Consider the following 57,151-nt stretch of genomic DNA (forward strand, 5'->3'; position numbering starts at 1 on the left):
GTCCCGCTACGACGTGTTCCTGCTGGACGAGCCCACCAACGACCTGGACCTGGACGGCCTGGAGCGCCTGGAGGCGTTCGTCAAGGGCCTGCGCGCGGGCACCGTGCTGATCAGCCACGACCGCGAGTTCCTGGCCCGCACCGTCACCCGCGTCCTCGAACTGGACCTGCACCAGAACCAGGTGAACGTGTACGGCGGCGGCTACGAGTCGTACCTGGAGGAGCGGGCGATCTCCCGCCGGCACGCCCGCGAGCAGTACGAGGAGTTCGCGGACACCAAGTCCGGCCTGGAGGCGCGCGCCCAGATGCAGCGCAACTGGCTGGAGCACGGCGTGCGCAACGCCCGCCGCAAGGGCGGCGACAACGACAAGAAGGCCCGTGCGCAGCGCTCCGAGTCGACCGAGAAGCAGGCCGCGAAGGCCCGCCAGACGCAGCGGATGATCGAGCGGCTGGACGTGGTGGAGGAGCCCCGCAAGGAGTGGGACCTGCGGATGGAGATCGCCGCCGCGCCGCGCTCCGGTTCGGTGGTGGCGACGCTCCGTCAGGCCGTCGTCAAGCGCGGGGAGTTCGCGTTCGGCCCGGTGGACCTGCAGATCGACTGGGCGGACCGGGTCGCGATCACCGGCGCGAACGGCGCGGGCAAGTCGACGCTGCTGGCGGCGCTGCTGGGCCGGCTGGAGCTGGACTCGGGCAGCGCGGCGCTCGGTTCGGGCGTGCAGATCGGCGAGGTCGAGCAGGCCCGCGGCCACCTGTTCGGCGGCGACGCGGAGCGTCCGCTGCTGGAGGCGTTCTCCGCGGCGGTGCCGGACCTCAACCCGGAGGACGTGCGCACCCTGCTGGCCAAGTTCGGCCTGAAGGCGGTGCACGTGCTGCGCCCGGCCGCGACGCTGTCGCCGGGCGAGCGGACCAGGGCGGCGCTGGCGCTGCTGCAGGCCCGCGGGGTGAACCTGCTGGTGCTGGACGAGCCGACCAACCACCTGGACCTGCCCGCGATCGAGCAGTTGGAGTCGGCGCTCGCCTCCTACACCGGCACCCTGCTGCTGGTCACCCACGACCGGCGGATGCTGGACACGGTGAAGGTGAACCGCCGGCTGGTGGTCGCGGACGGCCGGGTCACCGAGGCCTGACCACGCGGTCGGCGCGTGCGGACAGGCACCGCGGCAGGCACTCGCACGCACGGGCGCAAGCACCGGCAAGTACTGGCAAGGGCCGAGTCTTCCGCTGCGCGCCCGTCATGTGCTGTGCTGTCGGCCATGGTTGACAGTGCATCCACCACCGAAGCGCCGTCCTTGCCGACGGTGCCGCTGCGTCCGATGAGCGTGCCCGCCGATGAGGCGGCGGACCGCTGCCGGGCCTTCCACGAGGTGATGGCTCAGCGCCGCACCGTCCGCGACTACTCGACCCGGCCGCTGCCCGAGGGCGTGCTGGAGACGGCGGTCCGGACGGCGGCGACCGCGCCGAGCGGGGCGCACGTGCAGCCGTGGCGGTTCGTGGTGGTGACCGATCCGGGGCGCAAGCGGCGGCTGCGGGAGGCCGCCGAGGCGGAGGAGCGGGAGTTCTACGGGCACCGGGCGTCCGAGGAGTGGTTGGCGGCGCTGGCCCCGATCGGCACCGACTGGCGCAAGCCGTTCCTGGAGGACGCGCCGGCGGTGATCGTGGTGTTCGAGGTGCACAAGGGCCCCAACTCGCCGCGTCCGTACTACACGAAGGAGAGCGTCGGGATCGCCGTCGGCCTGCTGCTGGCCTCGCTGCACCAGGCGGGCCTGGCCACGCTGACGCACACGCCGAGCCCGATGCGCTTCCTGAACGAGATCTGCGAGCGCCCGCAGGAGGAACGCGCCGCGTACGTGATCCCGGTGGGCTACCCGGCGGACGACGCCCGGGTACCGGATCTGGAGCGCAAGCCGCTGGACGAGGTGCTGGTGCGGCTCTGACCGCCGCCGGGCGGCGTGCGGGACGGGAGGCGCTCCGGCGCGTGCGACCCCGCCCCGGCCCGGTCGGTGAACGAGCCGTGAGGGTACGGAATATCCGCTGGTGGGAGCGGTCGGGCATGGCCCATACTCCCGATCATGAGCCACTCCTCCGACGCACCTGACACCGGTACGCCCGACTCCGCCACACGCGACGCCGGCACACCCGACGCCGGCACACCCGACAACGTGGAGCGTCCGCTGACCCCGGGCCGACCGCCCGAGCTGCTGCCGGTCGGCGGCGGCGCGCATCTGCGCCGCCGTCGGCCGGCCGACGCCGCCGCGCTGAACGACGCGGTGATCGCCAACCTCGACCACCTGCGCCCGTACATGCCGTGGGCCGCCAACGCGCCGACGCTGCCGGAGAGCCAGCAGCTCTCGGTGCGCGGCGAGCAGGTCTGGGACGAGGGCACGGACTTCATGTACCTGCTCGGGCTGGACGCCGATCCGGCCGTCGTGATCGGCGGGTTCGGCCTGCACGGCCGGATCGGCCCGGGCGCGCTGGAGATCGGCTACTGGGTGCACCGCGAGCACACCGGCCGCGGCCTGGCCACCGCCGCCGCCCGCGCGCTCACCGAGGCCGCGCTGGCACTGCCGGGCATCACCCGGGCGGAGATCCACTGCGACGAGTCGAACGCCGCGAGCGCCGCCGTGCCGCGCAAGCTCGGCTACACGCTGGACCGGATCGACGACGAGAAGCCGACCGCCCCGGCCGAGACCGGCCGCAAGATGATCTGGGTGACCGGTTCCTGACGACCGCTCGCCAGGAACGACGGGGACGGACGGCGGCCGTCCCCGTTTTTGCTGCCCGAAGCCCGGAAGACCCTGGAGGGCCTGGAGGGCCTGGAGCCCGTGAAGGGCCCGAAAACCCTGGAGACCCGAAAGGGCCCGCTCAGCGGCGGGCGAGCCGCTCGATCAGGGTCTGCCAGCCGTCGGCGAGCAGCGTGCCGAGGTCTCCCTCGCACCGCCCGGACGCGGGCCGTTCCATCGCCATGACCACCAGCGGGGGCCCTTCGAGCGCGCTGGTGAGCTGGAACGCGAGGGTGTCCGGATCGGCCAGCCCGAGCCCGGCCTGCTTGAGCAGCATCCGGATGTGCGGCTGGGTGAAGACCGGCGCGGCGCTGGCGACGGGCCCCTTGCGTTCGACGGCGGCGCGCGCGATGTCCTGCCGCTCCAGCAGGAAGAACGTCCGCTCGCGGCCGTAGGCGATCAGCCGGTCGATCGGGTCGGCGCCGGGGCCGAGCGGCGGCGGCCCGGACATCACCTGGGCCTGGAAGCAGTGCTCCTCGGCGTCCAGCAGGGCGCGGAAGATGCCGGCCCTGGTGCCGAAACGGCGGAAGACGGTGCCCTTGCCGAGTCCGGCGCGTTCGGCGAGTCCGTCCATGGTGACCCGGTCGACGCCGGCTTCGGCGATCATCGCGCGGGCCGTGCAGAGCAGGGCCTCACGGTTGCGGGCCGCGTCCGCGCGCTCGACGGGGGGTTTGCCGAAGGGGACGTCCATGGCTGCCAATTTACCTTCCGACCGAAACGGGGTAAAGTCCGGTTCGTCGAAGCGGGGTAAAGTCCGCTTCGGTCGAGTGCGGTGCCCACCGGGCCGCACCCGCCGCCCTGCCGTGCCCCTGCGGCCGCCGCTTCCCCGGCGGGCCGGAATCCGAGGAGACCCGCCATGCACCTGTTCCGTCTGGACGCCAGCATCCTTGGCCCCAACTCGACCAGCTCCGAACTGGCCGACACCGCCCACGCCGAGTGGGAGGCCGCCCACCCGCAGGGCACCGTCACCCGCCGCCACGTGGGCGCCGACCCGCTGCCCGGCGACGTCTGGACGCACGCCACCCTGGCCGCGTTCACCCCCGAGGACCGGCGGAGCGACGAGCAGCGCGCCGGCGCCGCGCTCGGTGCCGAGCTCGCCGAGGAGCTGCGCGCCGCCGACGCCGCGATCATCGCCGTGCCGCTGTACAACTGGGGCGTCTCGCAGCACTTCAAGACCTGGGTCGACGTGGTCATCGCCGGCGCCGGCCCGACCGACCAGCTGCTCAAGGACAAGCCGGTCCTGCTGGTCACCTCGCTCGGCGGCGGCTTCGCCCCCGGCACCCCGCGCGAGGGCTGGGACCACTCCACCCCGTACGTGGAGCGCATCCTGCGCGACGTCTGGGGCGCCGACCTGACCGTCGTCCGCCGCGAGCTGACCCTCGCCGCCAGCAACCCGGCGATGGAGAGCCTGCGCGACCTGGCCGCCGAGTACCACACCCAGGCCCTCGACGCCGCCCGCGCCGCCGGCAAGAACCTGGTCCGCGCCTGATCCGAACACCGCCGCGCCGGTGGGCAGTTCCGCCCACCGGCGCGCGGCCGTGCGACCACCCGGTCGAGCCCCGCCGAGCCCCGCCGCAGGGCCGCCGCAGGGCCGCCGCCGGGCCGGACGAAAACCCGTCGAGCCCCGCCGCCCGGCCGGTGAGAATGATCCGCATGGACCCGCTCGACGCCGCGCCGCTGCTCGCCGCCATGGACCCGCTCCCGTACCCGGAGCGCACCGCCCTGTTCGCCCGCACCGTACGCGGCGCACGGCCCGCCGACGCCGACCGGCTGATCGCCGAACTCGCCGCCGGCGACTGGTACCGACGCCGACTGTCCGCGTTCGCCGCCGTCCTCACCGGCCGGGCCGACCTGCTCGCCCGGCTGCTCACCGACCGGGACGCGGAGGTCCGCGGCCGGGCGATCCGCGCCTTGCACACCCTGCCGATGTCGGACGAGGCGGTGCTCGCCGCCTACCTCCACGGCTCGTCCGTGGTCCGGCACGCGCTGCGCCGCGAACTCGCGCTCGGCCACCGGCCGGCCCTCGCCGCCCGGCTGCTGACGGCGGTCCGCACGCACTGGGGCGACGAGGAGGCCGCGCTACTGCTGCCGTGCTGCCCGCCGGAGACGGTGGCCGCCGAACTGCCCGGCCTGGCCCACGCGGTGGGCTCCTGGTCGCGGCTGACGAAGCTCCACCCCGACCTGGTGCTCGACCACCTGGAGGGCGAACTCGCCGGTGGCGACGGGGAGTCGGCCCGCCGACTGGCCGCCGTCGTGACGCTGCGCCCGGCCCGCGTCCTCGACCTGCTGGAACGCCACCGCCCGCCCCGCCTCGGACCGGCCCTGATCGCCGCGTTCGGCGCCCTGGTGCAGGTGGACGCCGAACGCGCCACCGCCCTGCTGGCCGACGACCCCGTCCTCGAACCGGAGCGCTGGGAGGCACTGCCCAGCCGCACCACGCTGGCGCGGATCGCCCGCGCCGACCCGCCGTCACTGGCCGCGCTCGGCCGCCGCTGGCTGCCCCACCCGCGCCGCATCACCGCCCTGCTGCGCGCCCTGCCGCCGTCCCGCCGGGCCGCGTTCCTGGACGCCGCGGCCGGCGAACTGCCGCTCACCGCCGACCGGTTGACCGTGCCGATGCTGTACCTGCTGCCCCGCGAACGCCGCTGGGCCGAGGTCCGCCGGCTGCGCGCGGCCGAACTCGCCCGCGGCCTGACCGAGCACCACCTGACGTACCTGACGCCGCTGCTGCCGCCCGACGAGGCCTGGGCCGTCCTGCTGCCCGGCACCCGCCGGCCCGGCTCCGACGACCGCTCCAAGGCCTGGCACGACCTGGCCGCCGTCGCCGCCCACGACCCCCGCCCGACCGCGCCCGGCCGACTGCTGGACGCCCTGCGCGCGGTCCGCAACGAACCGGACCCCGTCCGGCAGAGCGCCCTGCACGCACTCTCCCGCTTCCCCTCCCACCGCTTCGAGGACGCCCACGCCGACGCCCTCGCCGCACTCACCGGCGATGCGCTCACCGCCCGCGACTGCTCCCGCAGCAGCCGCCACTTCGTGTGCACCACGGCCCTCGGCGTCCTCGCCGCCCACCCCTCCGGCGACCGGCCCGCCCTGCTCGACTGGGCCCTCGCCACCGTAGAACGGCTCAACGAAGCCGACACCTCTCCCTGGGCCCGCACCCTGCACCGGCAGCTGCGCCGCGGCCAGGAGCAGCAGGTGCTCGACGCGCTGCGCCCCGCGCTGGACCGCGAGGAGCACCACTGGCTGCTGATCGCCCTGGTCCGGGCGCTCGGCCCGCGCGCCGAGCTGCTCCCCGAGCTCGACGCACGTCTGCGCAGCGCGCTGACGGTCGAACGCACCCGGTCGTTCTCCGATGTCCTGGAACTCTGGCTGCGACCGCGCCGGGGCCGGGCCGAGAGGGTGCTGACGGCGCTCGAACTCGACCCGTCGGCGGCGTTCTTCGGGCCCGTCCACCACCACCTGAGCACCGTCCGCACCGACCTGCTCGACACCACGCTGCTGGCCGACGTCCCACCCACCGGCCGCTTCCCGCGCAACGGCGAGCCGCGCCCCCCGCTGCCGACCCGGCACGCGGGCCGCTGGCTGCCCCGCCAGGCGGCCCGCGCCGGCCGGCTGCTCGCGTCGGCCGCCGAACCCGGACGCCCGCACGACGAGCGGGCCCGGGCGATCCGACAGGCCGCGCAACTCCCCGAGTACGGCAGCAAATTGATACGACGTCACATCGACGACCCGAACCCGCTGATCGCCGAGGAGGCGCTCGCCGCACTCCCCTGGACGGACGACCCGGCGGCCGCGCTGCCGCTGCTGCTGGAACACGCCGGCGACGACCGCGCCCGGGTCGCGCTGTACGCCGCCGGCCGGGCCGCCCGGCACACCGACCCGGCCCGACTGGCCGAGCTGCTGACCGGGCTCGCCGGCCTGACGACGGGGACGAAGGTCACCGCCCGCAAGGAGGCGGTCCGGCTGGCTGCCCGCTTCCTGCCCGCCGCGCAGGCCGCCGAGTTGGTCGCCGCGGCCTTCCACGCCCCCGGGCAGCACCCGGACGTCCGGGCCGCCGCGGCCTCCCGCTGCCACCGCCTGCTGGACACCACCGCCGCCCGGCAGCTGCTCGCCGAGGCCGCCGCCGACCCGCAGCCACAGGTCCGCGAGGCCGTGCTGGCCACCGCGCCGCGGCAGCTCGCGGCCCGTCACCGTCCGCGCTACGCCGAGCTGGTGTCGTCCGTCGCCACCGGGACCGGCTCGGAGCAGGACCTGATGGCGGCCCGGGTCGCGCTCACCGCGCTGCCGCAGTGGGCCCGGTACCTGCCGGCCGTCGCCGACCCGCTGCCGGAGCTGGTCACCGACCTCGGCAACCGCGGCACCTGGCGGGCGGCCGCGACGGCGCTGCGCGCCCTGGCCGACTCCGACCTCGCCCACCCGACCGGCGGCACGGCCCCCGGCAGCCTCAACCACCGTGCGCTGACGGGCCTGTTGGCCGCCGAGGCCGGGCCGCCGCCGGGCCGCGACCTGCCCGCCCGGCAGCGCCTCGCCGTCCTCACCGACCACTCCCGCCGACCCGTACTGCTCGCCCAGGCCGAGCAACTGGCCGGCCACCACGACCTGTTGGACCTCCGGGCGGAACTGCTGGCGCGGGCCGCCACGCCGGCCCGCGCCGAGTTCGCCGCCGACCTGGCCCGGCTCGCCGACGCCCTCGCCGACCGCCCCCTGCTGGCCGCCCGGCTGGCCCGCAAGCTGGCCAAGACGGTGGCTGGCCCCCACCCCCTCCCCGTGGACGCCGACGCCGCGGCGGCCGGCCACGTACGTGCCCTGGCCGCCTCCGGCGACACCGCCGCGGGCCTGCTGGCCGCCGCCCTCGCCGCCCGCCTCGGCACCCGGAGCAGCTGGTCCGGCGACTGGCCCGCCGTCCTGGCCGACCTGCGCGCCCACGCCGACCCCGAGGTCCGCGCGGCGGCCCGGGAGCAGCTCACCGTGCTGGAGTGAGCGCCCGGCATGCGGGGCGGCGCGGGCACAAATCGCCCTTCCCGCACGCTTCCCGCACGTTTCCATCATCACGGATGATCAAGACATAGGCCGCGCTCATCATATTCCGGGCTTCGCTCGACAAAAGCCGAGGTAAACCGGCCAGATGCGGCCGATCCGTGTCCGGAAAATTTCCCTTGACATGGGCACGTGTGAAAATCATGCTTATCCGCGGGCCATGATCAACGGATCCGGCCCGCGCCCCGGCATCGCCGAGGCGCTCGTTTCCAGCCGAAAGGAATGGCATGAAGAACTTCATGCGCCGACGGGCCGGCGTCATCGGTGCCGCGCTTCTCGCCGTCACCGCCCTGGGCGCCATACCCGCCCAGGCCGAGGGCAACTGGAGCTCGTACATCAAGAGCTGGAACTCCGGCAACGAGTCGCGCCGCTGGACCGACAACCACGCCGACCACGACTCCACCACGGTCGGCTTCTCCAGCTGCACCATCTACTCGGGATCCGGCACCATCCAGCTTGAGCTGGACCGCGACATCTCGCTCTGGCCGGACGCCAGCTACGGCACTCGCAACAACAACTGCAACACCAGCAGCTGGGGCGAGATGTCCGACAAGGGCAGCTTCTACTTCATCGACTACCACGACGGCCCGATCGACGTGGGCAGCGTCTACACGGCATACTGACGCTCAATTGCCCGGTCGGCTCCGGAATTCCCCGGCACCGACCGGGCGATAAACAATTCGCCCCGAAAACGGAATGCCATGCCGATCAAGATTTCGAACTGCTCGTTCAGCTATCGCCGCGGGCTGCCGGTCATCGAGCAGTTAAGCATTTCCTTCGACCCAGGTGCCACCGTGCTGCTCGGCCCCAACGGCGCCGGAAAATCGACGCTGATGGCGATCGCCGCCACCGCACTGAAACCGAAGTCGGGGGACGTCCGGCTCGGCAGCGTCACCGCCTCCGGGCGGTCGGCCGTCCGGGCCTACCGGCGCAAGGTCGGATGGCTTCCGCAACAGGTCCGGCCGGTCGCCGGACTCAAGGTGCGCGAGCAGGTCGCGTACGGCGGCTGGCTCAAGGGCATGGGTCGCGACGCCGCGTGGGAGGCCTCGCTCGGGGCGCTCGCGAAGGTCCGGATGACCCAGCTCGCCGACCGGCGCAGCACCGAACTCTCCGGCGGTCAGCTCCGCCGTCTCGGCATCGCGCAGGCGCTGGTCCACGACGCCGAGGTGGTGCTGCTCGACGAGCCCACCGCCGGTCTCGACCCGGCGCAGCGTTCCGCGTTCCGCCGGCTGCTCACCGACCTCCAGGACTCCGTGAGCTTCGTCGTGTCGACCCATCAGACCGAGGACCTGGCCGCGAGCTACCGCAGCGTGGTCGTCCTCGACCAGGGGCAGGTCAGGTACCAGGGCTCGATCGGCGAGTTCCTGGGCCGGGTGCCGGCCGGTGTCTCCGAGGAGCGCCGGGCCGAGGCCGCGTACTCCGAACTCGTCGCCGAGGAGGCGTGATGCGCTGGCGCACCCTGCTCCGCACCTCGATCGCACTGCGGGTCGCCCCGGCGCTGTTCGTCTGGGTTCTCGCGTACGTCGGCAACGTCAACGCCTGGGTGGTGGAGGGCTATTGGGCCTCCGTCACGGCCCAGAGCTCGTTCCTGCTGGGCTTCACCGCCCCGGCCTGCGCCGCGTGCGCCGCCTGGGAGGGGGCCCGGGTGAGGGCCTCCCGGGTGCTGGACGGGGCGCCGGTCAGGTCGGCCGCGGCGCTGGCCGTCCGGCGGACGGCGCCGGTCCTGGCGATGGGCCTGCTCGCCGTGCTGCTGCCGCTCGCCGTGCTGGCGCCGGACGCCGCCGGGTCGCCGGGCGGGCCGACGCTGTCGATCCTGGGCATCGAACTCCTCGTGGTGGCGGCCCACACCGCGCTCGGCTACGCCGCCGGCCAGGCGCTGCCGACGCTGCTCGCCGTGCCGCTGGTCACCGTGACCAGCTTCGTGTGGATGGCCTACCCGGCCTCGCTGAACACGCTGTGGGTACGGCAGTTGAACGGCCACAACCTGTCCGAGTGCTGCGCGCTCGACCAGCAGGTGTCGTACCGGGCGCTGGCCGCCTCCGCCGTGGTCGCCGTCGGGGCGATCGCGGCCGCCGCGCTCTGGCTCGCCGGGAGCGCCTGGCTGCTGCGGACGGCCGCGGTGGCGGCGGTGGCGGGCGCGCTGGCCGTCGGGTCGGTGCTCGCCGTGCCGCTCGGGTTCAAGGCGTCGGTGGCCCGGGACGAGAGCCTGCTGCGGTGCGACTCCGGTCGGCCGCAGGTCTGCCTGTGGCCCGAGCAGCGCGCGTCCGCGGACGACATCCGGGCCTGGGTGGACCAGGCCCACGCGCAGCTCGCCGCGGCGGGCGTGCAGGGCGCCGACCGGCTGACCCTGCTGCCCCCGCGCCCGTCCCGGGGCGAGGTGCTGGACGCGGTCGCCCGCTCCGCCGTCCCGCACGGCCTCCCGGAGTGCGCCGAGCGCGGCGCCTGGCCGGGCTCCCGGGCCGTCGGCCCGGTCTACGCCTGGCTGTCGGTCAGCGCGGGCCTCCGGCCGCAGGAGCTGAACGGCCGGTACCGGCCGGACGACGTGCAGCTGGTCAGCCGCCTGGTCCAGGCCCCGGCCGACTCCCAGCTCGCCTGGTTCCGGCGCAACGTGGAGACCCTGACCGCCTGCGACCGGACGCCCGACCTCGACCCCGGCCACTACCTGGCCGCCGCCGCGCCGGGACGGGGGTAGCCGTGCTCTGGTGGTTGCGCGTGCGGGCGCTGCCCGCGGTGCTGGCCGGCACCGTGCTGACGGTGCTGCTCGGCTCGCTGACCCGGTCGATCGTGGTGCCCGTCCCGATCGTGGTGGGCGGCATCTCCTTCCCGCTGCCGATGGCGTTCCTGCTGCCGCTCGTCCCGGTCTGCCTGTTCCTGTACGGCTACGGGCGCTCCGACGCGGTGACCGAGCGCACGGCGGTGCGCCGGGTGGCGCTGCTGGACGTGGCCGCGGTGCTCGGTGCGACGGCGGTGGCCGGCGCGGTCGGGTTCCACTCGGGCACCGGCGTGATGGTGGCCCGGGACTTCGCCGGCTACCTGGGCGTGGCGCTGATCGTCCGCTGGTGCGCGGGGATGCTCACGGCGGGCCTGGTGGTCTCCGTCTTCCCGTTCGTCTGCGCCTCGTTGGGCATCCGGGGCGGTGTGCCGCGGGTCTGGGCGTGGCCGTTCCTGCCCGCCGGGTCGGTGCCGGCGGCATTCGAGGTGCTGTTCCTCCTCGCGGTCGGCGTACTGCTGCTGTGGCGCGGGCCGCTGGAGTGGTCGCGGCGGGCGGATCTCGCCGCGGCCTGACCCCGTCCGGACGACCGGGAGGCCACCGCCGGGTGACCTCCCGGTGCGGTGAATTGACGTCTGCCCACCGGAGGGTGACGTTCCGTCCGATTCGTTGACCACTCGGGTCCGGTTCCGTCCGGTCAGGACTACGATCGATCGATGACGGACACGACGCGCAGAGCAGATGACAGAGCCGCGCTCGCGGCCAGGTTCCCGGCCCTCCACGCGCCGCAGCGCTGGGAGTGGGGCGGCATGGACGCGCAGTTCACCACCGAACTGCCACCGGACGAACTGGTCACCAACATCCACCTGGTGGGTTTCACCGAGGGCCGCGTGGTCCTCTGCCGCGACGTGCGCGGCCACTGGTTCCTCCCCGGCGGCACCCGCGAGGCCGCCGAGAGCATCGGGGCCTGCCTCTCCCGCGAACTCCGCGAGGAGGCCGGCGCCCGCCTGATCGGCCCCCCGACCTGGATCGGCCACCACCTCGCCGTCTCCGAGGGCCCCACCCCCTACCGCCCCTGGCAGCCCCACCCCGTCAAGGCCTGGCTCTGGGGCTGGGCCGACGTCCTCGTCGACTCCGCCCCCACCAACCCCGCCGACGGCGAACAGGTCCTCGAAGTCCGCCTCACCACCCCCGAAGAGGCCCAACGCCTCCTCGCCCACCACCGCGACCCCTGGTGGCCGGAACTCATCGCCCTCGCCACGGAATCCCGCACCGGCGGGTGACGTCGGCCGATCCGCACCGGACCGGCCGACGTCCGGGTGCTACTTGCCCAGGCCGGCGCGGCGGAGGGCGTCGGCCATCGCGGAGTTGGCGGGCGGGGCCGGGGTGCGGTCGGGCTGGCGGCGGTCCTGGCGCGGGGGGCGGGAGTCGCGGCGGGCGCCGCTCTCGCGGGGGCCGGCGGCGGGGCGGGTCTCGTCGTCGAGGCGCAGAGTGAGGCCGATCCGCTTGCGCTGGACGTCGACGGTGGTGACCTTCGCGCGGACGATGTCGCCGGGCTTCACCACCTCGCGCGGGTCCTTGACGAAGTTCTTGGACAGCGCGGAGACGTGCACCAGGCCGTCCTGGTGGACGCCGACGTCGACGAACGCGCCGAACGCGGCGACGTTGGTGACCACGCCCTCCAGCACCATGCCGACCTCCAGGTCGGAGATCTTCTCCACGCCGTCCTTGAAGGTGGCGGTCTGGAAGGCGGGCCGCGGGTCGCGGCCGGGCTTGTCGAGTTCGCCGAGGATGTCGGTGACGGTCGGCACGCCGAAGGTGGCGTCGGCGAAGTCGCCGGGCCGCAGCGAGCGCAGCACCGAGCCGTTGCCGATCAGCGCGCGCAGGTCGCCGCCGGTGGTGGCGAGGATGCGGCGGACCACGGGGTAGGCCTCGGGGTGCACGGCGGAGGCGTCCAGCGGGTCGTCGCCGTCGGGGATCCGCAGGAAGCCCGCGCACTGTTCGAACGCCTTGGGGCCGAGCCGGGAGACGTCCTTGAGCGCGCGCCTGGTCCGGAACGGCCCGTTCGCGTCGCGGTGGGCGACGATGTTGTCGGCGAGCGTGCCGGTGACGCCGGAGACCCGGGTGAGCAGCGGCGCGGAGGCGGTGTTGACGTCCACGCCGACCGCGTTGACGCAGTCCTCGACGACGGCGTCCAGCGAGCGGGAGAGCTTGAGTTCGCTCAGGTCGTGCTGGTACTGGCCGACGCCGATCGACTTGGGGTCGATCTTGACGAGTTCGGCCAGCGGGTCCTGGAGGCGGCGGGCGATGGAGACCGCGCCGCGGATGGAGACGTCGAGGCCGGGCAGTTCCTGGGCGGCGAACGCGGAGGCGGAGTACACGGACGCGCCGGCCTCGCTGACCATCACCTTGGTGAGCCCGAGCTCGGGGTGACGCGTGATCAGGTCGGCGGCGAGCCGGTCGGTCTCCCGGGAGGCGGTGCCGTTGCCGATCGCGACCAGGTCCACCCGGTGCTCGGCGGCGAGCCGGGCCAGCACGGCCAGCGCCGCGTCCCACTTGTTGGCGGGCTGGTGCGGGTAGATGGTCTCGTACGCGACGACCTTGCCGGTGGCGTCGACGACGGCGACCTTGACGCCGGTGCGGAAGCCCGGGTCGAGGCCCATGGTGGCGCGGGTGCCGGCGGGGGCGGCGAGCAGCAGGTCGCGGAGGTTGGCGGCGAAGACCCGCACCGCCTCGTCCTCGGCCTCGGCGCGCAGCCGGCTGCGCAGGTCGATGCCGAGGCGGACCAGGATGCGGGTGCGCCAGGCCCAGCGGACGGTGTCGGTGAGCCACTTGTCGGCGGGGCGGCCGCGGTCGGCGACGCCGAAGCGGGCGGAGATCCGCTGCTCGTAGTCGCTCGCGCCGGGCAGGTCGGCCTCCTCGGCGCCGTCGAACGGGGAGAGTTCGAGGTCGAGGGCCTCTTCCTTCTCGCCGCGCAGCATCGCCAGGATCCGGTGCGAGGGCAGTTTGGTGTAGGGCTCGGCGAAGTCGAAGTAGTCGGCGAACTTGGCGCCGTCCTGCTCCTTGCCGTCGCGGACCTTGGCGACCAGCCGGCCGCGGGTCCACATGCGTTCGCGCAGCGAGCCGACCAGGTCGGCGTCCTCGCCGAAGCGTTCGACCAGGATGGCGCGGGCGCCCTCCAGCGCGGCGGCGGCGTCGGCGACCTGCTCGTTCGCGTAGCCGGCGGCGAGCGCGGCCGGGTCCTGCGACGGGTCGGCGAGCAGCGTCTCGGCGAGCGGTGCGAGGCCGGCCTCGCGGGCGATCTGCGCCTTGGTGCGCCGCTTGGGCTTGTACGGGAGGTAGATGTCCTCCAGCCGGGCCTTGGAGTCGGCGGCGAGGATCTGCGCGCGCAGCGTGTCGTCGAGCTTGCCCTGGGAGTCGATGGACTCCAGGACGGCGGTGCGGCGCTCCTCGAGTTCGCGCAGGTAGCGCAGCCGCTCCTCGAGGGTGCGCAGCTGGGTGTCGTCGAGGGCGCCGGTGGCTTCCTTGCGGTACCGGGCGATGAAGGGGACGGTCGCCCCGCCGTCGAGCAGGCCGACGGCGGCCTGTACCTGGTTCTCGCGGACGCCCAGTTCCTCGGCGATCTTGCGTTCGACGGGCATGGTCACGATGCCGGTCACCCTTTCTGGTGGTTTCGCTTTCTCGCCCGTGCATTCTGGCAGGTCCGGCGGACGTTCATCGGGCGGGCCGGGTGGTGGGCGGGGGCGTGGCGCGTTCCGGGGACGTGTGCGGACACGCGCCGGAGCCGGTCAATCGGCACCCGATTTGTCTGATATGAGGGAGTTCACACGGGTCTCGGCCGATGTCCGGGAGCCCGGCCCACCCCTGCAGCACGAGCGCACCACGACCGCCCTGGAGGACACGGTGGCGCAGGTCCCCGCCCGGCCGATCCGCTGGACCCGCCCCGCGACCTGGCCCCGCGAGGTCGTCGCGCTGGCCGCGTACTGGCTCGGCAGCCGGATGGTGATGGTGGCTCTGGTCCGCTCCGGCAAGACCGAGTCCACGGAGGAGGTGGACCGGCTGTACCGCGGCTGGTCCGAGGTGCTGAGCAGCGGCACCTTCCCGGTGAACGACGTCACCTGGCAGTACCCGCCGGGCGCGGCGCTGTGGATGCTCGCGCCGCGCCTGCTGCCGTTCCTGACGTACCTCCAGGCGTTCTGGCTGCTGATGCTGCTGGCCGACGCGGTGGCGCAGTGCGCGCTGCTCCGGGTCCCGCTGGGCCGGCCGGGCCGTTCGACGTCGGGGGCGTGGCTGTGGGCGCTGACGCTGCCGCTGCTGCTCGGACTGCCGTACGGGCGTTACGACGTGGCGGTGACGGGGCTGGCGGTGGTGTCGCTGTTGCTGCTGCCGGCCCGGCCGCGGCTGGCGGGGGCGCTGGCGGGGATCGGCGCGATGGTGAAGGTGTGGCCGGCGCTGACGGTGCTCGGCACGCCGCGCGGCCGCACCACCCGGCAGGCCTGGACGGCGACGGCGGCGGCGGCGCTGGGCCTGCTGCTGGTGCTGGCCGCGCTGTTCGACCACGCCTTCGACTTCCTGCACGCGCAGCGCGCCCGCGGCGTGGAGATCGAGTCGCTGGGCGGCACGGCGTTCCAGGTGGCGCGGCTGTTCGGCTGGCCGGGCCTGGTCCAGCACCACTACGGCTCGATGGAGTTCATCGGCCCGTACGTCCGGGAGGCGTCCCAGCTGTCGCTGCTGCTGACGGCCGCCGCGTTCGGCTGGCTGCTGCTGTGGCGGCTGCGGGCCCGCCGCTGGACGGCCGCCACCCCGTACGACGCGGCGCTGTCCGCGGTGCTGCTGTTCACGCTGACCAGCCGGGTGATCTCGCCGCAGTACCTGATCTGGCTGATCGGGCTGGCCGCGGTGTGCCTGTCGGTGCGGGGCACCTGCCAGCGGCCGGTGGCGCTGCTGCTGATCCCGGTGGTGGGGCTGACCACCGTCGACTATCCGCTGTTCTTCCAGGCGGCGATGGTCGGCGGCTGGCGGCCGACGGTGGTGATCGTGGCCCGCAACGGGCTGCTGCTGGCGGCGGGCCTGTGGTCGGCGGGCCGGCTGTGGCGGGCGACCGTCCCGTCCGCCGCCCGGGGCCGCCGGCCCGCGTCGGAGCCCGCCGGGCCCCGGCCGGACGCCGATCCGGTGCGCTCCGCCTAAGGCCTGTCCGGTCGATCTTGTCGGATCGGCGCGCGGCGTCGGGCGCGGCGTCGGGCGCGGCGTCGCGCGCCCGGCAAGATCGGCCGGACAGGCCTTGACGCCGTACACTCGCGGCCATGGCCGACACCGCGCTGGACCGGCTCGCCGCCGGCAGCTACCTGCTGATCACCAGTTACCGCAAGGACGGCAGCGCCGTGCCGACGCCGGTCTGGATGGTCCGCGACGGCGACACCCTCGGGGTGTGGACCGCCGCCGACTCGTGGAAGGTCAAGCGGATCCGGCGGCGCGCGGACGTCCTGGTCGGGCCGTGCGACGTGCGCGGCAACCCGACCGGCGAGGCGGTGCCGGCCACCGCGACGGTCGCCGACGCCGCCACCGCCGAGCGCTACCGGAAGCTGCTGGCCCGCAAGTACGGGCTGCTCGGCCGGGTCCTGCTGCTCGGCAGCCGGCTGCGCCGCGGAACGGCCGGGACGATCGGTCTCACCGTCGTCCTCGCCTGAGGTCTCAGGCGCGGTAGGGCAGCAGTTCGGGGCGCTTGGCGGGGCGGCCGTCGCCGGAGGAGCGGCCGCGCAGGCGGCGGCCGATCCACGGGCCGACGTGGGTGCCGAGCCAGCGGGCGTCCTCGCGCAGTTTCCGGCCGCGGGTGCGGGTGTCGGGTTCGGCGAGCGGCGCCCGCCAGTCCTCCTCGGAGGGGCGGCCGAGTGCTTCCAGGACGGCCAGTGCAACCCGCCGGTGCCCCTCCGGGGAGAGGTGCAGGCGGTCCTCGGCCCACATCCGGCGGTCGTCGAACGCGGGCGCGGAGAACAGGTCGACCAGCACGATCCGGCCGGGGTGCTCCCGCACCGTGCGCTCCACGAAGGCCTTCATCCGCAGGATCGCGGGCAGCAGCCGGGTGCTGCCGGCCATCCGCCGGGTCGGGTCGGTGGAGGTGAACAGCACCACGGTGCGGCCCTCCGCGGCGAGTTCGGCCGCGCACTCGCCGAGCCGCCGCTCCACCTCGGCCACGTCGCAGCCGGGCCGTAGCACGTCGTTGAGCCCGCCGGCCAGCGTCACCAGGTCGGCGTCCATGGCGGCGGCGAGGCCCACCTGCTCGTCCCGGATCTGCCCGATCAGCTTGCCGCGCACGGCGAGGTTCGCGTACCGGAAGCCGTCCTGTTCGGCGGCGAGCGCGGCCGCGACCCGGTCCGCCCAGCCGCGGAACTGCCCGTCGGGCAGGACGTCGTCGCACATTCCCTCGGTGAACGAGTCGCCCACCGCCACCATCGCCCGGTACTGCCGCACACCGCCTCCTGGGTCCGTTTCTGCGGACCCACCCTACCCAGGCGTGACCGGCGGGTTCAGGCGGTGCCGGTGCGCGGCCGGGGCACCACGTCGACGGACTCGGGGCCGTTGACGATCAGCGACGGGAGGCGGGCGGGCCACTGCCCGGGTTCGGCGAGGGCCAGCTCGGGCAGCTGCTCGAACAGGGTGCTCAGCGCGATCTCCGCCTCCAGCCGGGCCAGTGGCGCGCCGACGCAGAAGTGCGGGCCGTGGCCGAACGCCAGGTGGCCCTTGTCCGCGCGGGCCGGGTCGAACTCGTCCGGGCGGTCCGGGTGTTCCTGCGGGTCGCGGCCGGCGGCGGCGAACCCGACCATGATCGGGTCGCCCTTGGCGATCAGCACGCCCTCGCCGAGGTCGATGTCCTCCAGCGCGTACCGCAGCGGGACGTACATGACGGGGCCCTCCAGCCGGAGCGTCTCCTCGATCACGTCCGTCCAGTCGATCGCGCCGGCCCGCAGCCGGGCCAACTGCTCGGGGTGGGTGAGCATTTCCAGCGCGGCGCTGGCGATCAGGTTGACGGCGGTCTCAAAGCCGGCGGCGATCATCGTGAACAGGGTGCCCACCAACTCGTGCTCCGCCAGCGGCTGTTCGCCCGGCCGGTCGGAGAGCAGCAGGTCGCTGGTCAGGTCGGCGGCCGGGTTGGCCCGCTTGTACACCGCCAACTCGCCGAGGCGGACGTAGAGTTCGGTCTGCGCGGCGAAGGCGACCTCCTCCTCCAGCGAGGAGTCCAGCACCTGGTCGATCAACGCGCCGAGCGCCTCGCGCATCTCCTCGGGCACGCCGAACAGGTCGCAGATCACCGTCATCGTCAGCGGCCTGGCCAGCGCCCCGCGCAGGTCCGCCTGCTCACCGGGTTCGAGCGCGCCGAGCGCCGCGACCAGCCGGTCGGCCGTCGCCTGCACCTGCGGGCGCATCAGCTTCACCCGGCGCGGCAGGAAGGTCGGGGCGATCCGGCCCCTGGCCTGCCGGTGCTCCTCCCCGTACCGGTTGACCAGGCTGTCCTGGAACGCCACCGACCCCAGCACCCACCCGTCCGGCACCTCGCCGATGCCCGGCCAGTGCCGCCGGAAGTCCCGCGACACCCGCGGGTCCAGGGTGAGCGCCTGGATCACGCTGTGCCTGGTCACCGACCAGGCCTTGATGCTCCCCGGCAGCTCCACCAGCACCGCCGGGCCCTGCGCCCGCAACTCGGCCGCCTCCGCGTGCATCGCCGCCGCGGTGGGGTCGAGGAACGGGCATACGGGCTCGGAAGAATCGGACACGGTGTGCTCCCCTCACCAAGGCTGTCCGGGCTGCCTCACATGGTGGCCTGCCCTCCCGGGCCCCGGAAGCCTCCCCGCACCTTTGGCCTGTTTCCGCCACCGCGTCCGTCAACTCCCGTGCCATCAGCCACAGTTGGCGACAGGAGCCCCACTCAGTGGGAGGTCAGGGAGACCGAGGCTTCCGGGGTGTGGAGCTGGAAGGTGAGCGACTCCTGGAGGTAGAGGTGGACGGTGGCGTCGTCGTGCGAGAGGTAGCCGATCGAGAGGTCCTCGCCGAGGTGGAGTTCGAAGTCGCCGCCGCGGGCCGAGAGCAGGATGGCGCCCTCGACGGCGGGCGCCCAGACGATCTCGCCGTCGAGCAGGCGGGCGAGGTGGTTGTGGACGGGGTAGCCGTGGTCGGAGGTCTCGTTGACGGCGGTGTAGGTGTCGGCGCCGAGCAGCAGCGAGTAGGGGCCGCCGACGCCGGCCAGCCGCAGCGCGGTGAGGGCGCGGCTGACGGCGTTGGGGTACTCGCGGACGTCGGCGGGCAGTTCGACGGGGTGGTTGCTGGAGCCGTCGCGGATGCCGGTGATGCCTGCGGCGGAGTAGCCGTCGAACAGGGCGCGGTCCTCGGCGAGGGCGATGGTGCGGGCGGCGTCCTTGACCGGGTCCCAGTCGGAGTCCTTGGAGCCGCGTTCGACGTCGTCGACGGCGGCCCGGGTGACGGTGAACGGGACGCGCAGTTCGACCAGCGCCCGGCACTCGCGGGCGCGGGCCCGGACGCCGGCGGCGGGCGCGGCGATGTCGGCGAGGTGGCCGGTGCCGATCGCGGCGAGTTCCGGCCCCTCGGGGCCGAGCAGGTCGACCACCCGGCGCCCGGCCAGGTGCAGGGTGAAGGTCCGCCGGGCCTCTTCCTCGATTTCGGCCCAGGCGGCGGCGGAGACGGGCGCCAGCTCGCGGTGCAGGTTGTTCACGGTGCGGTACTCCTCTTCAGGCTGCCGATGCGGAGACTGCCGTCCCGGGCCGCCGGGTTCGCGGACGGGGTCGGGGACTGCGGTGCCGTCGACGGCTCGGCCTGCGCGCGGGCGGCGGCGCTGCCGGGCGCGGGCGGCGGGTCGCCCAGGAAGTCGGCGCCGGGGACGTGGAAGAGGGTCCCGGTGACGGGGGTGGAGAAGTCCAGCAGCCGGTCGTGGGCGGCGGGGCCGCGGCCGAGGAACATGTTGCGGAGCATCTCCTCGGTCACCCACGGGTCGCGGGCGTAGCCGATGAAGTAGGTGCCGCACTCGCCGCCTTCGGTGAACGACCCGAACGGCATGTTCAGCCGCCAGATGTCGAGGCCCGCGCCGTCCGGCCCGGTGACGGTGTTGAGGGCGACGTGCGAGTCGGCGGGCTTGGCGGCGTCGTCGAGTTCGAGGTTGTCGAGCTTGGTGCGCCCGATGATCAGTTCCTGCCGTTCGGTGCTGAGCGCGTTCCAACCGTCCATGTCGTGCAGGTACTTCTGCACGATGACGTAGGAGCCGCCGGCGAACGCCGGGTCCTCGTCGCCGATCAGCACGGCCTCGGCGGCCTCCGCGCCGACCGGGTTCTCGGTGCCGTCGACGAAGCCGATCAGGTCGCGGCAGTCGAAGTAGCGGAAGCCGTGGGTCTCGTCGAGGACGCTCACCGCGCCGCCGAGCCGGTTGGTGATCCGGGTGGCGAGTTCGAAGCACAGGTCCATGCGTTCGGCGCGGATGTGCAGCAGCAGGTCGCCGGGGGTGGCGGGGGCGAGGTGCCGGGGGCCGGCGAGTTCCTGGAAGGGGTGCAGTCCGGCGGGGCGGGGGCCGGCGAACAGGCGGTCCCAGGCGTCCGAGCCGATGCCGACCACCAGGGAGAGCCCGTCGTGCGGGGCGCGGCTGCCGATCGAGCGGGTCAGCCCGCCGAGGTCGGGCAGCAGCTCGCGGACGGCCGGTTCGCCGCCGTCCTCGACGGCGAGCACCAGGAACACGGCGGCCCCGGTCAGGTTGGCGAGGACCGGTTGGGGCTGCGGCATGGAGAAGGCTCCCAGGGGGCTGCCGGGACGTTCGGACGCCCGCCGACCATACCCGGCAAAAGATCAGAGACCCCGCCATAGCGCCCCAATCGGGCGTGTCCCCCACCGCCGGGGACGGGTCAGCCGACCAGGACCATCACCGCGACGGTCAGCACCAGCAGCGCCCCCAGACCGCCGTACACGGCGCGGTGCAGGCGGCGGCCGCGACCGGCGAACCGCAGCCAGCTGTTGTTGGTCCTGGTACCCGGCTCGCCGGCCACCGCGCCGAACACCGTGCCGGCCAGCAGCGCGCCCGGGAGATAGCCCAGCATCGTCCAGTCGAGGCCGTCCTCGGGCTCCGGGTCCGCGCCGAGGCCCTCGGCGATCCCGGCCGACAGCAGGACGACCAGCAGGAACAGCAGCATCGCGACCACCAGGGCGGGCCGCCGGTTCTGCGGCCACCGCCGCCACAGCGGGCCCAGGCTGCCGCTGACCGGCACGACCGTGATGATCAGCGCCGAGGAGGACGGCCAACCCTCGCCGCGCAGCGCCATGACGCCGCAGGCCACCAGGAACATGCACAGCCCGACGGCCAGGCCGAACGCCGCCGCCCGGAAACCGGCCGCCGCACCCGCACGATCACTCTCACGCATGCCGCGGAACCTATCGGATGCCCGCCACGACCCCGTCGCCGCCCACCCCTCCACACTGTTGGTCGCCGCGCAGCGGCGTCAGCCGACCACGGCCGCCGCGGCGACGTTCAGCCCGAGCAGGGCGGCCAGGGTGCCGTACGCGGCGAGGTGGAGGCGGCGGCCGCGACCGGTGAACCGCAGCCAGTTGCGGCCGGGTTCGTCGGCGGGCGGGCCGGCCAGCCCGCCGAACGCCGCGCCGAACAGCAACGCGCCCGGGAAGTAGCCGAGCAGCAGCCAGCCGATGCCCGCCTCCTCCTCCGGGTCGTCGGAGAGGCCGTCGCCGAGGGTGGCCGTGAACACGGCGACCAGCAGGAACAGCAGCGCGGCGACCAGCAGCGCGGGCCGCCGGTTCACCGGGCGGCGCTGCCACAGCGCGCTGATCGGGGTGCCCGCCGGGATGACGGCCACGCCCGCGATCCCCGACGGGAGCCCGCCGTCGCCGAACAGCGCCATGCCGCCCCAGACCAGCAGGACCAGGGCCAGCCCGATGCCCACCCCGACCGTCGCCGCCCGCAACCCGGCGACCGCCCGCGCCCGATCGGTCTCCTCCATCTGCCCCTCCATGTCGCCTGCCGCTACTGGGCGTTGATCACCGCAATCCCGGCTTCCCCGGCCTCGAACCGGCCGAAAAGCTCGTCCAGCGACGCCACCGGCCCGCTGTGGTCGATCAACAGTACGGCCTGCTTCTCGCCGTCCTGCTCGGCGGGTTCGAAGTCGGTGACCAGCTCACGGCGCAGCAGCGTCACCCACTCCCCCGCGCTGTCGGCCAACTGCTCCTCCGCTTCGGCGAGTTCCTCCCCGATCCCCGTTCGCGGCGCGACCAGCTCGACGACCAGGCGGTCGCCGGCCCGGGTGCAGCGGGCGGCGAGGTCGAAGGGCAGCAGGTAGAACACGCCCTCCTCGCCCTCGTGGCCGCGATCCAGCAGACGGCAGGCGATCCGTTCGCCGGGGTCGGCGGAGTCGGCGTCCACCGAGAGCAGCACCCCGACCTCGTCCGGGCCGAACGGCGGTACGGCGGTGATCCACATGCGCGAGGAGTCGTCCATGGCCGCCAGCCAAGCACAACTCCCCGACAAAGAGCTGCTATTGGACCCCTCCGCCGCCCGTCCAGCTGTGGTTGGCGGCCCGGTGGTGGCGGGCCGCCGCGGCCTCTCGGGCGACCTCGGCACGGTGGGCCTCGGTGGGGTCGTGGGCCGCGCCGCGACGGAACGGTCGGGCGACCGCGCGGGCGGCGGAGACGGCGAGCTCGATCAGGCGCGACACGGTGGTCCCCCGTTCGTCACCGGGCGACCGGTCGTGCCCGGACCATGTCAGTGTACCCAAATCCGCTGCGGTACAAGTCACTTGGCGGCGTACCAGTGCCCGCGGACGGCGTCGGTGGGGCGCGGTTCGCCGAGCTCGGGGCCGCCCCAGTGGGCCAGCGCCTCGATGACGGGGCGCAGTTCGGCGCCGCGGTCGGTGAGTTCGTAGACGGTGGCGTTGGCGGGGCGCTCCAGGCGGCGGCGCTCGACCAGGCCCTCGGCCTCCAGTTGCTTGAGCCGGGTGGCCAGGATGTCCGTGGAGACGCCCGGCAGGTCGGCGTGCAGGTCGGTGTAGCGGCGGGGGCCGCCGAGGAGTTCACGGACGATCAGGAGGCTCCAGCGCTCCCCGACCGCGTCCAGGGCGCGGGCGACGGCGCAGTACTGGTCGTAGCTTCGGCGTGGCATGCCGTCAGCATAGCCAATAGGTTGGACTTTCCAAGTGCTCACTTGGTAGAACGAAGCAAGCCGGCCGCAGGGGTTCGGTGACGGGTCGGGAGGCCGCTGATGGAGTTTCGCCAGTCCAGCAAGCTGAAAGACGTGTGCTACGAGATCCGCGGCCCGGTCGTCGACACCGCCAACGCCCTCGAAGAGGCCGGCCACAGCGTGCTGCGCCTGAACACCGGCAACCCGGCGCCGTTCGGCTTCGAGGCCCCCGAGGAGATCGTCCAGGACATCGTCCGCAACCTCACCAACGCGCACGGCTACAGCGACTCCCGCGGCATCCTGCCGGCCCGCCGCGCCGTGGTGCAGTACTACCAGCAGCGCGGCGTCCCGAACGTCGGCGTGGACGACGTCTACCTCGGCAACGGTGTCTCCGAGCTGATCCAGATGAGCGTGCAGGCGCTGGTCGACGACGGCGACGAGGTGCTCGTCCCGATGCCGGACTACCCGCTGTGGACGGCGGTCGTCACCTTCGCGGGCGGCAAGGCGGTGCACTACCTGTGCGACGAGGAGTCCGACTGGTACCCGGACCTGGACGACATCGCCGCCAAGATCACCGACCGCACCAAGGCGATCGTGGTGATCAACCCGAACAACCCGACCGGCGCGGTCTACCCGAAGGAACTCCTCGAAGGCCTGCTCGACCTGGCGCGACGCCACAACCTGCTGGTCCTCGCCGACGAGATCTACGACAAGATCCTCTACGACGACGCCCAGCACCACTGCCTGGCAGCGCTCGCCGACGACGTCCTCACCCTCACCTTCAACGGCCTGTCCAAGGCATACCGGGTGGCCGGGTTCCGCAGCGGCTGGCTGGTGGTCTCCGGCCCCAAGCAGCGCGCCAAGGACTACCTGGAGGGCCTCACCATGCTGGCCGGCATGCGGCTGTGCCCCAACGTGCCCGCCCAGTACGCCGTCCAGGCCGCGCTCGGCGGCCGGCAGTCCATCAACGACCTCGTCCTGCCGAACGGCCGGCTCACCGAGCAGCGCGACGTCACCTGGCGGGCCCTGAACGAGATCCCCGGCGTCTCCTGCGTCAAGCCGCGCGGTGCGCTGTACGCCTTCGCCAAGCTCGACCCCGCCGTGCACCGGATCGTCGACGACGAGCGCTTCGTCCTCGACCTGCTGCTCCGCGAGAAGATCCACATCGTCCAGGGCACCGGCTTCAACTGGCCCCGCCCTGACCACTTCCGCTTCGTCACCCTGCCGCGCGCCGACGACCTGGAGACGGCGATCAACCGCATCGGCCGCTTCCTCGCCACCTACCGCCAGTAGCGGCCGGGCCGCACCGTCCGCCGCCGGACCTCCGCCACCGCGGCGTCCTGCGGCGGGCCGGCGCCGCGCTGCGCGCTCGGCACGCGCTCACCTGCCGCGATCGCTTCTGTCCGAAGACGGGCGAACCCGACACGAAGCTGCCCATTTCCGCCCGGAATTGTCGTCCGGCTGCACGTCCGTGAACGGTTGCCGATCAGTAACAGGTCCGTCCCGCGAACTCCACGGCTCGCACACACTCGGGAAGATGACGTTCCGCCCCACCGAACGCCCAGCGGGATGAGCCGCGTTGTCCCTCCGCCTGCGCCACGCCTCTGTCGTCGGCATGCTGCTGGCCGGCGGCCTCCTCGCCACCGCCTGCGGGTCCACCGCCCCCGCCCCCTCCGCGCCCACCTCGCCGCCGGCCGTCATCGGGGGCAACGTGCCGTACGCCCCGCCACCCAGCCCGACCCCGACGGCCTCGCCCAGCACCTCGCCGAGCGCATCCCCCAGCCACTCGCCCGCACCGTCCCCGAGCCCGACACCGACCGCCACGACCCCGCAGCCGGAGCCGAAGGCCAGCCAGACCTGCCGCAAGACCGGGGGCAAGAGCACGTCCACCCGGTGCAGGACGAGGACCGACTGACGCCCGACCAGCCCATCGCCCGACCCGCCCGACCCGCCCGCCGCAGCTGTCACTGCACGCGACGCAGTCACCCGACGGCGGGGACGATCCGCCAGGACCGTCCCCGCCGCCTCCACACCACTACGCCGCACTCCAAGCCATTGACCAGCAGGAACGAAGCAGTGCGGCTGGAGTGCTAGCTGTTCCCGCCGCTGCCGCTGCCGCCGCCACCATTGTTCCCGCTGCCGCCGCCACCGTTGTTCCCGCCGCCGTTGTTCCCGCCGCCGCCGTTGCCACCCCCGTTGTTGCCACCCCCGTTGTTGCCGCCGCCGCCGTTGTTCCCGCCCCCGTTGTTGCCGCCGCCGCCGTTGCCGCCGCCGCCCGGGTTGAGCAGGCCGACGATGTCGATGGTGTTGCCGCAGACGTTGGCCTGGACGTTGACGGGGATCTGGATCTGGTTGCCGGACAGCACGCCCGGCGATCCCGCGACGATGCCATTGGCGACCGCGTCACCCGAGTTGATGCACAGCGTGCCCGCGGGCGAGGCGAGGGCGGACGCGGCGAGGGCGGAACCGTGTCCATGGGCGGTGGCGGAGCCTGTGGGGAGGACGACAAGCGCGGCAGTGAGGCCGGCAGCTGCGAGGTACTTCCTGGTGTTGGTCATGCGGAAGAACTATCCGATCATCCCCCTCGGCACGATGAAGCACGGCTGCATCGTCGCCCTGTCGGAGGTGTCTCCCGTCACCGACGGAGGAATCACAACTGATCGGAGCGAGCCGTGGACGCCTCGGGTCCCCGGCGCGCCGGACAGCCCACCCCGTCACTACCGGCCGTTGGCAGACGCGGTGAAACACGGCCCAGGAGACCCGGCCCATGAACTGACAAGGCGACATCCCACCTGGACCGGCACCGGCCAGCTTCGGCGCAGCACCCTCAAGGCTGCTGCGCCGCGACCGGATTGCCGATCGATAACGAACCCATCACTCGAACTCCACGACTCGCGCACACTCGGAAGGATGGCGTCCCGTCCCGCCAACCCCCTCCGAGATGAGCCGTGTTGTCCCTCTCCCTCCGCCTGCGCCGGGCCTCTGCCGCCGGCGCGCTGCTGGCCGCCGCACTGTTCACCACCGCCTGCGAGCCCACCGACGCCGGGCCGGCCGCGCCCTCCGCGTCGGCTGCCGTCTCCAGCAGTGCACCGTCCCCCAGCGACTCCCCCACGCCGAGCCCGAGCCCGACCCCGAGCCCGAGTCCGAGCCCGACGCCGTCGCCCTCGCCGTCGGCCGAAACGCCGAGCCCGACGCCGACCACCGAGGCGCCCGCCACCAAGGCCCCGCAGCCGACGCCGCGGACCACCACCGCCAAGCCGGCGACGGAGCCCACCCAGGACACGGCGGGCTGCCACCCGCGGTCGAACGCGGGGAACTGCTACAAGGCGGGCCAGTTCTGCCGGGCCTCGGACCACGGGGTGGAGGGCACCGACGCCTCGGGGCGGACCATCCGGTGCGAGGACAAGAACGGCTGGCGGTGGGTCGCGGGCTGAGGCCCGCTCAGCGGCGCGGGCCGTACATGATCACGCCGACGCCGGCCAGGCAGATCAGCGCGCCCAGCACGTCCCAGCGGGTGGGCCGGAAGCCGTCCACGACGACGCCCCACAGCAGTGAGCCCGCCACGAAGACGCCGCCGTACGCGGCCAGCACCCGGCCGAAGTTCGCGTCCGGTTGGAGGGCCGCGGTGAAGCCGTACAGGCCGAGCGCGAGGACGCCGAGGCCGGCCAGCCACCACGGCCGGGACTCGCGGACGGACTGCCAGACCAGCCAGCAGCCGCCGATCTCCAACAGTGCGGCAACGACGAACAGGACGATCGAACGGGCGGTACTCACCGAGCCACCCTAGACGGCGGCGCCCCCGGACCCGACAGCACCGGGCCCGGGGGCGTCGCACGGGGGCGTCAGTGGCCGTGCTCGCTGCGGCCCGCGCGGCGGGTGATCGAGTAGTGGTCGATCTGCGTGCCGTCCTCGGCCAGCGCGGTGACCTTCATGGTGCTGGTCGCGCCGCGGTGCGCCGGGGTGACGTCCACCTTGATGAAGGAGTAGCCGGTGTAGCGGACCCGCGACCAGTGCACGGTCTCCGCGACCTTCACGCTGCCCTTGTCGAAGTGGTAGGTGACCACCTCGTCCTGGTGCTTCTCGTGGCCCTCGTAGGTGTCGGGCGCGTCGAAGGAGTAGAGGCTGCGACCGGCCGCACCGGCGGTCACGTACACCACGCCGTCCTTGGTCGGGTCGATGCTCGCACCGCTCGGCACGGCCTTGCTGACCTTGTTGCCGAGGATCGCGTCGGTGCGCTCGTACACGTGGTTGTGGCCGTTGATGACCAGGTCCACCCGGTACTTCTCGAACAGCGGCACCCAGGCGTCGCGGACGCCGCCGTCGGAGGCGTGCTGGTGGGTGGTGGAGAACGCGCAGTGGTGGAAGAAGACGACCACGAAGTCGATCGCCTCGTCCGCGCGCAGCTCGCGCAGCTTGCGCTCCAGCCACTGGGTCTGACGGCCCGCGGTGATGCCCAGGTTGGCCGGGATCTCGTAGGACACGTCGTTGGCGTCCAGCGAGATGACGCCGACGTTGCCGTAGCTGAAGGAGTAGACGCCGGGCGCCTTGCGCGGGTCCGGGCCGTTGGTCGGCAGGGTGAAGCGGGCGTCGTCGCCGCCGTACCCGTTGTGCGAGTACCAGGCCTCCATGTCGTGGTTGCCGTAGGCGACCATCCACGGGACCTTCGCCGCCACCGTCTCGGTCTGCGCCAGGAACGCGTCCCAGGTCAGCGCGTTGAACGCGACCTTGTCGCTGTCCAGACCCTGGCCCATCGGGTCGGCGTAGCAGATGTCGCCGGCGTGCAGGTGGAACACCGGCTTCTGGGCCAGGATGACGTGGTCGTTGCCGGCCGCGTGCGAGGAGACGCCCTGGTCGCCGAAGGCGGTGAAGGTGAACGGCTCGAACGGGCGGTTGTGCCGGCCGTTGCGGGACGGCGCGGTGGTGAAGGTCTGCAGGGTGGAGATCGCCTGCTGCGAGGCCGGGTCGAAGCCGTCGTGGCCGACGCCGTAGTAGTAGGTGGTGCCGGGCTGCAGGTGGTTCAGCTCCACGTGCAGGTAGTACTGGTCGACCGGGGTGCCGGTCGGGGTCAGCGCGGGGGTGTGCAGCGCCCGGACCTCGGCCTCGATCTTGTGGCTGAGCTCCCACGGGTGGCGGCCGAAGCGCAGGAACGGCTTCTTCACCGGCGCCGGCACCTGCCAGGACACCCGCATCTGGGTGTCGGCCTCGGCGCCGAACTGGAGGTGGCGGCCGACCGGGGAGACCAGCGAACCGGACACCGCGTCCGTCGCGCTGCCCTGCTTCACGGCCGGGTCGGCGAACGCCGTGCCGGAGCCCAGCGCCCCGCCGACGGCCAGCGCGCCGACCGTCACCGCGCTGGAGCGCAGCAGGGTCCGGCGGGAGAGCTTGCTGCGCAGGTACTCGTGCTGCTCCGCCATGTTCATCCGGGCAGCGAGCTGGGCGGGCACGCCCATGTTGGGGATATCCATGCGCGGGAGACTGCCAGTGACCGATGGCCGCCACCCGGATGCTCGGTGAACGAGCGTCATCGCCTCGGTCTGGCCGAGCACATGATCAGACCATGTGTTGGTAAAGAGGCCGACGCGGACCGGCCGACGGCCCGATCATGACGTGCCGTCGGCCGTCGCCGCTGGTCACAGCGGGTCGCCCGGCACCTCCAGGTACGCCGCCCGCAGCCGCGCCAGCCCGGCCGCCTCGACCGCCCGGACGTCGAACTCCCGGCCGTCCACGGCCGCGACCGTCCGCACGCCGGTCGTCGCGTTGGTCGCGAACACCGCGTCCACGCCGTCCAGTTCGGGGCCCACCCGCCGGTCGACGCCGCCGACCGCCGCGCGCAGCAGCGCCATCGCCGTGCCCGGCAGGTACCCGCCGCGCGGCCACACCGCTTCGCCGCCGCACAGGAACCCGACGTTCCAGGTCGCGCCCTCGGTCAGGCCGCCGTCCCGGTCCACGAACAGCGCGTCGTCGAACCCGGCCCGCTGCGCCAGCCGCCGCTGCCGCAGCACCCCGAACAGCGCGACGCTCTTCACCTGCGGCACCTCGCGCTCGAACCGCACCGTCCGCACCCGCAACGGCCCCGGCACGCCGCTCCCCGCCGGACGGGCCGTCACCAGCACCCGCGGGCTCGCCGTGCCGCCGACGCCGCCCAGGTCGATCGCCGGGTCGAACAGCGTCACCCGCAGCACCGCCGCGCCGCGCGCCGGCGCCTGCCGCCGGGCCAGCTCCCGCACCCGCTCCCGGTCCGGCCGCACCCCGAACACCGCCTCGCCGTCCCGCTCCAACCGCTCCAGGTGCAGCCCCAGGCCGCGCACCCGGCCGTCCTCCACCAGCATCGTGGTGAAGTGCCCGTAGTTCGTCAGCGCCAGCGCCTGCAACTCCGCGGCCGTCACCGGCCGCCCGTCCAACTCCGTCACGACCGCGCGCCCTTCCGCAGATCGAACTCCTGCAACTCCAGCGTCGCCGGCGCCTCGGCCACCCCCGGGCCGCCGGCCCGCACCCACTCCGCTATCTCCGTCACCATGTCCTCGCCCAGCACCCACCCCAGCCAGACCGGCCGCGCCCCGTTCTCCCGGCCCCGCGGCGACGGGTTGACCACCACCACGTTCGAGTGACCGCACGCGTCCAGGCACTCCGACACCCGCACCCGCCCGGCGTCGCCCACCGCCGCCCGCAACCGCGCCACCTGCTCCCCGTGGTCCACCCCCGGATGCTTCGCCGCCGACCCGCAGCAGCACCCCCGACACACCGTCACCATCGCCGTCCCGCGCTCGTCCACGCCCCCATTCTGACGTGCCCGGGCACCCCCTCGTCCGACCCGGATGCCGGACCGCCGCAGGAGCCGGTAGCCTCGCGCGGCAAAGGTGCTGTGACGGGTGGGAGTGAGCGGTGGCCGGGCAGGTTGTGTTCAGGGACGCGATGGGGCGGGAGCTGACCGAGGAGGATCTGGCCGGGGTGACCGGCCGGGTGAGCTGGGAGTCGGCGGGCGGCGGGGACGTGCCGGAGCGGGCGCGGGAGCTGCACCGGCGGGGGCGGGAGGCCGGGGAGCGGGGCGAGTACGAGGAGGCGCTGGCGCTGCTGGAGCAGGCGCAGGACCTGGCGCCGAAGTGGCCGCACCCCTCGTACGACGCCGCGTTCACGGTGCTGCTGCAGGGGGACGCCGCGCGGGCCGAGGAGTTGTACGCGGGGGTCGACCGGCTCGCGCCGCGCGGGTTCTTCACCTGCAAGACGACGTTGGACCTGCTGCGCCGTGAGCTCCGCGGCGAGCTGTTCGACGGCTTCAGCCGGGCCTTCGTGCAGCTGGAGTGGGTGGAGGATCCGGCGCAGAAGCGCGGGCTGCTGCTGGGCATCGCCGAGCGCTACCCCGAACTCCCGCAGGTCTGGAAGGAGTTGGCCCCGTTGCTGGCCGACCCGGACGAGCAGGCGGAGGCCGTGGAACGCGGTCTGGCCGCCGGGCCGGATCCGGAGACGCTGGGCCTGCTGCTGATCAACAAGGCGCTGCTGCTCCAGCACAGCGACCTGCGCGCGGCGGTCGGCATCCTCGGTTCGCTGGCGCTCGACCCGGACTCCACGCTCGGCGCCGAGACCATGGCCAAGATCGTGCTGGCCCAACTGGCGGGCCACCCCCGGCCGTCCGCCGCGCCGTAGGGCCTGTCCTAAATCGCGGTGCGCCGCACGCGGGGCACCGGATAGGTTCGCAGGATGACTTCGACCGAGACCCAGCGCCGCCCCGTGCCCTACGACGACAGCGGCGAACTCGACACCGCCCTGGCCTTCCTGACGTTCGCGCGCGAGTGCGTGGTGAAGAAGACCGAGGGCCTGACGGAGGAGGAGCTGCGCCGCGTCCTGGTCGGCACGGGGACCAACCTGCTGGGCCTGGTGCAGCACCTGACGGCGGCCGAGCGGTACTGGTTCGGGTACCACGTGGCGGGCCAGGAGGCGTACCAGAACGTCGACTTCGACATGGCCGTCCCGGTGGACGTCACCGCCGAGCAGGTGCTGGACGCCTACCGGGAGGCGATCGCCGCCGCCGACCGGACGATCCGGGAGTCCGCCGACCTGTCCCGCCCGGTGGCCGTGCCCGTCACCGACGGGCCGAAGTCGGTGCGCTGGGTGATGGCCCACATGACGAGCGAGACCGCCCGGCACGCCGGTCACGCCGACGTCCTGCGCGAGCAGATCGACGGCGCGACCGGCCGGTAGCGGAGATCGCCTCGCCGGAGAACTGATCAGGCGGTGGCGGCGGCCGCGGCCCGGCCCGCCGTCCGCCCGGTGAAGAGGCACCCGCCCAGGAAGGTGCCCTCCAGCGAGCGGTAGCCGTGGATGCCGCCGCCGCCGAACCCGGCCGCCTCGCCGGCCGCGTAGAGGCCGTCCAGCACCGTGCCGTCGGGTCGCAGCGCGCGGGAGTCGAGGTCGGTGTGCAGGCCGCCGAGCGACTTGCGGGTGAGGATGTGCAGCCGGACGGCGATCAGCGGTCCGGCCGCCGGGTCGAGCAGCCGGTGCGGGGCGGCGGTGCGGATCAGCTTGTCGCCGAGGTAGCGCCGGGCCCCGTGGATCGCGGTGACCTGGAGGTCCTTGGCGAACGGGTTGGCGATCTCCCGGTCCCGGGCCTCGATCTCGCGGCGCAGCGCGTCGGCGTCGATCGCGGGCGCGGAGCCCTGTCGTTCGTTCATGCCGCGGACGAGTTCCGCCACGGTGGAGGCGATCACGAAGTCCGCGCCGTGCTGCTTGAACGCCTCGACCGGCCCGGACGCCCCGGGCAGTGCCCGCCCGAGCACGCCGCGGATCGAACGTCCCGTGAGGTCGGGGTTCTGTTCGGAGCCGGAGAGTGCGAACTCCTTCTCGATGATCTTCTGGGTGAGCACGAACCAGGTGTGCTGGTGCCCGGTGCGCATGATGTGGTCGAGGGTGCCGAGGGTGTCGAAGCCGGGGAACAGCGGGACGGGCAGCCGGGCGCCGGTGGCGTCGAGCCAGAGCGAGGACGGGCCGGGCAGGATGCGGATTCCGTGCTTCACCCAGATCGGGTTCCAGTTCTCGATGCCCTCGGTGTAGTGCCACATCCGGTCGCCGTTGACGAGTCCGGCGCCGGCGGCGGAGGCGACGTCCAGCATCAGGCCGTCGACGTGCGCGGGGACGCCGGAGAGCATCCGCTCGGGCGGGGTGCCGAGCCGGGCGGGCCAGGCGGCGCGGACCTTGTCGTGGTTGCCGCCGATGCCGCCGGAGGCGACGATCACGGCCTGGGCGCGGAGTTCGAAGTGCCCGGCGACCTCGCGGGAGCTGGCTTCGCCGCGCTGGACGGCGGACGGCGCGAGGATCTCGCCGGTGACGGTGTCGAGCGATCCGCCGCTCGCGGCGAGGCCGGTGACGCGGTGCCGGAAGCGCAGGGTGACCCGTCCGGCCTTCACGGCGTCGCGGACCCGGCGGGCGAACGGTGCGACCAGGCCGGGCCCGGTGCCCCAGGTGATGTGGAAGCGCGGGACGGAGTTGCCGGGCCCGCTGGCCAGCAGTCCGCCGCGTTCGGCCCAGCCGACCACCGGGAACAGCCGCACGCCCATCGCGCGCAGCCAGGCCCGCTTCTCGCCGGCCGCGAAGTCGACGTACGCCTCGGCCCAGCGGCGCGCCCAGGCGTCCTCGTCGCGGTCGAACCCGGCGGTGCCGAGCCAGTCCTGCCAGGCGAGTGCGTGGGAGTCCTTGATCCGCATCCGGCGCTGTTCGGGCGAGTCGACCAGGAAGAGTCCGCCGAACGACCAGTGCGCCTGGCCGCCGAGCGAGCCGGCGGGTTCCTGGTCGAGCAGGATGACGCGCCGTCCGGCGTCGGCGAGTTCGGCGGTGGCGGCCAGGCCGGCCAGTCCGGCTCCGATCACGATGACGTCGGCGTCGAGGGCCATCCGAGATCCTTCCCAAAGACAGTGATCCCCGATCCTGCGGCCGACCCCGCCGCCCGGTCAACCCGCCGGTAACAAAAGGCCCCCGCCCCACCGCGGACGCGGCAGGACGGGGGCCGGAGACGGGCCGTCAGGGCTTGACGCGGACCACCTGCGGGTCGTGGTCGGAGGCCTGCACGGCGAACTCGCTGTTGATGTGCACCACGTCGTAGCGGACGTGCTGCTGCTTGAACGCGGGGCTGACCAGGATGTGGTCGAGCACCTGCGAGTTGCCCTGGTAGACGTACGAGTAGCGCTCGCTCGCGGGCAGGTCGTTCACCAGGTCGCGGAGCACTCCGCCCTTGGTGAGGGTCTTCATCGCGGGCGAGAACTGGTAGTCGTTGAAGTCGCCGAGCGAGACGATCCGGGCGTCCGGGTCGGCGGCCTCCAGCTTGGCGATGAAGGCGTGCTCGACCTCGGCCTGCTTCTGCCGCTGCACCTCGGAGCTGCGGTTCGGGGCCTGGAAGCGGCTGTCGATGCCCTGGTCGCCGCCCTTGCTGTTGAAGTGGTTGGCGATCACGAAGACCGGCTTGTTGTGGAAGCTGAACTGGCCGACCAGCGGCTTGCGGCTGCTGGCCCAGGCCTCGTTGTTCGGGTCGATGCGGCCGGGCGAGGCGGTCAGCGAGGTGCGCTTGCCGGTGCCGGTGACGTCGACGGCGGTGGTGGAGTCGCCGCCGGCGATGTCGGTGAAGGACACCCGGTCGGGGTTGAACAGGAAGACCTGGCGGATGTTGCCGCCGGGCTGGCCGCCGTCCTTGTCGTTCACCGGGTCGATGGAGCGCCAGTCGTAGGCGGGGCCGCCCGCGGCCTTGACCGCGTCGATGAACTTCTGCACGGTGACCGAGGCGTCCACGGTGCCGTCGTCGATAGCGCCGCTGTTGTCCTGGATCTCCTCCAGGGCGACGATGTCGGGCGAGCGCAGGTTGGTGACGACGGCCTGGGCGAGCTCGGTGTACTTGGCGTCGGCGTCGCCGGGGGCGAGGTTCTCCACGTTGTAGGTGGCGATGGAGAGTTCGCTGGGCAGCGCCCGGTCGGCGACCTCGCGCTTCAGGCCGTTGTCCTGGACGGTGCCGACGGTGTTCGCGGCGATGGTGTAGCCGCCGAACTGGTTGTAGTCGAGCGGGCCGGCGGTGGAGCCGGTCAGCCTGTCGCCGACGTTGGCGACCGGGAACGGCTGCTGGGTCAGCGGCGGCAACGACTGGATCATGATCCGGCCGTTGTTCGGCTTGTCGTAGCCGAGGTAGACCACGCCGCCGCGGTTGGTCCGCGGGTCGGCCGAACCGGCGTCCACCCACAGCTCGTTGTACTTGTCGGTGGCCTGCACCACCGGCACGTCGCGGACCTCGACGTTCATGCCCTCCAGCGACTCGTACAGGTCGAGGGCGTACTTCGACGGGTCCAGCGGCAGGTTGTCGATCGAGCCGCCGGCGGCGTCCGGGGCGTACCCGGCGGGGATCTTGGCGGCGTCCAGCACCACGGGGGCGGGCACGGCGTTGTCGGAGGACAGCACGGTGACCTTGGGGCCGGTCAGCTCGGTGACGGACTGCGAGCCGCCGGAGCTGTTCGGGTAGTACTCGCTCACCTTGGCGGTGACCAGCACCGAGTCGCCGACCTTGACGGTCGGGTTGGCGGAGCCGGTGTAGACGAACACGGCCTCGCTGGTGGCCGGGTTGTTGTCCGGGTTGGGGTCCTGGATCCAGAAGCCCTTGGTGCCGTAGCCGCGCACGCCGGTGACGATGCCGGGCACGTTGGTGACGGTCTTGGTGTTCAGCGGCGATATCCGGGTGGTGCCCTGGATGTCGTGGATGCGCACGTCGCCGGGGACGGGCGGGGTGGTGCCGCCGTCGCCGCCGCCGGGGTTGCCGCCGGTGCCCGCGCCCTTGGAGTTGACCGGGGTCGGGTCGCCCGCAGTGAAGTCCTTGGCGTTGTCGTCGGTGTCGGCGAGCGAGGAACCGCGCGCGACCGAGGCGGAGTTGGACGCGCCTGCGGCCGGGCCGCTGCCCTCGCGGACCACGGCGGTGCCGAAGCCGACCAGGTCGACGATCCGCGGGTCGGCGGCGCAGTCGGCGGCGGTCTTGCAGGTCAGCGGGGCGGTGCCGTTGACCAGCGCGACGGTGCCGGAGGTGGCGGACAGCGCCAGGCTGCCGCTGGCGTCGGCCGCCGGGAGGTCCGCGGTGCCGCCGGCGCCGGGCGCCTCGGCGATCAGGTAGCGGCCGCCGGCCGGGATCGAGCCGTTCAGCGGGGTGACGCCCCACTGGGTGGTGGCGCCGGGGCTGCCGGGCAGGTACTGCACGCTGAAGCCGGACAGGCCGAAGGCGGCGCCGGTCGGGTTGCCGAGCTCGATGAAGTCGTTCTTCAGCGTCGCACCGGAGTTGCCGCCGCCGCCGTACACCTCGGCGATCACCGCACCGGTGGACGGCGCGGCGAACGCGCCCGGCAGCGGGACGAGGACCAGGGACGCGGCGACCGCGGCCGGCGCGGTGACGCGCAGCAGGGTGCGGCGGGAGCGGCGGGCGGGGGTGGGGCTGGGCACCGTTGCGGGGCTCCTTCGTGGCAGGACCATGGCCCGGTCGCCGTCAGTGGGGGCGCCGGGTGGCATCGAGGGTTCGTCAGAAGGCTGACTGCCAGGGCCGGTCCGGTCTGCCGGGCGGGCCCTTGATGGCTGATCAGGTCGATCCGGATCAGAAAGATACGCGCGTAGAAGTTGACCCGACAAGGTCCCGGACGTGAACTTCTCGCCACCTGGCCGGAACGCCCCTCCCCCGATTTCCGGATCTTCCGTCCCTGGACATGCCAAAAGGGGCACCCGCCGGGTGCCCCTTTCCGTGCTGCGACGCCTCGCGGGTCGGGACTGCTCGCGCAGGCCCGCCTCGCGGTCAGGACTGCTCGCGCAGCCCCGCCGACCACTTCTGTTCGACCTTGCCGAACTTCCAGAACGCCATCGCGGCGGCCCAGGTGACCACGAACAGGCCGACGATCACGTAGCCGACCAGGTTGAGGTCGAGCGAGCCGATCCAGCCGATCGGGCCGCTGGTGATGTCCAGCTTCTCGGCCAGCAGGCCGACCAGCTCGATCACGCCGATCACCAGCGCCACCAGCACCGACAGGCCGGTGACGGTGAGGTTGTAGTAGATCTTGCGGACCGGCTTGGAGAACGCCCACTCGTAGGCGAAGTTCATGAACGAGCCGTCGATGGTGTCCAACAGGCTCATGCCCGCCGCGAACAGGATCGGCAGCACCAGCAGCGCGTACCAGGGCAGCGAGAACGCGGCCGCGCCGCCGGCCAGCACCAGCAGCGAGACCTCGGTGGCGGTGTCGAAGCCGAGGCCGAACAGCAGGCCCACCGGGTACATGTGCCACGGCTTGGTGACGGCCCGGGTGACGCGGCCGAGGATCCGGTTCAGGAAGCCCCGCTTGTCGAGCTGGCGCTCCAGCTCGGCCTCGTCGAAGTCGCCCTGCCGCATCCGCCGGAACACCTTCAGGATGCCGTTGAACGCGCCCAGGTTGATCAGGCCGATCAGCACCAGGAAGGTGCCGGAGACGGTGACGCCGATCAGGCCGGTCGCCTGGTGCAGCGTCGACCCGTCGGACTCCACCTGCCCGGCCAGCGAGCGGATGCCGAACGCCAGCAGCGCGCACAGGCCGAAGACGATCGAGGAGTGCCCGAGCGAGAACCAGAAGCCCACCGACAGCGGGCGCTTGCCCTGGCCCATCAGCTTGCGGGTGGTGTTGTCGATGGCGGCGATGTGGTCGGCGTCGAAGGCGTGCCGCATGCCGAGGGTGTACGCCGTCAGGCCCATGCCGGCGCCGAACACCTGGCCGCCGACGTCGTAGTGCTTCGGGGCGATCACCGCCAGCAGCATGAACCACCCGACCACGTGCAGGGCGAGGACGAACGCGGCCATTCCGGCCAGCCGGATCCACTCCTCGCGGGTGAGCCGGTCGCGCAGACGGCTGGGGGCTGGCATGGGATGTCCTTCCGGGAGGGTGGTGAGCCGCATCATCCTTCCGTCGATCCGCCCGCAATTGCAAGTCATATGCAACTGAGAGCCAGGGGCGCACACCGCCGCGACCGGCGCCGCCCCCGACCGCCCTCCGCGACGCCTTCCAATCCGACTGATCGGAAAGCTTCCTGACGGTTCGTGAGCCGAAATCCTTGACCCGGGCGATTGGTCCAGTCCAATCTAGGTGACGCGCTCACCCCAAGCGCACAGGCTCCCACCTGGGCCCGCCGGGCCGCCGCACCTACCGGACAACCCCACTGACTCCGGAGGTTCCTCCATGCTTGAACGGGCCACGCCCGCCCTCGGGTCGACCACACGCCGGGCCCCCTCCCGGCGCCGCGCCGGCGCCCTCGTGGTGGCCGCCGCCATGACCGTCGGCTCCACCGCACTCGCGCTCTCGCTCGGCAGCGCCTCGGCGGCCACCGTCAACCTGCTCGCCAACGGCGACTTCGAGACCGGCTCGCTCAGCGGCTGGACCTGCACCAGCGGCTCGGTCGTCAACACCGGTGCGCACGGCGGCACTTACGCACTGAACGGCAACGCCACCGCCGGCGACACCGGCCAGTGCCAGCAGACCGTCACCGTCCAGCCGAACACCAAGTACACCCTGGCGGGCTGGCTCAAGGGCAACTACGTCTACCTGGGCGCCACCGGCACCGGCGTCAACGCCTCCACCTGGACCCCCGGCGCGTCCAACTGGACCCAGCTCAGCACCACCTTCACCACCGGTGCGAGCACCACCTCGGTGACGGTCTTCACCCACGGCTGGTACGGCGCCGGCGCCTACCAGGCCGACGACCTCAGCCTGACCGGGCCCGACAACGGCGGCTCCCCGAGTCCGTCCACCTCCGCGAGCAGCTCCACCTCGGCCAGCCCCTCGCAGAGCGCCTCCCCCAGCCCGTCCACCTCCACCTCCTCCTCGCCCTCGCCGTCCCCGAGCTCCAGCTCCGGCAGCGGCAACGGCCCCACCGGCGACGGCAAGATCACCGTCCCGGGCGGGGTGGCGGTCGGCAAGGCCACCTCCAACGCCGTGGTGCTGAAGTGGAACGCCTCGACCGACTCCACCGACAACTACGTCGGCTACAAGGTCTGGTCGAAGGGCCAGCTGGTCGGCACCTCGATGGGCACCTCCGTCGCGATCTCCTCGCTGCTGCCGAACACCTCGTACACCTTCACCGTCCAGGCGTACGACAAGGCCGGCCACGCCTCCCAGCAGTCGAACGCGGTGACCGTCTCCACCACCGCCGCGCCCGCCACTGCCAAGCCGTACAAGTCCGCCTACTTCGACCAGTGGTCGGTGTACGACGCCGCCTACTACCCGAAGAACGTCGACACCTCCGGCGCGGCCGGCAAGCTCGACGTCATCTCCTACGCGTTCGAGAACATCCACCCGACCAACCTCAACTGCTTCGAGGCCGTCAAGGCCTCCGACGCCAGCCACGAGGACAACCCGAACGCGGGCGACGGCGCGGCCGACGCCTACGCCGACTACCAGATGGACTACAGCGGCGCCATCTCGGTCGACGGCACCGCCGACGACTGGCAGCAGCCGCTGAAGGGCAACTTCAACCAGCTGCGCCAGCTCAAGGCGAAGAACCCCAACCTGCGGGTCACCCTGTCGCTCGGCGGCTGGACCTACTCCAAGTACTTCTCCGACGCGGCGGCCACCGACGCCTCGCGCAAGAAGCTGGTCTCCTCCTGCATCGACATGTTCCTCAAGGGCAACCTGCCGACCGGCGTCGCCGGTGACGCCTCCGGCGGCGCGGCCAGCGCCGCGGGCATCTTCGACGGCATCGACATCGACTGGGAGTACCCGGGCTCGGCCGGCGGCCACACCGGCAACCACTACTCCGCGGCCGACAAGCAGAACTTCACCGCGCTGCTCGCCGAGTTCCGCAGCCAGCTCGACGCCTACGGCGCCGGCGTCGGCAAGAAGTTCCTGCTCACCGCGGCCCTGCCGTCCGGCCAGGACAAGATCCAGTACATCGAGACCGACAAGATCGGCGCGTACCTGGACTACGCCGACGTCATGACCTACGACATGCACGGCTCCTGGGACGCCACCGGCCCGACCAACCTCCAGGACCCGCTGCACGACAGCCCCGCCGACCCCACCACGCCTATCACCCCCGGCACCGCCAAGTACAACGTGGACACCACGCTCGCGGCCTACACCACCGGCCTCCCCGAGTACGGCATCACCGGTGGCTTCCCCGCCAACAAGATCATCCTCGGCATCCCGTTCTACTTCCGCGGCTGGACGGGCGTGACCGCCGGCAACAACTACGGCCTCTACCAGAAGGCCACCGGCGCCACCCCCGCCAAGCCCGGCAGCCAGGAAGCCGGCCTCGCCAGCTGGCGCGAACTCACCCTGACCGCCCAGAACACCCACTGGGACCCGATCACCGAGTCCACCTGGGTCTACGACGGCACCAACTTCTGGACCGGCGACGACCCCAAGGCCATCCAGGCCCGCGCGGCCTACGCCAAGTCCAAGGGCCTCGGCGGCATGTTCGCCTTCGCCCTGGAGAACGACGACAACAACAACACCCTGCTGAACACCATCTACAACAGCCTCGGTTGACCGCCTGTCACATAATGTACTGACGGCCCGCCGCATCTTCCCCATGGGTGCGGCGGGCCGTCGCCATTCCCAGCCCACCGGTCGAGCAACAGCCGGGCGTCCTCCCGCAGTCGGCCGTCGGACTCGTCGCGCAGGACCCGGCGCTCCGAGACCGCCCACTGCGCCACCACCTCCCGCGCCCCGGGCGTTAACGGCTCACCGATCCGCCGCAGCATCGCCACCGCGAACGCGCCGACCGGCAGCGGAACGAGCAGCTCGGCCAACACGGGGACGGTCCGCCCGGTGTCGCCGGTGATCCGCCACAGCGCCTCCGCAGCGTGTGCCCGATGCCACTCGTACGCGTCCGCGAGGCGGCCCTCCACCAGCGGCACCAGCGGCAGCCCGAGCGGTCCGAGCAGAGCCGCATCCTCCAGGCACCAGCCGTCGCCGGCGAGCCGGTCGGCAAGCAGCCGCAGCGTGGGCCCCGGGTCCGCGCCGAGCCGGGCGGCAGCAACGGCGGCGACGGGCGCGAGGCCCCGGTCTTCCCCGGCCGCCAACTCGCCGAGCACACCGAGCAGTTCCGGGTCTTCGAGCCCCGTACCACCGAGCATCCGTGCCAACTTCTCGTCCGGCCGTGCCCGCAGCAGTGCGAGCAGCTCGGGCAACAGCGGCGCCGCGTCCTGCGGCGTGAGTGCGTCGAGCACCCGGGCCGCTTCGATGTGCACCTCACCGCAGCCGCCGGTGCATCGGCGCGGCGTCAGTGCCCGGCGCCGCAGATCGAGGTCGGCGGTGCGGGCGGCCAGCGCGTCGAGCGCGCCCGGGTGGGGCGTGGGAACGGCGGCGAGCAACCGGCGGTCGCCGGCCCGGCCGAGCACGAGTTGGGCCGCCCGGGAGACCTGCGGCTCGGGGTCGGCAACGAACGGCAGCACCGCCGTGCCGACCGGGGCGGGGTCGGGGCAGTCCGCGACCCACCGGGCCAGCGCCTCCAGAACGTACGAGCGCCCATGCGGCTCGCGCTGGTGCGGCAGCGCGGCGACCAACAGGGCGACCGCCTCGGCCTCCCGGTCCCGCCAGGTGTGGGCCAGCCGCTCGGCCAGCCAGGAGCCGTGCCCGTCGCGGTCGCGAGCCGCGGTCCAGGCCGCCGCGACCGCCCGGGTGGCTCCGGCGTCCCGACCCAGCACGTCCCACACCCTGCCGCTGCCGCTGCCGCTGCCGCTGCCGCTGCCGCTGCCGCTGCCGCAGGCGAACGCCGGGTCCGCGCCGGCCGTGGCCAGGACGTGCACCAGCCGTTCCGGGTACGGGAGTTCCGCCTTCGCCAGCAGGCCGAGCGCGGCGGTGGCCCGGACGGCCGGCTCGGGGTCGTCCAGCGCCGCACGCAACCGTCCGACCGGGTCGGCGTCGAGAAGGCTCAGCGCCGTCAACGCCGCGGCTCGCACCCGAGCAGACGGGTCGTCCTGGTGGCACTCCGTCAGCACTTCCAGTGCGAGCGGCAGCGCGTCCCCGCTCGCCCACCGTGCCACCTCTACCGCCCGGTGGCGCACCTCGGGCTCCTCGTCCCGCAACAGGTGCAGCAGGCCGGGCAGTTCGGCGCCGACCCGGACCGCTCCCTCTTCCGCGCGGTCGGCCGTGCTCGCCAGGAATCTCAGCATCTCGTCGCGCCAGTGGGTGGCGTGCACGATCGCGTGAGCCAGATACGGAACGGCGGCGACACTCACCGGGTACAGCAGGCGCCGGCCCAGCACCTGGCAGAACAGTTCCTCCAGTGCCTCGCCGACCACCGCCGCGTCCTCGTCGTACAACGCCCGGATCACGTCCGAGACATCGGTGACGTCCCCGTACGGATACTCCAGCAACGGCCAGTCGACCAGGTGCAGTTCCTCAGGTGTCCTCACGAACGCCGGACCCTACCGCGTCAGCCCTGCCCGGCGAGCAGCAGCCGGGCCTCCTCGCGGAGTGTGGTGTCCGGATGTCCGATCCAGCTGTATGCGTCCAGCACCCGGCGTTCCGCGCCCGCCCACTCCGCGACCGTCGCCCGGACATCCGGCGGGAGCGGCGCGCCGGTCTGTCGCAGGGTCTTCAGCACGGACGGGTCCGTTCGGCCGTCCCGGACGAGGGCGGTGAGCGTCGTCACGACTCCGGCCGGGTCGCCGGTGATCTGCCACAGCGCCATGGCCGCGTAGCCGCGCCGCTCGGGGCTGCCGTCGGTCAGGTGGCACTCCACCGAGGGGGCCAGTGGCGCCCCGAGCGGTCCGAGCAGGGCTGTCTCCGCCAGGGAGCCGCCGTCGTGTTCCAGCCGCTCGGCGAGCAGGCGAAGCGCGGGTGCGGGGTCGGCGCCCAGCCGGGCAGCGGCGACGGCGGCGGCGCACGCCAGGGCCTGGTCGTCCGATCTCGTCAACTCGACCAGCAGGTCGGTCAGTTCGGGGAGGGCGAGACCAGTCCCGCCGAGCGCGCGCGCCAGGTCCGGACTCGGGGATTCACGCAGCAGGGCAGTCAGTTCCGGCAGCAGCCCGGCGGCGGCCTCCGGCGTAAGCGACTCGATCACCTCCGCTGCCCTGCTGTGCAGGTGGTGGCCGTATCTGCACGGCTGGGGGCGCAAGGCCCGGCGGTGGATCTCGGGGTCGTCGGTGCGGGCGGCCAGCGCGGCCAGCGCGTCGCCGGCAGGTTCGGCGACGGCCGTGAGCAGCCGGGAGTCGCCGACCCGTCCCAGCACCAGCTGTGCACTCGTGGCCACCCAGCTGTCGGGGTGGGTGACGTGCGGCAGCACGGCCTCGGCGACCGTATCGGGATCTGCGTGGTAACCGGCCCAGCGCTCGATGGAGTTGATCACCTGCTGGAGTACGTACGGGTCTCGCTGCTGCGGCACGGCGGCCGTGAGCAGCGTGACGGCCTCGACCTCCCATCCGCGCCACCGCATGACGAGCTCCACGGCCCGGCGGCTGCCGCGCCCCTCGTGGTCGCCAGCCGCGATCCAGGCGGCGGCCACCGCCCGGACGGTCTCGGCGTCCTGCTCCCGCAGCAGCGACGCCACCCGCTCCTCGGTGCTGCCGACGCCGTGGAAGAACTCGTGGGCCGATACGGCGAAGTCGGGGTCCCCGCCGTCCGCCAACAGCACGGCCACCAGCTCGGCCGGCCAAGGGGCCCCGGCGCTCTCCAGCAGGCCGAGCGCAGCAGTGGCCCGGACGGCGGGCGCGGGGTCGGCGAGTGCAGCACGCAACCGCTCGTCCCGGCGGGGGGCGAGGCGGCTGAGCACCTCCAACGCCTCGGCCCGCACCCGGTCCGACGGATCGTCGCGATGGCAGGCGGCCACCGCGTCCAGGACGAGCGGCAGACTGTCCCCGGCCGCCCAGCGCGCCACTCGCACGGTCTGCCGGCGCACCTCGGGGTCCTCGTCCCGTACAAGGTGCAGCAGGCCGGGCAGCTCGTCGGCGACCCGAATGCCCTCCATCACCTCGTCCTCGAAGAACTGCCCGTAGTCGTCGCGCCCGGCATTGGCCAGGAACACCAGCATGGTGCGGCGGTGGTGAACGGCGTGCAGGGCGGCGTGCGCCAGGTACGGCACTGCCATCACGCTCGCCGGGTACACCGATCCCTGGTGCAGGAGACGGTGGAACAGCTCGCCCAGTGCCTCGCCGACCACCGCCGCGTCCTCGTCGTACAGCGCGCGGATCAGATCGGCGACGTCCGCCCCGTGGCCCAGGGACGCCCAGTCGACCAGGTGCAGTTCATCAGGTGTTCTCACGGGACCGGAGGCTAGCCGTGGGCTCCGACAGGGCAAGGGAGTTGGCATGCCCTTGGGCGGGGCTTGGCAAACCCGGGAGGCGGCTGGGAGGCGGCTGTGAGGTTGATGAAGCCGTACCTTACGATCATCGGGTGCCGAGCCTGACCGGAGTCCCGATCCAGATCATCGCCAGCCTGCTGGCCGTCGCCGCCTTCGCGGCCACCCTGTGGCTGTGGCCCCGGCTGGGTGGGCGGAGCTGGCGGGCCTGGCTGGGGCGGCTGGGGGCGTTCTTCGGGACGCAGATCGCGGTGCTGGCCGCGATGGGCCTGGTCGCGAACTCGTACTTCGGCTTCTACTCGACGTGGAGCGACCTGCTCGGCCTGGACGGCAGCCCCGGCACCGTGGTGGACCACCAGCCGGGCGGCAAGGCGGTCTCGGTGACCGGCGAGCAGAAGATGTACTCCTCGCAGGGTTCCGCGCAGGACCGTTCCGGCATGATCCAGAAGGTCGAGATCCACGGCGAGCACTCCGGCCTGACCGGCACCCCCGCGTACGTGTACCTGCCGCCGCAGTACTTCCAGCCGGCCTACGCGGGCACCAAGTTCCCGATGCTGCTCGCGCTGTCCGGCTACCCGGGCACGCCGGAGAAGCTGATCTCGCTGCTCCAGTACCCGGCGTCGACGCTCAAGGCGATCGAGGCCAAGGAGATGCCGCCGACGGTGCTGGTGATGATGCGGCCCACCCTGGTCGCCAACCGCGACACCGAGTGCATGGACGTCCCGAACGGCCCGCAGGCGGAGACCTTCTTCACCGAGGACCTGCCGAAGGCGATGTCCACCGCCTACCGGATCGACGACCGGCCCGAGGCGCGGGCGGTGATCGGCGACTCCACCGGCGGCTACTGCGCCGTCAAGTTCGCGGTGCGCAAGCCCGACTCGTACCGCGCGGCGATCGCCCTGTCCGGCTACTACGAGGTCCACAACGACCCGACCACCGGCGACCTGTTCGGCGGCAGCGCCGACGTCAAGCAGGACAACGACCTGCTGTGGCGGCTCCGGAACAAGCCCGCGCCGCCGGTCTCGCTACTGCTGGCCACCAGCCGCAACGAGGAGAACTACCCCGCGACGCAGCAGATGATCGGCGCGTTCAAGGCCCCGACCCAGGTGTCCACCATCACCCTCGACACCGGCGGCCACAACTTCCACACCTGGACCCGCGAGATCCCCCCGGCCCTCACCTGGCTCGGCGGCCGGCTCCCCCAGCCGCAGCCGGTACCCGCCAGCTGACCACCCGTCGGCCTCCCGTCGGCCTCCGGTCTACCACCCGCCGACCACCCGTCCGGAACGGGATGCCGCAGAGAACACAGCACCCTCATAGTCGGGTCTCATCGAGTTCTCAGGCTCGCCACCCAGCGTGTCTCCCATGACCACGTCCAGTTCCGTTCCTCCGACCAGCGAGCCGTGGCCCGACGCCGCGAACCACCCGCCGCCGGCGGTCCCGGCCGATGCCGCTGCCGTTGCCGCCGACGCCGACGCGTCCGGCCCGACCGTCTGGCCGGCCACGCCGCCCGCCGACGCCGGGCACGAGCGGCCCGCTGAGACGCTGTTCCCGCCCGTCGCGCTGCCGCCCGTCGGCCCCAAGGGTCCGGCGACCTGGGCCGCCCGACTGCGCACCCTGCCCGGACGGGCCTGGCGCGGGCGCGAGGACGACCCGCGGTGGGTGCGGCCGGCGTTCCTGGGGCTGCTGCTGGCCACCGCTGTCCTGTACTTCTGGAACCTGACCGCCTCCGGCTGGGCCAACGCGTTCTACACGGCGGCCGTACAGGCCGGCAGCGTCAGCTGGAAGGCGATGTTCTTCGGGTCCTCGGACGCGGCGAACTTCATCACCGTCGACAAGCCGCCGCTGTCGCTGTGGCCGATGGCGCTCTCCGCCCGCATCTTCGGGCTGAGCTCGTTCAGCGTGCTCGCCCCGCAGGTGCTGATGGGCGTCGGCACGGTCGCCGCCGTGTACGCCACGGTGCGACGCCGGTTCTCCGCGCTCGGCGGCCTGGTCGCGGGCGCGGCGCTGGCGCTGACCCCGGTCGCGGCGCTGATGTTCCGCTTCAACAACCCGGACGCGCTGCTGGTGCTGCTGCTGACGCTGGCCGCGTACGGCACCGTCCGGGCCACCGAGACGGCATCCACCCGCTGGCTGGTGTTCGTGGGCGCGATGTTCGGCCTGGCGTTCCTCACCAAGACCCTGCAGGCGTTCCTGGTGCTGCCCGCGTTCGCCCTGGTGTACCTGTTCACCGCGCCCACCGGCTGGGGCCGCCGCTGGCTGCAACTGCTGTACGGCGCCCTGGCGATGGTGGTCGCCGGCGGCTGGTGGGTGGCGATCGTCGAGCTGATGCCGGCCTCCGCCCGCCCGTACATCGGCGGCTCGCAGGACAACTCCTTCCTCTCCCTCACCTTCGGCTACAACGGCTTCGGCCGGATCACCGGCAACGAGACCGGCAGCGTCGGCGGCGGCGGAAACCGGATGGGCGGCGGAGGCGGTGGCGGCAGCATGTGGGGCTCCACCGGCCCGACCCGGCTGTTCGACGGCGACATCGGCGGCCAGATCGCCTGGCTGATGCCCGCCGCGCTGATCCTCATGGTGTTCGGCCTGTGGGCGACCCGCCGCTACGCCCGCACCGACTCGGCCCGGATCGCGTTCCTGGTCTGGGGCGGCTGGCTGGTGTGCACCGCGCTGACCTTCAGCTTCATGTCCGGCATCTTCCACCAGTACTACACGGTGGCCCTCGTCCCGGCGGTCGCCGCCCTGGTCGGCATGGGCGTGGACGGCCTGTGGCGGGTCCGCCACCGGCTGCCGTACGCGGCGGTGCTCGCCGTCACGATCGCCGTCACCTCCTGGTGGGCGTACCAACTGCTGGGCCGCAGCGCCGAGTTCGTGCCGTGGCTGCGCTGGGCCGTGCTGGTCGGCGGGCTGCTCGCCGCCGTCGCCCTGCTCGCCGCGGGACGGCTCACCGGACCCACCGGCGGCCGGGTCGCCACCGTAGCCGGCCTCACCGCGCTGGCGGCGGGACTGGCCGGGCCGACCGCGTACGCCCTCGACACCGTCTCCACCGGCCACAGCGGCTCCATCGTCACCGCCGGACCGGCCGTCAAGGGCGGCGGCTTCGGCCCCGGCGGCGGTCGCGGCGGCAAGATGCGCGGCACCTTCCCGGGCTTCCCGGGCGGCCAGGGCGGGAACGGCGGCCAGGGCGGGAACGGCAACGCCCCCGCTTTCCCGGGCGGCGGCCAGAACGGCGGCACCGGCAACGGCTTCCCGGGCACCGGCTTTCCCGGCACCGGCACCGGCACCGCCACCGGCGAGGACGGCCGCACCGGCCGCGGCGGCATGGGCGGTGCCTTCGGCGGCGGCATGGGCGGCCTACTGGAGGGCGCGAAGGTCTCCTCCGAGGTCGCGGACCTGCTGAAGCAGGACGCCGACAAGTACACCTGGGTCGCCGCCGCGGTCGGCTCGCAGAACCAGGCGAGCTACCAACTCGCGAGCGGCGAACCGGTGATGGCGCTCGGCGGCTTCAACGGCAGCGACCCCTCGCTCTCCCTCGACGGCTTCAAGCAGCTGGTCGCCGAGGGCAAGGTGCACTGGTTCATCGGCGGCGGCGGCATGGGCGGCCGCAGCATGGGCGGTTCCAGCTACTCCTCGGAGATCGCCTCCTGGGTGGAGTCCACCTACACCGCGAAGACGGTCGGCAGCACCACCCTGTACGACCTGACAGCCGCACCCAAGGCCACCACCGGCTGACCTCCGCAACGCCCGCAACACCCCACAGCGCCCGAGGCCGTTCGGCTCCCCTCCCCCCAGGGGGCTCCGAACGGCCTCGGGTCATTCAGTGGACGCGACGATCGACGCAGCGATCGACTCGGCGGTGCTCAGCCGCCGCACAGCGACAGCATGGTCTTCTTGTCCGCAGGCGTCACCGGCAGCTGGTACTTCAGCGAGACCTGCGCCCAGCGGATCGCGTACGAGCAGTGCACCTCGGTGTTGGCGGGCAGCCAACTGGCGGGGCCGGAGTCGCCCTTGGAGGCGTTCTGCGAGCCGTCCGCCGGGATCAGGTTCAGCGGGTCGTTGGCGATCTGCACGCGCTTGCCCTTCTCCCACTGGGAGGCGCCCTGCTGCCAGTCGTAGGACAGCGGCATCACGTGGTCGATCTGTATCTTCGACGCCTGCTGCTTGCTCCAGTCCACGGTCTTGCCGGTGTACGGGTCCCAGATCGTCATGCCGGTGACGACGCACTGCGAGCCGTCCTTGTGCTCCAGCTTCTGCCCGTCCCGGGCCAGCATGTCGTCGCGGGTGCTGCAGCTGTTGTGGCCCATCGGGACGCCGTCCACGTTGTCCGTCCAGGCCGGGCCGAACTGGTCGCGGTCGTAGCCGGTCCTCGGGCCGGCGTCGGCGGTCTTCACCTTGGCGATCAGGTCCCGTCCGGCCTTGCGGTCCGCCTCGCTGCTGACGGGTGCCAGGCCGGGCTTGGTGCCGTCCGGGTTCTCCAGCGGGCTGGTGCCCTTGGCGGCCGTCTGGGGCTGGGACTTGGAGCTGCTGCCGCTCGACGGCTTCTTCCCTGTGTCGGTGGTGCACCCGGCGAGTGCGAGCGATCCGAGCAGCAGGGTGGCGACTATGGCGGTACGGCGGGATCGCACGGTATTCCTCTGTGGGTGGGCGACTCTGACGGCCCACCAGAAGACCAGCCGGTCAAACCCCGGTCAAGGCGGCCACGCCGCAGCATGACACACCTCACAATCCGGGCAAAACCACGACCGGTACGAACCACCCGCACGCCCGCCCCGCCGGGCAGACTGGCGGCATGAGCGAACTGCGGGTGCCGGCCCTGGTGTTGGCGGCGGGCGGCGGGTCCCGGCTGGGCGGACGGCCGAAGGCGCTGCTGCCGTACCGGGGCCGTCCGCTGCTGGAACACGCGCTGGCGGCGGCCCGGGACGGCGGCTGTGACGGAACGGTGGCGGTCCTGGGCGCAGCGGCGGCGGAGGTCCGCGAGCGCGTCGACACCGGCGACTGCGTGCTGGTCGACAACCCGGACTGGCGCACGGGGTTGTCCTCCTCGCTGCGGACGGGCCTGGCCGCCCTGCCCGAGGGCGCGAGCGCCGTGCTGGTGCTGCTGGTGGACACGCCGGGCGTCACGGCGGAGGCGGTGCGCCGACTGCTAGCCGTGCACGCCGGGCGCACGGATCTCGCGGCGTGCGCCTATGCCGGCCGCCGGGCGCATCCGGTGCTGATCGGCGCCGCGCACTTCCCCGAGCTGCTGGCCACCTCCACCGGCGACGCGGGCGCGCGCGTCCTGCTGGCCAACCGTCCGGTGACGCCGGTGGACTGCACCGGCGTGGCCGTCCCCGACGACCTGGACACCCCGGCGGACCTGGCCCGTTGGGGCATTCACTGACGGACCGTCAGACTTCCCGCACCTTTTCCCCGCCTCAACTGCACTGGAGGATTACCTCATTCCGCACCGACCCGGGGCCCGATCCGCGAGGATGGACGGGATCGTTGCCAGCCCGACCGAAACGGACGGTGACCGCCCATGCCGCTGCCCGAGGACGCCGCAGACCCGGCCCGGTTCTCCCCGGGGTCGCCGTCGGGGGCCAGCGAACTGCGCTGCCCGGCCTGCCGTCGTGAGCACCGTTACGAGCCACCGAGCCTGCCCTGCCCGTGCGGCGCACAGCTGCGGGTGCCGCTGCTGCGCGGCGGGGTGCCGGTGCAGGTGCGGTTCCGCTCCTGGGAGGACTCCTGGGTGAGCATGCGCTGCCCGCACTGCGGACGCAACGACCAGTGGCCGCAGCCGGAGTTCACCTGCGACTGCGGGGCGACGGTGCGAATGCCGGTGGACCGGGCGCCGAAGTTGCAGAGCGCGGGCCCACGGACCACCCGTCCGGCGGAGGCGGCGCGTCCGTACACCACGGCGGTGCCGCCGCTCGCCCCGCCGGAGCCGGCCGCGGGCCCGGGTCCGGCCCGGGCGCTGCGTCCGCCGTTCCGTCCGCGGCCGGTGCGCACCCCGCAGGACGCGGTGCTGACGGCGGCCCGCTACTTGCAGTGGCTGGGCTTCGAGGACCTGGAGCTGACGTCCGGCCAGGAGCGCGACTCGACCACCCTGTTGGGCGGCCGGATGGTGGCCCGGGTGGACACCTGGTCGGAGCCGGCGGACGTCAAGGCGGTGGAGTGCCTGTGGTTGGAGACGCTGCACGGCGAGCAGGTCGCGGCGGCGATGTTCACCGTGTCCGGCTACTCCCGGCAGGCCACGGTGCGCGGTGAACAACTGCTGGTCGCGCTGTTCACATTGGACGCGGCAGGCATCCCGCAGCCCTCGAACGGCGCCGCCGAGGCGCTGATGGAGACCGGCTGGACGTCCTGACGCGTCGCCACTCCCACGTCACCCGGAAGCATGCATTCCGGATCTCCTCGCGCTCGTGATCTGGTGCACAAGCTCCGGCGCGTGTTGAATTGCCGCCACGACGCGGGCCCTTGGGGGTTGGGGAGGGTCCGCCGGTCACTGCATGGCGCGCACAAGGAGGTGGCGTTGTCGGTGCACGGGACTGCCCCGGGGGGCATGGCGGACGTCGTCTGGCGGCTTCGGTCGCGGGGCTGCTGGCAGGAGGCTGCGGACCTGCTCCGCCCGCAGGCCGGCCGGGATCCGACGGCGGCGCTGCAACGGGCCGAACTGCTGATCGAGCAGTGCCTGTTCACCGCGGACCACTGGGAGCGTGCGGAGGACGCCCTGCGCCAGGCGGAGGCTTCGGTCGCGGGCAGCGAGCACCGTGCCGCCGCCTCCTGCGCCCGCGGCTACCTGGCGTACGTGGCCAGCGTGCTGAGCCGCCGGGACCGATTGGACGAGGCGCAGGCCGCGCTGGGCCGCACCTCGGCGCTGCTGCCGCCGAAGGCGCCGGGCCGGCCGTTGCTGGACTTCCGCCGGGGGCTGGTCGCGGAGAACCTGCTGCACGACCTGGCGGCGGCGCAGAGCGCGTACGCCAGGGCGCACGAGGGGGCCCGGGAGCGTGGCGACGACCTGCTGCGCTCCTCGACCTGGTGCCACCTGGCGGGGTTGGCGCTGGTGGCGGGCGACCAGGAGCGGGCCCGGGAGGGTTTCGGGGCGGCGCTGAGGCTGCGCGAGCAGCTCGGCTACACGGTGGGGGTGGCGCCCGCGCTGGCCTCCCTGGCGGAGGTGTCGGAGCCGGGCGAGGCGGTGCGGCTGCGCGCCGAGGCGTCCCGGTTGGTGCAGGCGCTCGGCGGGGTCCCGGTGTGGCTGGCGCGGCGGCTGGCCCGGCTCCCGGCACAGTCGGCAGCACCGGACGGCGGCACCGCGCACGACCCGCGGCACGGCATCAGCTAAGGTGAGCCTTACCTGTCCGGGTTGAGCAGTGACCCGGACAGGTTCACCGTGCCACACCCGGGCCCCGCCCCCGGGGTACCACCCAGGGAGCCCGCGTGACCGCGCACCAGGTCGAGCAGTGCCCCCCGCCGAGCACCACCGACTCCTCTCCCTGCCAAGCGAGTTGGCGACGCCTGACCGAGGTCTTCGGGGATCTCCGGATCCACCCCGCCGCCCCCCGCACCGACCCCGGCTGGACCCTCGCGGCGGCCCTCGCCACCGACCCGGCCGCCCTCGACGCCACCATCGCCTTCGACGAACGCCTCGGCCTGGAGCTGTACGGCGCTCCCAGCCGCCCGGACGTCACCGCCGGTTTCAGCCTGCACCGCTACGCCTGGCCGGTCGCCCTCGCCTTCACCCTGCCGTGGTTCCTGGAGCGCCGCGTCCCGGCCCTCCCGGTCGACCGGATCTCGATCAACCGCACCACCGGCGAACTGACCGCCCGCCCGACCGCCTTCCACTGCCTCCCGGACGACCCGGCCGCCGGCCGCCCGGACGCCCTGGTCGTCCCGGACCGCCCGGCGCTCGACGCCGCCCTGCGCACCGCGCTCGCCGACCATCTCGCGCCGGTGCTCGACGCTTTCCGCCCCCGCGTGCGACGCGGCCCGCGCACCCTCTGGGCGCTCGTCACCGACGACGTGGTCGACGGCCTCTGGTACCTCTCCACCCTGCTCGACGAGGAGCCCCGAGCAGTCGCCGAGCTGACCGCCCTACTGCCGGGCGACGCCTCGTCCGCGCCGTTCGTGGGCACCCCGGGCTTCCGTCGGGAGGGCGGTCACCGCACCAGGACCAGGGTCAGCTGCTGCCTGTTCTACACGGTCCGACCGGCCGAGCCGTGCTTCAGCTGCCCGCGCAGCAAATAGATCTGACAATCCGTTGATCTAATTCCGGAATTCCCCCCAAATAATGTATTGCGCGCGATCCGGTCATGTTTTCCCGCATTTCTCCGCCATGATGGTCCCCCCATCAAGACGCGGAAAGCGAGGCTGGATCAGGTCATGAGACTGTCGGACATACCGCTGGGCTGGGTCGTCGCCGGCGCGGCCGCCCTGGTGGTCGCCGTCGCCCTGCTGGCCTTCGCCCGCAGCCGCTCGGCCGCAGCCACCAAAACCGGCGGTTCGGACTCCTCCTGGGAACGCGCCGAGGAACGCCGCCGCCGCACCGAATCCCTCTACGGCGGCGCCTCCTACCTTCTGTTGTTCTGCTGCGCCGCGGTCGCCGCCGCGCTCTCCTTCCACGGGCTGGTGGGCTTCGGCATCCAGAACCTCGGCCTCTCCGGCGGCTGGGAGTACCTCGTCCCGTTCGGCCTGGACGGAGCCGCGATGTTCTGCTCCGTCCTCGCCGTCCGCGAGGCCAGCCACGGCGACGCCGCACTCGGCTCCCGCCTGCTGGTCTGGCTGTTCGCGGCGGCCTCCGCCTGGTTCAACTGGGTGCACGCCCCCCGCGGCTTCGGCCACGACGGCGCGCCGCAGTTCTTCGCCGGCATGTCGCTCTCGGCCGCGGTCCTCTTCGACCGCGCCCTCAAGCAGACCCGGGTCGCCGCCCTCCGCGAACAGGGACTCGTCCCACGGCCCCTGCCGCAGATCCGCGTGGTCCGCTGGCTGCGCGCCCCCCGCGAGACCTACGCCGCGTGGTCGCTGATGCTCCTCGAAGGCGTCCGCACCCTCGACGAGGCCGTCGAGGAGGTCCGCGACGACAAGCGCACCGCGGCGGAGAACCGAGAACGCCGCAGGATGGCCTCCCGCCGTGAACGCGCCGAGATCCGCGCCATCGGCCGCCAGCCCGGCCACGGCTGGCGCACCCGCCACACCACCCGCCAACTCGAACCCGCCCCCGCCAACTCGAACCCGACGGAGCCCGCCATAGCCCCTGCCGGCCTCCCCGCCACCCCCGCCCAGCGCAGCATCGAACTCGCCCCGGAGGACCCCGCCGCGGCCCTCCCGCGACTCGACTCCCTGGAACAGAAACTCAAGGACCTGGAACAGCAGTACGGGTAACGGCGAGAGCCCCGTCAGGGGCTCCCCGACCGCTCAACTGCTCACTTCGAACCACATCCGCTTCCCCGACCCCCGGGGCTCCACCCCCCACGCGTCCGCGAGCGCCTCGACGAGCATCAACCCGCGCCCGGAGGACGCCTGTTCGCCGGGCGTGCGGCGGGTGGGCCAGAGGTCGGACTCGTCCTCGACCTCGACGCGCAGCCGTGCCCGCCCGCTCTCCTGGTAGAGCCGCGCCGTGAACATCGCGTCCCGGTCGGTGTGCCGAATCGCGTTGGTGACGAGCTCCGACGACAACAGCTCGGCGGTGTCGATGAGTTCGGGCACGCCCCAGCGCCGCAGCGCGTCCCGGAGTTCGGCGCGGAGTTCCGAGATCCGCGCCAGGTCGGCCTGCCCGATCCGGCGCCGCAGCTGCTGGGCCGCCCGCCCGCCCGCCGGCCCGTCCCAACGAAGCAGCAGCAGCGCGATGTCGTCCTCGCGTTCGCTCGTGTCCGCCGCCTGCGAGGCGATCCGGTCCGCGAGGTCCTCCAGCGGCTCCCGCGGAGACTCCGAGACGGCGGCCAGCGGTTCGGAGACGGTCTCGCAGAGCCGCCCGACCCCGGTGTCGAGGTCCATGTCCCGCGCCTCGACCAGGCCGTCGGTGAAGAGCAGCACGGTCTCCCCGGGGTCCAGGCTGAACCGCGTCACCCGGTACTCCTCGTCGGGCGCGACGCCGAGCGGCAGCCCGCCCGCCACCGGAACGGGATGCGCGGTGCCGTCGGCACGCCGGACCACCGGGTCCAGGTGCCCGGCCCGCACCGCGTAGACGACGCCGTAGTCGACGTTGACCTCCGCGTAGGTGCAGGTCGCGAAGTGGTCGGTGTCGAGGTCCGCGAGGAAGCGCGACGCCCGGGCCATCACGGCGGCCGGCGGGTGCCCCTCCGCCGCGTAGGCGCGCAGCGCGATGCGGAGTTGGCCCATGATGCCGGCGGCGTGCACGTCGTGGCCCTGGACGTCGCCGATGACCAGGCCGACGTGTCCGCCGGGCAGCGGGACGACGTCGTACCAGTCGCCGCCGATCTGCAGGCCGGAGCCGGCCGCGAGGTAGCGGACGGCGGTGGTGACGCCGGGGACGGCGGGGACGGTGCGGGGGAGCATGACGCGCTGCAGGCCGGCGGCGAGTTCGTGCTCGGCGTCGTGCAGGCGGGCCCGGGCCAGGGACTGGGCGACGAGTCCGCCGAGGGTGGAGAGCAGGGTGCGTTCGTCGGCGTCGAGTTCGCGGTCGTCGTCGAAGGAGACCACGCAGACGCCGGTGGGCCGACCGCTGGCGACGAGCGGGAGGAACGCCCAGGAGGAGCGGCCGCTGTTCTCGGCCCAGTCCCAGGCGTCGGGGTAGCGCTCGCGGTACTCCGCGCGGCTGGAGACGAAGATCGGGGCGCGCTGCCGGACCGCTTCGGCGGCGGGGTGGCTGGGCGAGAGCGGGATCCGGTCGAACCGGTCGCTGAGGGCGGCGCGGTAGCCGCTGGAGCCGAGCAGGGCGATCCGGCCGCCTTCGAGCGAGGCGAGGGCGAGTCCGTCGGGGCCGAGGCCGGGCAGCGGGAGTTCGGTGAAGACCCGGGCGACGTCGCGGACGGTGACGGCTTCGGAGAGGGCGCGGGCGGCTTCCTTGATGAACCGGGAGCGTTCCTCGCGCAGCACGGCGAGTTCGTCGGCGCGTTCGCGTTTGTGGAGTTCGACGGTGGCGTCCCAGACGAAGCCGACCATCCGGGAGGGGCGGCCGAAGGCGTCGGCGAGGACCCGGCCGCGGAAGCGCACGGCGTGCAGTTCGCCGTCGGGGAAGACGGTGCGGTAGTAGGCGCCGCACTGGCCGAGCTCGGCGACGGCGCGTTCGACGCGGCGGCGCACGACGGGCGCGTCCTCGGGGTGCAGCAGCGCGAGGAACGCGCCGGAGGTGCGGTCGAAGGGCTGTCCGGCCAGGCCGAGGATGGCGCAGGCCCGCCGGTCGCCGACCAGGGAGTCGCGGCGGATGTCCCAGTCGAAGGAGCCGATGCCGTTGGCGGCCATCGCCGGTTCGAGCCACTCTGGGGTGGAATCCCCCGTGCGGGTGGGCAGACCGCGGGCGGTGGACGGCACGACGCGGCCTGCTGCGGTGCGCAGCGGCTTCGCGGGGGTGCTGTTCCGGGTGGCCTGGGTGGCCTGGGCGGGCGGGGTGCGGCGGGCGGGCCCAGGCGCCTCGGGCTCGGTGGCCATGCTTCTCCTGCCGGTGCCTTGCCTGGCGGCCGCTGGATTTCCGTGTCCCCTGCTGGGCCGGCCGGACCGCGATGGTTGTGCGTGCCTACTGGCACACATTCTCACTAGCCTGTCGTATGTTCGGCAAAGCGGCAATGGCGGTGACCCGGACGGTACTGATCGCACACGATCCCGCCGCGAGTCCTCACCCGGACGGCCCCGACGGGTGGCGGTCCGGAATTCGCGCCCCCGGTTGTGGGGGCGGTCGGCTCAGAGCGCGGACAGCTCGAACCAGGTGACTTTTCCGTCGCCGCGCAGCTGCACTCCCCAGTCGTCGGCGAGGGCCTCCACCAGCAGCAGTCCGCGCCCGGAGGTGGCGTCCTCGTCGGGGTGGCGGCGGCCGGGCAGCCGGCTGGTGCGGTCGTGGACCTCGACCCGCAGGCGCTGTTCGGCGGTGAGCTGGGCGTCGAACTCGGCGCCCTTGCCGGTGTGCACGAGCGCGTTGGTGACCAGTTCGGAGGTGAGCAGCTCGGCGGTGTCGGCAAGTTCCGGCACACCCCAGTGGTCGAGCGCGGCCCGCAGCCGGCGTCGGACGGCTCCGACGGCGGGCAGGTCGGCGGCCTCCAGGGAGGCGTGCACCCGGCGATGCAGGGCGCACTCGGGCTGCTGCACCGGCGCCGCGCCGTGCGACTGCGGCTGCGGCTGCGGCTGCGGCTGTGGCGGTGGCTGCGCGGGCCCCGGTGGCTTCGACTGCGCCTGCGCGGGTGCCGGACCCTGCGGCTTCGCCTGTGACTGAATGTGTGCGGTCCCCTGCTGGTCGAGCTGCTCCCGGCGCGAGGCCGAGCGCTGCCGCGGGAACCTTGCCTGACCGTCCATCAACCTCGTAAGCCCCCGCCCTCGTCACCGGACGGCCGCTCCGGTCCCCCACCGGTCCGGCGGCCACTTCTGGTCATCCTCATGCCCACTCGGCGGCGTTTGCAACAGCGATCCGGCCCTACGCCCGTGGTGAACGGTGCGCAAGGGCGTGCGCGGGCACACGGACGAGCCGGGGCGCGCCCGCCCCGACCGGGGCCCCGGCGAAAGCTTTCTCCAGGGCCCCGGCTGCGCGGTGTCAGACGATCTGCCAGCCCTGGTTGGCGCCGTTGGTGCAGTCCCACAGCCGGGCGGGCGCGCCGTTGTCGGTGCGCCAGTCGGCGATCTCCAGGCACTTGCCGACCGCGGCCGGCCAGTACGCGGCGTCGGCCTGGAGCTTGTTGGTGCGGTCGAGCCAGATCTGGTTGCCGCCCCAGTTGCAGGGCCACTGGTTGGCGGTGGCGCCGTTGGAGGCGTTGAGGCCGCCGATCTCCAGGCACTGCTGGCTGTTGACGTTGCGGTAGTAGCGGATGCCGTGGTCGCCGACGTCGCCGATCTCTTCCCACAGCTGGTTGGCGCCGCCGGTGCAGTCCCACTGGCGGGCGGGCGCGCCGTTGTCCTTGCGCCAGTCGGCGATCTCCAGGCACTTGCCGCTGTTCTTGTTGATGAACCGGACGTAGGTGCCGAGGCTGGTCGGCTGGGCGGCGGAGGCCGGGGCGACGGCGCCCAGCGCGAGAGTGGTGACGCCGGCCAGGACGGCCAGCGAGCGGGCGGCGGTGCGAAGGCGCATGTGGATCCCCCAGAGGGTGCGTGCGGTCGTTGACGGTGAGTCAGCTCGTCCCCGGCGTGATCCTCGCACGGTCCGATCACCACATCCACCCCTTGCATGCCATTTCCACACACGATCCCCTCGGCTCCCGCACGCCTCCCCCGTGCGCCTGCGGGGTGTCCCGGGCCCGGGGCCGGAGGCTGGACATGTCGGGCAGCCGCGGGTTCAATGGGGCCCACGCGTTTGAACGTCGTTCTAAACTCTCCATCGACCACCCCGTCCACCCTCGACGAGCGAGGCACCGTGCGACTGACTCCCACCGAACGGGACCGGCTGCTGATCTTCACCGCGGCCGAGTTGGCCCGCGCCCGACGGGCGCGCGGCGTGCGACTGAACGTGCCGGAGGCGACGGCGCTGATCGCCGACACCGTCTGCGAGGCGGCCCGCGACGGCCGCCGGCTGGCCGAGGCGATCGAGGCCGGCCGCACCGTGCTGAGCGCCGACGACGTGCTGCCGGGCGTGCCGGACGTGGTGACGGTGGTCCAGGTGGAGGCGGTGTTCGAGGACGGGACGCGGCTCGCCGTGGTCAACGACCCGTTCCGCGGCGCGGGTTCGCTGGGCGAGGGCGCCCCGGGCGCGGCGCTGCCGGGCTCCGGCGCGGGCTACGACCCGGTGGAGGAGGCGCTGCTGCTACCGGTGCACAACACCGCCTCGGTGCCGATCTCGGTGACCTCGCACTTCCACTTCTTCGAGTCCAACCCGCGCCTGGCCTTCGACCGCTCGGCCGCGTACGGGATGCACCTGGCGGTGCCGGCCGGCTCCTCGGTGCGCTTCGACCCGGGCGCCACCGTCGAGGTCGGCCTGGTGCCGATCGGCGGCGGGCGGGTCACGATCGGCTTCGCCGGCCTGGTGGACGGTCCGCTGGACGCGCCGGGCGCGAAGGACGCGGCGCTGGCGAAGGCCCGGGCCACGGGCTACCTGACCGAGTTCGACGACGCGCAGCCCGAG

Annotated in this window: 50 protein-coding genes and 1 pseudogene (2 of these 51 cut by a window edge); 26 read left to right on the forward strand and 25 right to left on the reverse strand. The window is 73.2% G+C overall.

The genetic code is table 11. From position 1 onward, the window contains the following. From AMK19_RS19490 to AMK19_RS19500, 3 genes are all read left to right on the forward strand, one after another. Positions 1–1,126: the 3' portion of an ABC-F family ATP-binding cassette domain-containing protein gene (locus tag AMK19_RS19490; protein ID WP_073813373.1), read on the forward strand. It extends 521 nt beyond the left edge of the window; the window shows 1,126 of its 1,647 coding nt (coding positions 522–1,647); the start codon falls outside the window, past its left edge; the stop codon is at positions 1,124–1,126. 126 nt (positions 1,127–1,252) lie between these two features. Further along, positions 1,253–1,933, forward strand: coding sequence for a nitroreductase family protein (locus tag AMK19_RS19495; protein ID WP_073813810.1), 681 nt, complete (start codon positions 1,253–1,255; stop codon positions 1,931–1,933). Between the two features lie 135 nt (positions 1,934–2,068). After that, entirely contained in the window at positions 2,069–2,722 is a 654-nt protein-coding gene (locus tag AMK19_RS19500) for a GNAT family N-acetyltransferase (RefSeq protein WP_083647068.1), read from the forward strand. A 139-nt stretch (positions 2,723–2,861) separates the two neighbouring features. On the opposite strand, the gene AMK19_RS19505 is transcribed toward AMK19_RS19500, so the two are convergent. After that, entirely contained in the window at positions 2,862–3,470 is a 609-nt protein-coding gene (locus tag AMK19_RS19505) for a TetR/AcrR family transcriptional regulator (protein ID WP_073813375.1), read from the reverse strand. 165 nt (positions 3,471–3,635) lie between these two features. Here AMK19_RS19505 and AMK19_RS19510 point away from each other — a divergent pair, with 165 nt between their 5' ends. The 7 genes from AMK19_RS19510 (at position 3,636) to AMK19_RS19540 (ending at position 11,812) form a co-directional block, all read left to right on the forward strand. Continuing rightward, positions 3,636–4,268, forward strand: coding sequence for an FMN-dependent NADH-azoreductase (locus AMK19_RS19510; protein WP_073813377.1), 633 nt, complete (start codon positions 3,636–3,638; stop codon positions 4,266–4,268). A 164-nt stretch (positions 4,269–4,432) separates the two neighbouring features. Beyond that, on the forward strand, positions 4,433–7,762 hold the full coding sequence (locus tag AMK19_RS38115) for a hypothetical protein (RefSeq protein ID WP_073813814.1): 3,330 nt from the start codon (positions 4,433–4,435) through the stop codon (positions 7,760–7,762). Positions 7,763–8,046: 284 nt separating this feature from the next. Next, entirely contained in the window at positions 8,047–8,442 is a 396-nt protein-coding gene (locus tag AMK19_RS19520) for a hypothetical protein (RefSeq protein ID WP_073813379.1), read from the forward strand. Between the two features lie 78 nt (positions 8,443–8,520). Then, positions 8,521–9,264, forward strand: coding sequence for an ATP-binding cassette domain-containing protein (locus AMK19_RS19525; RefSeq protein ID WP_073813381.1), 744 nt, complete (start codon positions 8,521–8,523; stop codon positions 9,262–9,264). After that, the gene (locus AMK19_RS19530) at positions 9,264–10,511 is read left to right on the forward strand and encodes a DUF7224 domain-containing protein (protein WP_073813383.1); all 1,248 of its coding nucleotides are present in this window, start codon (positions 9,264–9,266) and stop codon (positions 10,509–10,511) included. Before AMK19_RS19525 ends, AMK19_RS19530 begins: the two co-directional genes overlap by 1 nt. 2 nt (positions 10,512–10,513) lie before the next feature. After that, positions 10,514–11,104 (forward strand): hypothetical protein, encoded by a 591-nt coding sequence (locus AMK19_RS19535; RefSeq protein WP_073813385.1) that lies wholly within the window; start codon positions 10,514–10,516, stop codon positions 11,102–11,104. A 141-nt stretch (positions 11,105–11,245) separates the two neighbouring features. Further along, positions 11,246–11,812: an NUDIX hydrolase gene (locus AMK19_RS19540; RefSeq protein WP_073813387.1), complete on the forward strand. Its 567-nt coding sequence runs from the start codon at positions 11,246–11,248 to the stop codon at positions 11,810–11,812. 39 nt (positions 11,813–11,851) lie between these two features. Here AMK19_RS19540 and AMK19_RS19545 read toward each other — a convergent pair whose 3' ends face one another. Next, entirely contained in the window at positions 11,852–14,170 is a 2,319-nt protein-coding gene (locus AMK19_RS19545; protein ID WP_073813816.1) for a Tex family protein, read from the reverse strand. Between the two features lie 172 nt (positions 14,171–14,342). Here AMK19_RS19545 and AMK19_RS19550 point away from each other — a divergent pair, with 172 nt between their 5' ends. Both AMK19_RS19550 and AMK19_RS19555 read left to right on the forward strand, forming a co-directional pair. Continuing rightward, complete coding sequence (locus AMK19_RS19550; protein ID WP_143200295.1) at positions 14,343–15,716, forward strand: glycosyltransferase 87 family protein; 1,374 nt, start codon at positions 14,343–14,345, stop codon at positions 15,714–15,716. 116 nt (positions 15,717–15,832) lie between these two features. Continuing rightward, a complete protein-coding gene (locus AMK19_RS19555; protein WP_073813389.1) occupies positions 15,833–16,216 on the forward strand; it encodes a PPOX class F420-dependent oxidoreductase in 384 nt (127 codons plus the stop codon). A gap of 4 nt (positions 16,217–16,220) precedes the next feature. Here AMK19_RS19555 and AMK19_RS19560 read toward each other — a convergent pair whose 3' ends face one another. From AMK19_RS19560 to AMK19_RS19600, 9 genes and pseudogenes are all read right to left on the reverse strand, one after another. Continuing rightward, on the reverse strand, positions 16,221–16,997 hold the full coding sequence (locus AMK19_RS19560; protein ID WP_241844486.1) for an SGNH/GDSL hydrolase family protein: 777 nt from the start codon (positions 16,995–16,997) through the stop codon (positions 16,221–16,223). A 56-nt stretch (positions 16,998–17,053) separates the two neighbouring features. Next, positions 17,054–18,298 (reverse strand): cytochrome P450 family protein, encoded by a 1,245-nt coding sequence (locus AMK19_RS19565; protein WP_241844487.1) that lies wholly within the window; start codon positions 18,296–18,298, stop codon positions 17,054–17,056. A gap of 152 nt (positions 18,299–18,450) precedes the next feature. Beyond that, a complete protein-coding gene (locus AMK19_RS19570) occupies positions 18,451–19,251 on the reverse strand; it encodes a family 1 encapsulin nanocompartment shell protein (protein ID WP_073813391.1) in 801 nt (266 codons plus the stop codon). Further along, entirely contained in the window at positions 19,248–20,306 is a 1,059-nt protein-coding gene (locus AMK19_RS19575) for a Dyp-type peroxidase (protein WP_073813393.1), read from the reverse strand. The genes AMK19_RS19570 and AMK19_RS19575 overlap by 4 nt, the downstream gene beginning before the upstream one ends. 119 nt (positions 20,307–20,425) lie before the next feature. Beyond that, positions 20,426–20,938: a hypothetical protein gene (locus tag AMK19_RS19580; protein ID WP_073813395.1), complete on the reverse strand. Its 513-nt coding sequence runs from the start codon at positions 20,936–20,938 to the stop codon at positions 20,426–20,428. A 78-nt stretch (positions 20,939–21,016) separates the two neighbouring features. Then, positions 21,017–21,529 carry a hypothetical protein gene (locus AMK19_RS19585; protein ID WP_073813397.1) on the reverse strand — a complete coding sequence of 171 codons (513 nt, stop codon included), beginning with the start codon at positions 21,527–21,529 and terminating at the stop codon, positions 21,017–21,019. 23 nt (positions 21,530–21,552) lie between these two features. Next, positions 21,553–22,023 (reverse strand): hypothetical protein, encoded by a 471-nt coding sequence (locus AMK19_RS19590; protein ID WP_073813399.1) that lies wholly within the window; start codon positions 22,021–22,023, stop codon positions 21,553–21,555. A gap of 37 nt (positions 22,024–22,060) precedes the next feature. Next, positions 22,061–22,240 carry a hypothetical protein gene (locus AMK19_RS19595; RefSeq protein WP_073813401.1) on the reverse strand — a complete coding sequence of 60 codons (180 nt, stop codon included), beginning with the start codon at positions 22,238–22,240 and terminating at the stop codon, positions 22,061–22,063. 86 nt (positions 22,241–22,326) lie between these two features. Beyond that, a pseudogene (locus tag AMK19_RS19600) lies at positions 22,327–22,683 on the reverse strand (winged helix-turn-helix transcriptional regulator); the annotation flags it as partial. Positions 22,684–22,782: 99 nt separating this feature from the next. On the opposite strand from AMK19_RS19600, the gene AMK19_RS19605 reads away from it, so the two are divergent. Next, the gene (locus tag AMK19_RS19605) at positions 22,783–23,994 is read left to right on the forward strand and encodes a pyridoxal phosphate-dependent aminotransferase (protein WP_073813406.1); all 1,212 of its coding nucleotides are present in this window, start codon (positions 22,783–22,785) and stop codon (positions 23,992–23,994) included. A gap of 286 nt (positions 23,995–24,280) precedes the next feature. Continuing rightward, positions 24,281–24,616 carry a hypothetical protein gene (locus AMK19_RS36570; protein WP_198953374.1) on the forward strand — a complete coding sequence of 112 codons (336 nt, stop codon included), beginning with the start codon at positions 24,281–24,283 and terminating at the stop codon, positions 24,614–24,616. Between the two features lie 175 nt (positions 24,617–24,791). On the opposite strand, the gene AMK19_RS38120 is transcribed toward AMK19_RS36570, so the two are convergent. Further along, complete coding sequence (locus AMK19_RS38120; RefSeq protein ID WP_073813412.1) at positions 24,792–25,259, reverse strand: chaplin; 468 nt, start codon at positions 25,257–25,259, stop codon at positions 24,792–24,794. A 393-nt stretch (positions 25,260–25,652) separates the two neighbouring features. On the opposite strand from AMK19_RS38120, the gene AMK19_RS36580 reads away from it, so the two are divergent. Beyond that, the gene (locus AMK19_RS36580; protein WP_073813415.1) at positions 25,653–26,135 is read left to right on the forward strand and encodes a hypothetical protein; all 483 of its coding nucleotides are present in this window, start codon (positions 25,653–25,655) and stop codon (positions 26,133–26,135) included. Between the two features lie 7 nt (positions 26,136–26,142). Here the strand turns inward: AMK19_RS36580 and AMK19_RS19625 are convergent, their stop codons facing one another. The 4 genes from AMK19_RS19625 to AMK19_RS19640 all read right to left on the reverse strand — a co-directional run bounded on the left by AMK19_RS19625 (position 26,143) and on the right by AMK19_RS19640 (position 29,473). Next, on the reverse strand, positions 26,143–26,475 hold the full coding sequence (locus AMK19_RS19625; RefSeq protein ID WP_073813418.1) for a YnfA family protein: 333 nt from the start codon (positions 26,473–26,475) through the stop codon (positions 26,143–26,145). A 68-nt stretch (positions 26,476–26,543) separates the two neighbouring features. Beyond that, the gene (locus AMK19_RS19630) at positions 26,544–28,166 is read right to left on the reverse strand and encodes a purple acid phosphatase family protein (RefSeq protein ID WP_073813422.1); all 1,623 of its coding nucleotides are present in this window, start codon (positions 28,164–28,166) and stop codon (positions 26,544–26,546) included. Positions 28,167–28,331: 165 nt separating this feature from the next. Beyond that, on the reverse strand, positions 28,332–29,111 hold the full coding sequence (locus tag AMK19_RS19635) for an aminotransferase class IV (protein ID WP_073813426.1): 780 nt from the start codon (positions 29,109–29,111) through the stop codon (positions 28,332–28,334). Beyond that, positions 29,108–29,473 (reverse strand): (2Fe-2S) ferredoxin domain-containing protein, encoded by a 366-nt coding sequence (locus AMK19_RS19640; protein ID WP_338015804.1) that lies wholly within the window; start codon positions 29,471–29,473, stop codon positions 29,108–29,110. Before AMK19_RS19640 ends, AMK19_RS19635 begins: the two co-directional genes overlap by 4 nt. Positions 29,474–29,583: 110 nt before the next feature. Between AMK19_RS19640 and AMK19_RS19645 the strand changes: the two genes are divergently transcribed. Both AMK19_RS19645 and AMK19_RS19650 read left to right on the forward strand, forming a co-directional pair. Further along, positions 29,584–30,342, forward strand: a complete 759-nt coding sequence (locus tag AMK19_RS19645) for a hypothetical protein (protein ID WP_073813430.1) — start codon at positions 29,584–29,586, stop codon at positions 30,340–30,342. 54 nt (positions 30,343–30,396) lie between these two features. Next, on the forward strand, positions 30,397–30,897 hold the full coding sequence (locus AMK19_RS19650) for a DinB family protein (RefSeq protein WP_073813434.1): 501 nt from the start codon (positions 30,397–30,399) through the stop codon (positions 30,895–30,897). Positions 30,898–30,923: 26 nt separating this feature from the next. On the opposite strand, the gene AMK19_RS19655 is transcribed toward AMK19_RS19650, so the two are convergent. The 3 genes from AMK19_RS19655 to AMK19_RS19665 all read right to left on the reverse strand — a co-directional run bounded on the left by AMK19_RS19655 (position 30,924) and on the right by AMK19_RS19665 (position 36,586). Beyond that, a complete protein-coding gene (locus tag AMK19_RS19655) occupies positions 30,924–32,582 on the reverse strand; it encodes an FAD-binding dehydrogenase (protein ID WP_073813437.1) in 1,659 nt (552 codons plus the stop codon). 127 nt (positions 32,583–32,709) lie between these two features. Then, entirely contained in the window at positions 32,710–35,151 is a 2,442-nt protein-coding gene (locus AMK19_RS19660) for an endonuclease/exonuclease/phosphatase family protein (RefSeq protein WP_443135025.1), read from the reverse strand. 343 nt (positions 35,152–35,494) lie between these two features. Then, positions 35,495–36,586 (reverse strand): HoxN/HupN/NixA family nickel/cobalt transporter, encoded by a 1,092-nt coding sequence (locus tag AMK19_RS19665; protein WP_073813441.1) that lies wholly within the window; start codon positions 36,584–36,586, stop codon positions 35,495–35,497. A gap of 313 nt (positions 36,587–36,899) precedes the next feature. On the opposite strand from AMK19_RS19665, the gene AMK19_RS38455 reads away from it, so the two are divergent. Further along, positions 36,900–39,206, forward strand: coding sequence for a glycosyl hydrolase family 18 protein (locus AMK19_RS38455; protein ID WP_073813449.1), 2,307 nt, complete (start codon positions 36,900–36,902; stop codon positions 39,204–39,206). Here AMK19_RS38455 and AMK19_RS19675 read toward each other — a convergent pair. Together AMK19_RS19675 and AMK19_RS19680 are read right to left on the reverse strand one after the other, a co-directional pair. Next, positions 39,188–41,077, reverse strand: a complete 1,890-nt coding sequence (locus AMK19_RS19675) for a HEAT repeat domain-containing protein (RefSeq protein ID WP_143200297.1) — start codon at positions 41,075–41,077, stop codon at positions 39,188–39,190. The two genes, AMK19_RS38455 and AMK19_RS19675, sit on opposite strands and share 19 nt — an antisense overlap. Before the next feature lie 20 nt (positions 41,078–41,097). Continuing rightward, positions 41,098–42,924, reverse strand: a complete 1,827-nt coding sequence (locus AMK19_RS19680) for a HEAT repeat domain-containing protein (RefSeq protein ID WP_073813457.1) — start codon at positions 42,922–42,924, stop codon at positions 41,098–41,100. Between the two features lie 131 nt (positions 42,925–43,055). Here AMK19_RS19680 and AMK19_RS19685 point away from each other — a divergent pair, with 131 nt between their 5' ends. Then, positions 43,056–44,189, forward strand: coding sequence for an alpha/beta hydrolase (locus AMK19_RS19685; RefSeq protein ID WP_073813459.1), 1,134 nt, complete (start codon positions 43,056–43,058; stop codon positions 44,187–44,189). Positions 44,190–44,325: 136 nt separating this feature from the next. Continuing rightward, positions 44,326–46,692, forward strand: coding sequence for an ArnT family glycosyltransferase (locus AMK19_RS19690; protein ID WP_073813461.1), 2,367 nt, complete (start codon positions 44,326–44,328; stop codon positions 46,690–46,692). Between the two features lie 128 nt (positions 46,693–46,820). Here AMK19_RS19690 and AMK19_RS19695 read toward each other — a convergent pair whose 3' ends face one another. After that, positions 46,821–47,585: an HNH endonuclease family protein gene (locus AMK19_RS19695; protein ID WP_073813463.1), complete on the reverse strand. Its 765-nt coding sequence runs from the start codon at positions 47,583–47,585 to the stop codon at positions 46,821–46,823. A gap of 164 nt (positions 47,586–47,749) precedes the next feature. Here AMK19_RS19695 and AMK19_RS19700 point away from each other — a divergent pair, with 164 nt between their 5' ends. The 5 genes from AMK19_RS19700 (at position 47,750) to AMK19_RS19720 (ending at position 52,317) form a co-directional block, all read left to right on the forward strand. After that, positions 47,750–48,340 (forward strand): nucleotidyltransferase family protein, encoded by a 591-nt coding sequence (locus tag AMK19_RS19700; RefSeq protein WP_073813465.1) that lies wholly within the window; start codon positions 47,750–47,752, stop codon positions 48,338–48,340. A gap of 138 nt (positions 48,341–48,478) precedes the next feature. Then, positions 48,479–49,306, forward strand: coding sequence for a hypothetical protein (locus AMK19_RS35320; RefSeq protein ID WP_073813467.1), 828 nt, complete (start codon positions 48,479–48,481; stop codon positions 49,304–49,306). Between the two features lie 195 nt (positions 49,307–49,501). Then, positions 49,502–50,281: a hypothetical protein gene (locus tag AMK19_RS19710; RefSeq protein WP_073813469.1), complete on the forward strand. Its 780-nt coding sequence runs from the start codon at positions 49,502–49,504 to the stop codon at positions 50,279–50,281. A 95-nt stretch (positions 50,282–50,376) separates the two neighbouring features. Beyond that, on the forward strand, positions 50,377–51,183 hold the full coding sequence (locus AMK19_RS19715) for a (2Fe-2S)-binding protein (RefSeq protein ID WP_073813471.1): 807 nt from the start codon (positions 50,377–50,379) through the stop codon (positions 51,181–51,183). A gap of 135 nt (positions 51,184–51,318) precedes the next feature. Further along, positions 51,319–52,317 carry a DUF2637 domain-containing protein gene (locus AMK19_RS19720; protein ID WP_073813473.1) on the forward strand — a complete coding sequence of 333 codons (999 nt, stop codon included), beginning with the start codon at positions 51,319–51,321 and terminating at the stop codon, positions 52,315–52,317. A 33-nt stretch (positions 52,318–52,350) separates the two neighbouring features. Here AMK19_RS19720 and AMK19_RS19725 read toward each other — a convergent pair whose 3' ends face one another. The 3 genes from AMK19_RS19725 to AMK19_RS19735 form a co-directional block, all read right to left on the reverse strand. Next, a complete protein-coding gene (locus AMK19_RS19725; protein WP_158071929.1) occupies positions 52,351–54,543 on the reverse strand; it encodes a SpoIIE family protein phosphatase in 2,193 nt (730 codons plus the stop codon). Between the two features lie 249 nt (positions 54,544–54,792). Then, on the reverse strand, positions 54,793–55,194 hold the full coding sequence (locus AMK19_RS36585) for an ATP-binding protein (protein ID WP_241844488.1): 402 nt from the start codon (positions 55,192–55,194) through the stop codon (positions 54,793–54,795). A gap of 439 nt (positions 55,195–55,633) precedes the next feature. Further along, positions 55,634–56,164 carry an RICIN domain-containing protein gene (locus tag AMK19_RS19735; protein ID WP_073813477.1) on the reverse strand — a complete coding sequence of 177 codons (531 nt, stop codon included), beginning with the start codon at positions 56,162–56,164 and terminating at the stop codon, positions 55,634–55,636. Positions 56,165–56,446: 282 nt separating this feature from the next. Here AMK19_RS19735 and AMK19_RS19740 point away from each other — a divergent pair, with 282 nt between their 5' ends. Beyond that, positions 56,447–57,151, forward strand: partial view of an urease subunit gamma gene (locus tag AMK19_RS19740; RefSeq protein WP_073813479.1) — the 5' portion only. The gene runs 6 nt beyond the window's last position; 705 of the gene's 711 nt are visible here — the first part of the coding sequence; it begins with the start codon at positions 56,447–56,449; its stop codon lies beyond the right edge, outside the window.

The organism is Kitasatospora sp. CB01950, from assembly GCF_001905465.1.
GTDB lineage: Bacteria > Actinomycetota > Actinomycetes > Streptomycetales > Streptomycetaceae > Kitasatospora.

Coding starts and splice junctions, on each gene's coding strand:
- AMK19_RS19545 (WP_073813816.1), bottom strand. CDS start 14,170: ATGCCCGTCGAACGCAAGATCGCCGAGGAACTGGGCGTCCGCGAGAAC.
- AMK19_RS19630 (WP_073813422.1), bottom strand. CDS start 28,166: ATGGATATCCCCAACATGGGCGTGCCCGCCCAGCTCGCTGCCCGGATG.
- AMK19_RS19585 (WP_073813397.1), bottom strand. CDS start 21,529: ATGGAGGAGACCGATCGGGCGCGGGCGGTCGCCGGGTTGCGGGCGGCG.
- AMK19_RS38115 (WP_073813814.1), top strand. CDS start 4,433: ATGGACCCGCTCGACGCCGCGCCGCTGCTCGCCGCCATGGACCCGCTC.
- AMK19_RS19530 (WP_073813383.1), top strand. CDS start 9,264: ATGCGCTGGCGCACCCTGCTCCGCACCTCGATCGCACTGCGGGTCGCC.
- AMK19_RS35320 (WP_073813467.1), top strand. CDS start 48,479: ATGCCGCTGCCCGAGGACGCCGCAGACCCGGCCCGGTTCTCCCCGGGG.
- AMK19_RS19710 (WP_073813469.1), top strand. CDS start 49,502: ATGGCGGACGTCGTCTGGCGGCTTCGGTCGCGGGGCTGCTGGCAGGAG.
- AMK19_RS19590 (WP_073813399.1), bottom strand. CDS start 22,023: ATGGACGACTCCTCGCGCATGTGGATCACCGCCGTACCGCCGTTCGGC.
- AMK19_RS19725 (WP_158071929.1), bottom strand. CDS start 54,543: ATGGCCACCGAGCCCGAGGCGCCTGGGCCCGCCCGCCGCACCCCGCCC.
- AMK19_RS19690 (WP_073813461.1), top strand. CDS start 44,326: ATGACCACGTCCAGTTCCGTTCCTCCGACCAGCGAGCCGTGGCCCGAC.
- AMK19_RS19720 (WP_073813473.1), top strand. CDS start 51,319: ATGAGACTGTCGGACATACCGCTGGGCTGGGTCGTCGCCGGCGCGGCC.
- AMK19_RS19540 (WP_073813387.1), top strand. CDS start 11,246: ATGACGGACACGACGCGCAGAGCAGATGACAGAGCCGCGCTCGCGGCC.
- AMK19_RS19650 (WP_073813434.1), top strand. CDS start 30,397: ATGACTTCGACCGAGACCCAGCGCCGCCCCGTGCCCTACGACGACAGC.
- AMK19_RS19520 (WP_073813379.1), top strand. CDS start 8,047: ATGAAGAACTTCATGCGCCGACGGGCCGGCGTCATCGGTGCCGCGCTT.
- AMK19_RS19575 (WP_073813393.1), bottom strand. CDS start 20,306: ATGCCGCAGCCCCAACCGGTCCTCGCCAACCTGACCGGGGCCGCCGTG.
- AMK19_RS19605 (WP_073813406.1), top strand. CDS start 22,783: ATGGAGTTTCGCCAGTCCAGCAAGCTGAAAGACGTGTGCTACGAGATC.
- AMK19_RS19735 (WP_073813477.1), bottom strand. CDS start 56,164: ATGCGCCTTCGCACCGCCGCCCGCTCGCTGGCCGTCCTGGCCGGCGTC.
- AMK19_RS19550 (WP_143200295.1), top strand. CDS start 14,343: ATGAGGGAGTTCACACGGGTCTCGGCCGATGTCCGGGAGCCCGGCCCA.
- AMK19_RS19700 (WP_073813465.1), top strand. CDS start 47,750: ATGAGCGAACTGCGGGTGCCGGCCCTGGTGTTGGCGGCGGGCGGCGGG.
- AMK19_RS19510 (WP_073813377.1), top strand. CDS start 3,636: ATGCACCTGTTCCGTCTGGACGCCAGCATCCTTGGCCCCAACTCGACC.
- AMK19_RS19500 (WP_083647068.1), top strand. CDS start 2,069: ATGAGCCACTCCTCCGACGCACCTGACACCGGTACGCCCGACTCCGCC.
- AMK19_RS19525 (WP_073813381.1), top strand. CDS start 8,521: ATGCCGATCAAGATTTCGAACTGCTCGTTCAGCTATCGCCGCGGGCTG.
- AMK19_RS38120 (WP_073813412.1), bottom strand. CDS start 25,259: ATGACCAACACCAGGAAGTACCTCGCAGCTGCCGGCCTCACTGCCGCG.
- AMK19_RS19665 (WP_073813441.1), bottom strand. CDS start 36,586: ATGCCAGCCCCCAGCCGTCTGCGCGACCGGCTCACCCGCGAGGAGTGG.
- AMK19_RS38455 (WP_073813449.1), top strand. CDS start 36,900: ATGCTTGAACGGGCCACGCCCGCCCTCGGGTCGACCACACGCCGGGCC.
- AMK19_RS19555 (WP_073813389.1), top strand. CDS start 15,833: ATGGCCGACACCGCGCTGGACCGGCTCGCCGCCGGCAGCTACCTGCTG.
- AMK19_RS19580 (WP_073813395.1), bottom strand. CDS start 20,938: ATGCGTGAGAGTGATCGTGCGGGTGCGGCGGCCGGTTTCCGGGCGGCG.
- AMK19_RS19505 (WP_073813375.1), bottom strand. CDS start 3,470: ATGGACGTCCCCTTCGGCAAACCCCCCGTCGAGCGCGCGGACGCGGCC.
- AMK19_RS19655 (WP_073813437.1), bottom strand. CDS start 32,582: ATGGCCCTCGACGCCGACGTCATCGTGATCGGAGCCGGACTGGCCGGC.
- AMK19_RS19495 (WP_073813810.1), top strand. CDS start 1,253: ATGGTTGACAGTGCATCCACCACCGAAGCGCCGTCCTTGCCGACGGTG.